This is a genomic window from Klebsiella sp. GB_Kp056 (assembly GCF_040064755.1).
In the GTDB taxonomy this organism is placed as follows: Bacteria; Pseudomonadota; Gammaproteobacteria; order Enterobacterales; family Enterobacteriaceae; genus Klebsiella; species Klebsiella quasipneumoniae.
The window spans coordinates 1-57,671 of sequence record NZ_JBEAJA010000057.1; the positions used below are offsets into that span (position 1 = coordinate 1).

At 54.6% G+C, this 57,671-nt stretch carries 53 protein-coding genes and 1 pseudogene (1 of these 54 running past the window's edge); 23 read left to right on the plus strand and 31 right to left on the minus strand.

The window, feature by feature from the left end; all coding sequences use genetic code 11:
- Positions 1-315: 315 nt before the first annotated feature.
- Together hipB and ABLV52_RS18625 are read left to right on the plus strand one after the other, a co-directional pair.
- Positions 316-582, plus strand: coding sequence for a type II toxin-antitoxin system antitoxin HipB (gene hipB / locus ABLV52_RS18620; protein WP_023289667.1), 267 nt, complete (start codon positions 316-318; stop codon positions 580-582).
- Positions 582-1,904: a type II toxin-antitoxin system HipA family toxin gene (locus ABLV52_RS18625; protein WP_348890745.1), complete on the plus strand. Its 1,323-nt coding sequence runs from the start codon at positions 582-584 to the stop codon at positions 1,902-1,904. Before hipB ends, ABLV52_RS18625 begins: the two co-directional genes overlap by 1 nt.
- Positions 1,905-1,920: 16 nt before the next feature.
- Here ABLV52_RS18625 and ABLV52_RS18630 read toward each other — a convergent pair whose 3' ends face one another.
- From ABLV52_RS18630 to ABLV52_RS18645, 4 genes are all read right to left on the minus strand, one after another.
- Positions 1,921-3,213 carry a glycoside hydrolase family 10 protein gene (locus tag ABLV52_RS18630; RefSeq protein WP_044523014.1) on the minus strand — a complete coding sequence of 431 codons (1,293 nt, stop codon included), beginning with the start codon at positions 3,211-3,213 and terminating at the stop codon, positions 1,921-1,923.
- Between the two features lie 234 nt (positions 3,214-3,447).
- A complete protein-coding gene (gene map, locus ABLV52_RS18635; RefSeq protein ID WP_348890746.1) occupies positions 3,448-4,230 on the minus strand; it encodes a type I methionyl aminopeptidase in 783 nt (260 codons plus the stop codon).
- Positions 4,211-4,429: a ParD-like family protein gene (locus ABLV52_RS18640; protein ID WP_002904808.1), complete on the minus strand. Its 219-nt coding sequence runs from the start codon at positions 4,427-4,429 to the stop codon at positions 4,211-4,213. Before ABLV52_RS18640 ends, map begins: the two co-directional genes overlap by 20 nt.
- Positions 4,430-4,720: 291 nt before the next feature.
- Positions 4,721-4,969: a hypothetical protein gene (locus ABLV52_RS18645; protein WP_004205912.1), complete on the minus strand. Its 249-nt coding sequence runs from the start codon at positions 4,967-4,969 to the stop codon at positions 4,721-4,723.
- A gap of 297 nt (positions 4,970-5,266) precedes the next feature.
- Here ABLV52_RS18645 and ABLV52_RS18650 point away from each other — a divergent pair, with 297 nt between their 5' ends.
- Complete coding sequence (locus tag ABLV52_RS18650) at positions 5,267-6,922, plus strand: EAL domain-containing protein (protein WP_023289671.1); 1,656 nt, start codon at positions 5,267-5,269, stop codon at positions 6,920-6,922.
- 33 nt (positions 6,923-6,955) lie between these two features.
- On the opposite strand, the gene ABLV52_RS18655 is transcribed toward ABLV52_RS18650, so the two are convergent.
- The 7 genes from ABLV52_RS18655 to ABLV52_RS18685 form a co-directional block, all read right to left on the minus strand.
- A complete protein-coding gene (locus ABLV52_RS18655) occupies positions 6,956-7,891 on the minus strand; it encodes an alpha/beta hydrolase-fold protein (protein ID WP_348890747.1) in 936 nt (311 codons plus the stop codon).
- A 188-nt stretch (positions 7,892-8,079) separates the two neighbouring features.
- Positions 8,080-8,220 (minus strand): hypothetical protein, encoded by a 141-nt coding sequence (locus tag ABLV52_RS18660; protein ID WP_023289673.1) that lies wholly within the window; start codon positions 8,218-8,220, stop codon positions 8,080-8,082.
- Between the two features lie 12 nt (positions 8,221-8,232).
- Positions 8,233-8,484, minus strand: a complete 252-nt coding sequence (locus ABLV52_RS18665; RefSeq protein WP_023289674.1) for a hypothetical protein — start codon at positions 8,482-8,484, stop codon at positions 8,233-8,235.
- Between the two features lie 428 nt (positions 8,485-8,912).
- The gene (locus ABLV52_RS18670) at positions 8,913-9,356 is read right to left on the minus strand and encodes a PTS sugar transporter subunit IIA (protein WP_032452832.1); all 444 of its coding nucleotides are present in this window, start codon (positions 9,354-9,356) and stop codon (positions 8,913-8,915) included.
- A complete protein-coding gene (locus ABLV52_RS18675; RefSeq protein ID WP_032452833.1) occupies positions 9,346-10,791 on the minus strand; it encodes a sugar porter family MFS transporter in 1,446 nt (481 codons plus the stop codon). The genes ABLV52_RS18670 and ABLV52_RS18675 overlap by 11 nt, the downstream gene beginning before the upstream one ends.
- A 723-nt stretch (positions 10,792-11,514) precedes the next feature.
- Positions 11,515-12,843, minus strand: a complete 1,329-nt coding sequence (locus ABLV52_RS18680; protein WP_023289677.1) for a 6-phospho-alpha-glucosidase — start codon at positions 12,841-12,843, stop codon at positions 11,515-11,517.
- An 11-nt stretch (positions 12,844-12,854) separates the two neighbouring features.
- The gene (locus ABLV52_RS18685; RefSeq protein WP_048334843.1) at positions 12,855-14,393 is read right to left on the minus strand and encodes a PTS transporter subunit EIIC; all 1,539 of its coding nucleotides are present in this window, start codon (positions 14,391-14,393) and stop codon (positions 12,855-12,857) included.
- 267 nt (positions 14,394-14,660) lie between these two features.
- Here ABLV52_RS18685 and ABLV52_RS18690 point away from each other — a divergent pair, with 267 nt between their 5' ends.
- Positions 14,661-15,359 carry a UTRA domain-containing protein gene (locus tag ABLV52_RS18690; protein ID WP_004205898.1) on the plus strand — a complete coding sequence of 233 codons (699 nt, stop codon included), beginning with the start codon at positions 14,661-14,663 and terminating at the stop codon, positions 15,357-15,359.
- On the opposite strand, the gene ABLV52_RS18695 is transcribed toward ABLV52_RS18690, so the two are convergent.
- Positions 15,356-16,108, minus strand: a complete 753-nt coding sequence (locus ABLV52_RS18695) for a sulfite exporter TauE/SafE family protein (protein WP_348890828.1) — start codon at positions 16,106-16,108, stop codon at positions 15,356-15,358. The genes ABLV52_RS18690 and ABLV52_RS18695 overlap by 4 nt on opposite strands.
- 111 nt (positions 16,109-16,219) lie before the next feature.
- Here ABLV52_RS18695 and ABLV52_RS18700 point away from each other — a divergent pair, with 111 nt between their 5' ends.
- Positions 16,220-17,104 carry a LysR substrate-binding domain-containing protein gene (locus ABLV52_RS18700; RefSeq protein ID WP_064154623.1) on the plus strand — a complete coding sequence of 295 codons (885 nt, stop codon included), beginning with the start codon at positions 16,220-16,222 and terminating at the stop codon, positions 17,102-17,104.
- 130 nt (positions 17,105-17,234) lie between these two features.
- The gene (locus ABLV52_RS18705; protein ID WP_064154622.1) at positions 17,235-18,110 is read left to right on the plus strand and encodes an NAD(P)-dependent oxidoreductase; all 876 of its coding nucleotides are present in this window, start codon (positions 17,235-17,237) and stop codon (positions 18,108-18,110) included.
- Between the two features lie 53 nt (positions 18,111-18,163).
- On the opposite strand, the gene ABLV52_RS18710 is transcribed toward ABLV52_RS18705, so the two are convergent.
- The 7 genes from ABLV52_RS18710 to ABLV52_RS18740 form a co-directional block, all read right to left on the minus strand.
- Positions 18,164-19,633 (minus strand): alpha/beta hydrolase, encoded by a 1,470-nt coding sequence (locus ABLV52_RS18710; RefSeq protein ID WP_348890748.1) that lies wholly within the window; start codon positions 19,631-19,633, stop codon positions 18,164-18,166.
- A 331-nt stretch (positions 19,634-19,964) separates the two neighbouring features.
- The gene (locus tag ABLV52_RS18715) at positions 19,965-20,456 is read right to left on the minus strand and encodes a M15 family metallopeptidase (RefSeq protein ID WP_085550868.1); all 492 of its coding nucleotides are present in this window, start codon (positions 20,454-20,456) and stop codon (positions 19,965-19,967) included.
- Between the two features lie 44 nt (positions 20,457-20,500).
- Complete coding sequence (locus ABLV52_RS18720) at positions 20,501-20,896, minus strand: hypothetical protein (RefSeq protein WP_072420199.1); 396 nt, start codon at positions 20,894-20,896, stop codon at positions 20,501-20,503.
- A gap of 461 nt (positions 20,897-21,357) precedes the next feature.
- Complete coding sequence (locus ABLV52_RS18725) at positions 21,358-24,432, minus strand: efflux RND transporter permease subunit (protein ID WP_348890750.1); 3,075 nt, start codon at positions 24,430-24,432, stop codon at positions 21,358-21,360.
- On the minus strand, positions 24,429-25,577 hold the full coding sequence (locus tag ABLV52_RS18730) for an efflux RND transporter periplasmic adaptor subunit (protein WP_348890751.1): 1,149 nt from the start codon (positions 25,575-25,577) through the stop codon (positions 24,429-24,431). The genes ABLV52_RS18725 and ABLV52_RS18730 overlap by 4 nt, the downstream gene beginning before the upstream one ends.
- 78 nt (positions 25,578-25,655) lie before the next feature.
- Complete coding sequence (locus ABLV52_RS18735; protein ID WP_110243872.1) at positions 25,656-26,852, minus strand: ATP-binding protein; 1,197 nt, start codon at positions 26,850-26,852, stop codon at positions 25,656-25,658.
- On the minus strand, positions 26,849-27,544 hold the full coding sequence (locus tag ABLV52_RS18740) for a response regulator (protein WP_064154609.1): 696 nt from the start codon (positions 27,542-27,544) through the stop codon (positions 26,849-26,851). Before ABLV52_RS18740 ends, ABLV52_RS18735 begins: the two co-directional genes overlap by 4 nt.
- A 124-nt stretch (positions 27,545-27,668) precedes the next feature.
- Between ABLV52_RS18740 and ABLV52_RS18745 the strand changes: the two genes are divergently transcribed.
- Complete coding sequence (locus tag ABLV52_RS18745; RefSeq protein WP_072420195.1) at positions 27,669-28,445, plus strand: MipA/OmpV family protein; 777 nt, start codon at positions 27,669-27,671, stop codon at positions 28,443-28,445.
- A gap of 467 nt (positions 28,446-28,912) precedes the next feature.
- Here the strand turns inward: ABLV52_RS18745 and ABLV52_RS18750 are convergent, their stop codons facing one another.
- Positions 28,913-29,830, minus strand: coding sequence for an AraC family transcriptional regulator (locus ABLV52_RS18750; protein ID WP_348890752.1), 918 nt, complete (start codon positions 29,828-29,830; stop codon positions 28,913-28,915).
- A 374-nt stretch (positions 29,831-30,204) separates the two neighbouring features.
- On the opposite strand from ABLV52_RS18750, the gene ABLV52_RS18755 reads away from it, so the two are divergent.
- From ABLV52_RS18755 to ABLV52_RS18765, 3 genes and pseudogenes are all read left to right on the plus strand, one after another.
- Positions 30,205-31,302: an alpha/beta hydrolase gene (locus ABLV52_RS18755; protein WP_348890829.1), complete on the plus strand. Its 1,098-nt coding sequence runs from the start codon at positions 30,205-30,207 to the stop codon at positions 31,300-31,302.
- Positions 31,303-31,382: 80 nt separating this feature from the next.
- Positions 31,383-31,754, plus strand: coding sequence for a DUF2255 family protein (locus tag ABLV52_RS18760; RefSeq protein WP_025999258.1), 372 nt, complete (start codon positions 31,383-31,385; stop codon positions 31,752-31,754).
- Positions 31,755-32,147: 393 nt separating this feature from the next.
- Positions 32,148-32,717 (plus strand): annotated as a pseudogene (locus ABLV52_RS18765) (ISNCY family transposase); the annotation flags it as partial.
- Between the two features lie 64 nt (positions 32,718-32,781).
- On the opposite strand, the gene ABLV52_RS18770 reads toward ABLV52_RS18765, so the two are convergent.
- From ABLV52_RS18770 to pgtC, 4 genes are all read right to left on the minus strand, one after another.
- Positions 32,782-33,120: a hypothetical protein gene (locus ABLV52_RS18770; RefSeq protein ID WP_017900301.1), complete on the minus strand. Its 339-nt coding sequence runs from the start codon at positions 33,118-33,120 to the stop codon at positions 32,782-32,784.
- Positions 33,121-33,338: 218 nt separating this feature from the next.
- Positions 33,339-34,589 (minus strand): two-component system response regulator PgtA, encoded by a 1,251-nt coding sequence (gene pgtA, locus ABLV52_RS18775; RefSeq protein WP_348890754.1) that lies wholly within the window; start codon positions 34,587-34,589, stop codon positions 33,339-33,341.
- Complete coding sequence (gene pgtB, locus ABLV52_RS18780; RefSeq protein WP_348890755.1) at positions 34,579-36,588, minus strand: two-component system sensor histidine kinase PgtB; 2,010 nt, start codon at positions 36,586-36,588, stop codon at positions 34,579-34,581. The genes pgtA and pgtB overlap by 11 nt, the downstream gene beginning before the upstream one ends.
- Positions 36,585-37,805: a phosphoglycerate transport regulator PgtC gene (gene pgtC, locus ABLV52_RS18785; protein ID WP_048334834.1), complete on the minus strand. Its 1,221-nt coding sequence runs from the start codon at positions 37,803-37,805 to the stop codon at positions 36,585-36,587. Before pgtC ends, pgtB begins: the two co-directional genes overlap by 4 nt.
- 406 nt (positions 37,806-38,211) lie before the next feature.
- Here pgtC and pgtP point away from each other — a divergent pair, with 406 nt between their 5' ends.
- Entirely contained in the window at positions 38,212-39,603 is a 1,392-nt protein-coding gene (gene pgtP / locus ABLV52_RS18790; RefSeq protein WP_023289702.1) for a phosphoglycerate transporter PgtP, read from the plus strand.
- A gap of 143 nt (positions 39,604-39,746) precedes the next feature.
- Here pgtP and lysM read toward each other — a convergent pair whose 3' ends face one another.
- From lysM to ABLV52_RS18805, 3 genes are all read right to left on the minus strand, one after another.
- Entirely contained in the window at positions 39,747-40,196 is a 450-nt protein-coding gene (gene lysM, locus ABLV52_RS18795; RefSeq protein ID WP_348890757.1) for a peptidoglycan-binding protein LysM, read from the minus strand.
- 358 nt (positions 40,197-40,554) lie between these two features.
- Positions 40,555-41,199: a TenA family protein gene (locus tag ABLV52_RS18800; protein WP_348890758.1), complete on the minus strand. Its 645-nt coding sequence runs from the start codon at positions 41,197-41,199 to the stop codon at positions 40,555-40,557.
- Entirely contained in the window at positions 41,199-42,044 is an 846-nt protein-coding gene (locus ABLV52_RS18805; protein ID WP_348890760.1) for a BtpA/SgcQ family protein, read from the minus strand. Before ABLV52_RS18805 ends, ABLV52_RS18800 begins: the two co-directional genes overlap by 1 nt.
- Positions 42,045-42,070: 26 nt before the next feature.
- Here ABLV52_RS18805 and ABLV52_RS18810 point away from each other — a divergent pair, with 26 nt between their 5' ends.
- Positions 42,071-42,943, plus strand: coding sequence for a PfkB family carbohydrate kinase (locus ABLV52_RS18810; protein WP_048334830.1), 873 nt, complete (start codon positions 42,071-42,073; stop codon positions 42,941-42,943).
- 1 nt (position 42,944) lies between these two features.
- Here ABLV52_RS18810 and ABLV52_RS18815 read toward each other — a convergent pair whose 3' ends face one another.
- A complete protein-coding gene (locus ABLV52_RS18815; RefSeq protein ID WP_232712227.1) occupies positions 42,945-43,898 on the minus strand; it encodes a substrate-binding domain-containing protein in 954 nt (317 codons plus the stop codon).
- A 345-nt stretch (positions 43,899-44,243) separates the two neighbouring features.
- Here ABLV52_RS18815 and ABLV52_RS18820 point away from each other — a divergent pair, with 345 nt between their 5' ends.
- The 7 genes from ABLV52_RS18820 to tolA all read left to right on the plus strand — a co-directional run bounded on the left by ABLV52_RS18820 (position 44,244) and on the right by tolA (position 50,949).
- On the plus strand, positions 44,244-45,266 hold the full coding sequence (locus ABLV52_RS18820; protein ID WP_121936060.1) for a LacI family DNA-binding transcriptional regulator: 1,023 nt from the start codon (positions 44,244-44,246) through the stop codon (positions 45,264-45,266).
- 380 nt (positions 45,267-45,646) lie between these two features.
- A complete protein-coding gene (locus ABLV52_RS18825) occupies positions 45,647-46,393 on the plus strand; it encodes an ATP-binding cassette domain-containing protein (RefSeq protein ID WP_072199055.1) in 747 nt (248 codons plus the stop codon).
- Between the two features lie 18 nt (positions 46,394-46,411).
- Entirely contained in the window at positions 46,412-47,413 is a 1,002-nt protein-coding gene (locus ABLV52_RS18830) for an ABC transporter permease (RefSeq protein WP_023289710.1), read from the plus strand.
- A gap of 3 nt (positions 47,414-47,416) precedes the next feature.
- Positions 47,417-48,496, plus strand: coding sequence for a phosphotriesterase-related protein (locus ABLV52_RS18835; protein ID WP_348890761.1), 1,080 nt, complete (start codon positions 47,417-47,419; stop codon positions 48,494-48,496).
- A gap of 14 nt (positions 48,497-48,510) precedes the next feature.
- Positions 48,511-49,266 carry a glutamine amidotransferase gene (locus ABLV52_RS18840; protein ID WP_348890762.1) on the plus strand — a complete coding sequence of 252 codons (756 nt, stop codon included), beginning with the start codon at positions 48,511-48,513 and terminating at the stop codon, positions 49,264-49,266.
- On the plus strand, positions 49,266-50,378 hold the full coding sequence (locus ABLV52_RS18845) for a M20 family metallopeptidase (RefSeq protein ID WP_348890764.1): 1,113 nt from the start codon (positions 49,266-49,268) through the stop codon (positions 50,376-50,378). Before ABLV52_RS18840 ends, ABLV52_RS18845 begins: the two co-directional genes overlap by 1 nt.
- Before the next feature lie 142 nt (positions 50,379-50,520).
- On the plus strand, positions 50,521-50,949 hold the full coding sequence (gene tolA, locus ABLV52_RS18850; RefSeq protein ID WP_348890765.1) for a cell envelope integrity protein TolA: 429 nt from the start codon (positions 50,521-50,523) through the stop codon (positions 50,947-50,949).
- Between the two features lie 187 nt (positions 50,950-51,136).
- On the opposite strand, the gene ABLV52_RS18855 is transcribed toward tolA, so the two are convergent.
- Positions 51,137-52,042, minus strand: coding sequence for a LysR family transcriptional regulator (locus ABLV52_RS18855; protein WP_348890766.1), 906 nt, complete (start codon positions 52,040-52,042; stop codon positions 51,137-51,139).
- A gap of 103 nt (positions 52,043-52,145) precedes the next feature.
- On the opposite strand from ABLV52_RS18855, the gene ABLV52_RS18860 reads away from it, so the two are divergent.
- Entirely contained in the window at positions 52,146-53,354 is a 1,209-nt protein-coding gene (locus tag ABLV52_RS18860; RefSeq protein WP_348890767.1) for an MFS transporter, read from the plus strand.
- Between the two features lie 101 nt (positions 53,355-53,455).
- On the opposite strand, the gene ABLV52_RS18865 is transcribed toward ABLV52_RS18860, so the two are convergent.
- Together ABLV52_RS18865 and ABLV52_RS18870 are read right to left on the minus strand one after the other, a co-directional pair.
- The gene (locus ABLV52_RS18865; protein ID WP_348890768.1) at positions 53,456-54,085 is read right to left on the minus strand and encodes a helix-turn-helix domain-containing protein; all 630 of its coding nucleotides are present in this window, start codon (positions 54,083-54,085) and stop codon (positions 53,456-53,458) included.
- A gap of 66 nt (positions 54,086-54,151) precedes the next feature.
- Complete coding sequence (locus ABLV52_RS18870) at positions 54,152-54,811, minus strand: winged helix-turn-helix transcriptional regulator (protein WP_032452874.1); 660 nt, start codon at positions 54,809-54,811, stop codon at positions 54,152-54,154.
- 438 nt (positions 54,812-55,249) lie between these two features.
- Between ABLV52_RS18870 and ABLV52_RS18875 the strand changes: the two genes are divergently transcribed.
- The 3 genes in view from ABLV52_RS18875 to ABLV52_RS18885 are tightly spaced (at most 57 nt apart) and all read left to right on the plus strand, a layout consistent with a single transcriptional unit that may run on beyond the window.
- Positions 55,250-55,780 (plus strand): fimbrial protein, encoded by a 531-nt coding sequence (locus ABLV52_RS18875; protein WP_023289719.1) that lies wholly within the window; start codon positions 55,250-55,252, stop codon positions 55,778-55,780.
- A 57-nt stretch (positions 55,781-55,837) separates the two neighbouring features.
- The gene (locus ABLV52_RS18880) at positions 55,838-56,515 is read left to right on the plus strand and encodes a molecular chaperone (RefSeq protein ID WP_348890769.1); all 678 of its coding nucleotides are present in this window, start codon (positions 55,838-55,840) and stop codon (positions 56,513-56,515) included.
- 28 nt (positions 56,516-56,543) lie between these two features.
- On the plus strand, positions 56,544-57,671 hold the start of the coding sequence (locus tag ABLV52_RS18885) for a fimbria/pilus outer membrane usher protein (protein ID WP_348890771.1). Its footprint extends 1,407 nt past the window's final position; the window shows 1,128 of its 2,535 coding nt (coding positions 1-1,128); it begins with the start codon at positions 56,544-56,546; its stop codon lies beyond the right edge, outside the window.

Here is a 57,671-nt window from a genome sequence, read left to right on the forward strand (position 1 = left end):
GCCGTAGGCCCGGTAAGGCGCAGCCGCCACCGGGCATTAAGCCGGCAACAGAGCCGGCTGCCCATTGCCGGGCGGCGCTGCGCTTGCCCGGCCTGGATCGTTACGGAGCAGGCAGAGAAAGCCCGTAGGCCCGGTAAGGCGCAGCCGCCACCGGGCATGTAAAGGTGTCTCCGGCCACCATTCTTCCTGTTTTATCCCCACACAAGGATAATTTTACTCCTATCCCCACCAGGGGATAACCTTGACATTATCCCCTGCAGGGTATAAAAGCAGATTTATCCCGATAGGGGGATAAACAATGGTGAGGAACAAGCGATGCATTCCCCGCAGATATACAGTCCCGTTCAGCTGGCCAATTACCTGAAACTGCTGCGCCAGCAAAATCACTGGACTCAGGAGGCGCTGGCCAGCCGGATCGGCATTAAACAGGCGACGCTGTCCAATTTTGAAAATCACCCGGACAAAACCACCTTGACCACCCTGTTCAAGATCCTCCAGTCGCTGGGGGTGGTGATGACCCTGAACGCCAAACCGGCCGAGACGGCGACGGCCCCCGATAACACCACGGATCTGGACTGGTAATGGCGACGCTCACCACCTGGATGAACAATGTGCGCGTGGGAACCTTAACCCGCCAGGCCAACGGGGCGCACAGTTTCCGCTATGATGACGAGTGGCTGCGCAGCCCGCGCGCCAGGCCGCTCTCCCTCTCGCTGCCGCTGCAGTATGGCAATATCACCGCCGACGCGGTGTATCACTATTTTGATAACCTGTTGCCCGACAGCCCACAGGTCCGCGACCGGATCGTCAGGCGCTATCAGGCGCGCTCGAAACAGCCGTTCGATCTGCTGGCCGAGGTCGGCCGGGATAGCGTAGGGGCGGTGACTCTGCTGCCGCCGGGAGAAGAGGCGCATCTTGCAGCGTTGCGCTGGCAGACGCTGGATGAGGCGCAACTGACCGCGTTGCTGACCGCCTACCAGTCGGATATTCCGCTCGGGATGGTGACCGGCCAGGACGATTTTCGTATCTCGGTGGCCGGCGCTCAGGAGAAAACCGCGCTGCTGCGAATGGGCGAGCACTGGTGTATTCCGCAGGGCACCACCCCGACAACCCATATCATTAAACTGCCCATTGGCGAGATAAAACAGCCCAATGCGACGCTGGATCTGCGTGAAAGCGTGGATAACGAATATCTGTGCCTGGCGCTGGCCAGGGCGTTGGGCCTGGCGGTGCCGGAGGCGGAGATTATCACCACCCCGCGGATCCGTGCGCTGGCGGTGACCCGCTTCGACCGGCGCTGGGCGCAGGAGGAGCGCGTGCTGCTGCGGCTGCCGCAGGAGGATCTGTGTCAGGCATTCGGCATCCCGTCGTCGATGAAATACGAGTCTGACGGCGGGCCGGGTATCGCCGCGATCATGACCTTTCTGCTGGGCTCCAGTGAAGCCCTGAAAGATCGCTATGACTTTATGAAGTTCATGGTGTTCCAGTGGCTGACCGGGGCAACGGACGGGCATGCGAAGAATTTCTCGCTCTTTTTGCTGCCCGGCGGCATCTACCGGCTCACGCCGTTCTACGACATTATTTCGGCATTTCCGGTGCTGGGAGGGACGGGACTGCATCTGCGCGACCTGAAGCTGTCGATGGGGCTCAACGCCACCCGAGGGCGGAAAACGGAGATTAACGCCATCTATCCGCGTCATTTTCTGGCGACCGCCAAAGCGGTTAACTTTCCCCGGGATCAGATGCTGGCGATCCTTGACGAGTTTGCCGACCGCGTGCCGCAGGCCATCGAAAGCGCCCGCCGGACGCTGCCGGCGGACTTTTCCGCCCACGTCTGGCGGGCGATCACGGAGAACATGCTGAAACTGCACGCCCGCCTGCAGCAAGGGCTGCAGGCGCGATAGCGAAGCCGAGTGGCGGTTAGCTCTGCGGCTGCCCCCAGCGGCTGCGCAGGTAGTTAACCGCCTGGCGGGTCTGCGGCTGATTGAGGTTGTTTTCGCGGAACAGGATGGTGCCCTGGATCTGCGGCAGGGACTCATTGAGATCGAGCTGCTTTTTCAGCTCCGGCACGCCGCCATCCACCGTCCAGTCAGGCTCATTTTTGGACGGTTCACCCACCTTGTACAGCGCCACGCCAATATACAGCCGGGTATGGGTGGGCTTAACCACCTCGGCCCACCAGTTGGCCAGCACATCATAGCGCGCCGCATCGCGGGCAAATGGCCAGTAGATCTGCGGGGCGATGTAGTCGAGCAGTCCCTGCTGCACCCAGCTGCGGGTATCGGCATAGGATTCATCATAGGCGGCCGCGCCACGGGTATCAGACCCCGCTGGATCGTGGGAGCGGTTGCGCCACACCCCGGCCGGGCTTACGCCAAACTCGACGTTCGGATTGAGTTTTTTAATGGTCGCGGAGACCTGGGCAATAAGCTGTTGAGTGTTATGCCGCCGCCAGTCGCCCTTCGAGGCATAGCCCTGCCCGTAACGGCGGAAGGTCTCGTTGTCGTTAAGCGGGGAAGCGGCGGTTTCGGTGTAGAAATAGTCATCGAACTGCACGCCGTCAATCGGGTAGTTCTGCACCACTTCAGCGACGATGCTGGTGATCCAGTCACGCGCTTCGGGAATACCCGGGTCGAGAACAAAGCGGTCGCTGGCGGTGCGGATCCAGTTACGGTGCAGGACAAACACGCTGGCCGGTACCTGAGTGAGGGTGTTATTCAGCTCGGCAATGGTGGACGGTTTGGTGTTGACCGAGACGCGGTAAGGGTTAAACCACGCGTGAACCTTCATGCCGCGCTTGTGCGCTTCATCCAGCATAAACTGCAGCGGATCGTAGCCGGGATATTCGCCGATTTTGCCGGTCAGCATATCGGACCACGGTAGAATATCCGACCGCCAGAGCGCCGTACCGTCCGGTTTCACCTGGAAAAAGACAGTGTTGATCCCCAGGCGCTGCAGATTATCGAGTTTGGCGATCAGCGCCAGCTTCTGCTGCGTGATGCGGCTTTCCGGTGTACTGGCGATAATCGACCCGACCGGCGGCCAGTCAAGGCGCGAGACGGTGGTCAGCCAGACGCCGCGTACCGGCTCCCGGTGCGTCTGACCGGCTTTAACGGCCGCGCTCTTCGGCGGCGTGACGAGGGATTTCGGGGCCTTACTGGTGCAGCTGAACAGCATGCCGGCGGCGATGAGCGCCGCGCCTGCCAGCGCCACTTTGCTGGCTAAGGGGAATCGACGAGAATGGCTGATGATGAACTCCCGTGTAATCAGATCGTCGCGTGTAGGCGCTATTCTCTTACGATTCGCCGGTCAGAGCAATTCCTTGTTCGGACTGCGGCCATCAAGAGAGAGGCGTCAGTCGGGCTGCCCCGCCAGAAGGTACCTCAGCATTCCCGGCCCCGGGCAGGATTATCCGTTATGGGCGCCTCGGCAAAGCGAACAGGTAACTCAGCGGATCCGCGACTGCTCGTCGTCGCGCAGCGTCAATACCTCAAAACCGTTGGCGGTCACCGCCACGGTGTGCTCCCACTGCGCGGAGAGTTTTTTATCGCGGGTGACCACCGTCCAGCCATCCTTTTTGGTCTTGATACGACTGTCGCCCTGGTTCACCATCGGTTCAATAGTGAATACCATGCCTTCCCGCAGCACGGCGCCTTCCCCGGGCCTGCCGTAGTGCAGCACCTGCGGCTCTTCATGCATTTCCTGACCGACGCCGTGACCGCAGTATTCTCTGACCACGCTGTAGCCATGGTCCTCGACCCAGCGCTGAATGGCATGGCCGATGTCGCCCAGCGTCGCGCCAGGTTTTACCACCTCAATGCCTTTCCACATCGCTTCATAGGTGGTCTTTACCAGCCGGCGGGCCAGCGGGGAAACGTCGCCTATCAGGTACATCTTACTGGAGTCAGCGATCATGCCCGCTTTCTCGAGGGTAATATCGACGTTAACGATCATCCCGGAGCGCAGATGCTCGGTCGCCTTCGGGATCCCATGGCAGACCACGTCGTTAATCGAGGTGTTCAACACATAGGGAAAGTCGTATTGCCCCTTGCTGGCCGGGCGGGCGTGCAGCTGGTTGACGATAAAATCTTCCACTCGATCGTTGATTTCCATCGTCGTCATGCCGGGAACGATAAAGGTATCCAGCATGGCAAACACCGATGCCAGCAGCTGGCCGGCATGACGCTGGCGCGCGAGCTCATCGGCGGTTTTAATGATTATTGATGGCATTGATCACCTCCAGCAGACGGTCAGAGCCGGATTTCAGCATCAGCAGTTTGATCTGCTGGTGGTTAAGCTCGGGGTAGAGTTCGCTCATCATGCCCAGACGGATCCAGTATTCCGCCTGCGCATTGACGGAGCGGGACATGGCTTTGCTGGCATCACGAATGTCATCGTGCAGCAGATCGGAGATTTTGACGATTCCCATAGCAACAACCCATATATGATTCGTATATGTATCGTATACCATCCAGCGCGGGATGTCCCTGGCATTTTGTGGCCTGGGCGGCGAACACCATGCAAAAAAGCCCGACCGGCGGGCTTATTTTTCAGCATGTGTTCGGGTTAAAAATTCGCGCTGTTTACCATGGCGAAAATTACCCATTAGGTTATCAGTATGCGGAATGAAAATAACATGATGGCGACGCATCAATATATTTTATGCAGGTGTTAATTTTGCGTATGAATATTCTCCCGTCAGGCCGGGAATCCGGGGGATTTACAGCGCGTCAGTGAGTTTATCCACCACCACTTTACCCGCATTATCGAACTGCGTAATGCGGAAGCTGTCGCTCCAGGAGCGGCGGGTGGTGAAGCGGTCAAACAGGGATACCCGACCTTTACGCTGGCCATCTTTACTTAAAATAACCCATTCGGTCACCGAAGAATAATGCTGACTATTGTCATGACGACTCTGTTGTTCAACCAGGCGATCTTCTTTTTCCACTTTTAAATAATCACGCAACATATTTAACCTCCATAGAAAGTATTATTAACATTACTCCTTTTATTTATTCTTTCAATCAAACTTTTTAATCAATAAAAGTAACTATTAGTGGGCGACCTAAGTGCGAAAATCGCCGAGTTTGTCACTCCCGAAGATGGCCAGGTCCACTACGCTTAACAGGCGTATGCACCGCGCGTTCGGCGCATGCCCGGGCCGGAAAGGCGACCATAAAACACCTTAACCTTGTATTCATTATGGGCGTGATTCTGTTATATCTAATGCGTTTTGCCACGACCGAGCCACAGAGAGCGCTGTACCATGAGTAACGATCACCTGACGGACATTGCCTATCGCCACTTTATTGAAAGTGTTAAAGATTATGCCATCTATATGTTGAGCGCCGATGGGACGGTCATCAGCTGGAACGAGGGCGCCCGCCGGGCAAAAGGGTACCTGAGCGACGAGATCGTCGGCCGCTACTTCGGTCTCTTCTATAGCGAAGCCGAACAGCTCTCCAGGGTGCCGGCAAAAAATCTGCAAATTGCCCTGCGTAGCGGCCAGTTCGAAGGCGAAGGCTGGCGGTATCGTAAAGATGGCTCCCGGTTCTGGGCGCATGTCATGATCAATGCCATCCGCGATGAACAACATAACCTGCTGGGCTTTGCCAAAATTACCCGCGACATCAGCGAACAGAAGGCGATCAATGACCGCATCGCGTGGATGGCGCGCTACGATGCGCTGACCGGTTTACCCAATCGGGTGGAATTCTTTGAGCGGGTGGAAAAGCTGATCACCGGTAATGACGCCCGCCGCTTTGCCGTTTTCACCATCGATTTAGATAAGTTTAAAGAGATTAACGATCTGCAGGGCCATCTTATTGGCGATCAGCTGCTGCAGCGCGTGGCAGGCGCCGTGCTCAAAACGCTGCAGAAGGAGGAGATGGTCGCCCGCTTCGGCGGCGATGAGTTTGTGGCCGTCAAACCTTTTGCCGATGAAAGCGAGGTGGACGCCTTTGCCACCCGTCTCTGGCACTGCTTCAGCGGTAAGCAGACGTTTGCCGCGACGGAAGTGATCCTCTCCGCCAGCATAGGTATCTCCGTCTACCCGGAGGACGGGACGGATATTAATACGGTACTGAGCAATTCCGATCTGGCCATGTATCGGGCAAAGAGCAGTCTCGACCACAAGATTTGCTGGTACGAACGTGAGATGGACGACAAGACGCGGCAGCGGAATATGATGGCCGCCGACATCCGCCGCGGTATTCAGGCGGGGGAGTTTTCGCTTCACTATCAGGCGATCCGCAACATTAAAGATCGTCGCATCACCGGTTATGAAGCGCTGTTGCGCTGGCAGCATCCGCAGCTGGGGGCTATCCCGCCGGAGGTGTTTATTCCCATCGCCGAAGAGAGTGGCGCTATTGTGCCATTAGGCTACTGGGTACTGGAGCAGGTGTGCAGCGAATCACTGGATAATCGGCTGAATAAAAAAATCTCAGTCAATATCTCACCGGTACAGTTGCGTCACCGCAGCTTTATCGAAAAAGTCCGCGAGATCCTGATGCGAACCGCTTATCCGGTTAGCCTGCTGGAATTTGAAGTGACGGAGACGGCGTTTATCATCAATAAACAGCTGGCGTTCAGCGTGCTGCATCATCTGCAAAAGATGGGCATCAGTATTGCGCTGGATGACTTCGGCACCGGTTACTCCTCCCTGAGCATGCTGCGCGATTTTCATTTCGACGTCATCAAGCTCGACCGTAGCTTTATGCAGGATGTGGAGAGCAATCCTCAGGTTCGCTCGTTCGTGCGGGCGATTATCTCGCTGGGCAACTCAATCAATACCCCGCTTATCGCCGAAGGGGTAGAAACCGAGGGGCAACGGCAGATCCTCGAAGAAGAGGGATGCGACGAAATGCAGGGCTTTCTGTTCGGCGAGCCGGTCGATGTTAAACATCTGCCACGGCAGAATTAACGCACCCGCCGTTGGCTGGTGGGCGCGGGATCGTTACTGATGCGCTAACGTAGGCTGCCCGGAAAGGTGCAGCAGCGCCGCGCGCAGGGAGACCTCGAACATCTGACCGTGCGTCAGGCCAGGGTAGCGCCAGAATTGCACCGTCAGACCGTTGCTGGCCAGCTGCTGCTGGGTCTGACGCAGTACGCCCAGGGAGGCTTCATGCCCGGAGGGCTCGCCAGCGGCTTTTCCGTCGCCTTCCAGCAGATACAGGGACGTCCCGGTAAACGCGGTGGCATCAAGGGTCTGGGTGTCCTTCAGGGGAGACGTCTGCGCCTGGCCAAGCGACGGGCTGGCAGAATAGTAGATCCTGAAAAGGGAGTGGTTTCGCCACGCGTCGAGTACAAACAGTCCGCCGTAAGAGTGGCCCCAGATAGCGCGCTGGCGGGGATCGATTTTCAGGTTAGCTTCTGTTTGCGGAACCATCGTTTCGCTCAGCAGCTGACGAAACAGATAGTTGCCCCCGGTTTTTCGCGGCGGCAGCGCGGTTTTCCCGGCGCGAGGTTCATGCGCCTTCAGCGGCGGAGTGTAATCCCAGGCCCGGGCGGCGGTATCGAAGGGCAGCGCCGTCTGGTAACCAATAGCGACGATGACCGGTGGGGAACCGGCGGAGAGCTGTTGCAGAAACGCGTCGTTGAGTTTATCCATCACCGCATTGCCGTCCAGCATATACAGCACCGGGTAACCGGCGGCAGGCGGCGCTTTATCCGGCACCGCGGTCCACACCCGGTAATGGCGTTCGCCATCGGCAGAGTCGTACTGGCGCTGGGTAAAATGATAGAAAGCTGACCCTTTATCCGCAATATTCGGTCCCAGCGGCTGCAGATCCGGCCGGGCGAAACTGCCGCTGCTGTAGAAGATCGCGCCTATCGCCAGCGTCAGCAATCCGTGCGTCTGCCGCGCTGTGATGCTCCCTGAATCCTGCTTCACCTCGTCTGTCCCCCTGTTCTCTGTCATCTGGCGTTTTGCCTGGGCTGACACGTTAGCATAGCTTCATTGATAATGGTTCTCATTTCTTTTTATGCGCGCAGTAGCAGGTGGCATGCCGCTGAGGCTGGTGGCGGATTCAGTCCATCAGGAGGAGAGATAGCCGCCTGTTGGCGGCTATGGGAGAAAGGTCAGGAACGATCGTGAAGGGTGCTCAGCAGTTTTTTGACCAGCGGGGTAAGCGCAATAAACAGCAGTGCAATTATCACGACCAGCAAGAGCGCGAGCCCTTTATGGTGAGTGATAAGTACCCACAGCATCGCCAGCGTCATGGGCATGCTCCTTTAATAACGGTATTCACCACCGCTCAGGTGAATGAAATTCAACAGAATGGTCATGACCACCCAGGCCAGCAGCAGAAAGCGTCGTCTGTCGCGCCGCGCTTCCAGGGCGGCGAAATAATTAGCGCTATACCAGGTCGATATAATAATAGCCAGCGTGATGATGACCTGCCAGACCGCTTGACGATAGCCTGTCACGACGCTTATCCCGCGAAAGCAAAGGACGATCGCGATACCGTTAAGCGCGTTACACATCAGCCATCCCCACAGGCTTGCGGGCCGGCTAAATAAATATCCAAATCGTAAAACCAATGTCGTATACACCTTGCCAAAATAATCGCGCTGTAAAATGCATTTTAACCATGAAAGAGGTATTGATTTAAATCAAAACTAATGGGATAGCGCAGGAATTACTGGCGCGCGGCACTCGCGGCCTGATTGACAAAACAGAGGTTAAAACACTATTTCAATGCTTAAAATTATGTTTTTATTGATGATTTTAGTGTGTCAGATAAGGGGGTCGCATAATAAATAGATTTGATAGCAATTTAATATGCGTTAATTTCCCCGGTTATTATTGTGATTGACGTGATAACGGGGAAAATTAGATTTTTCGCAATGTCTGTTTGCTGCCAGACCAATAAATGGAGGGGCCGGGGGCAGCGCCCCGGCCGGTGGCGCACTTAATGGGGCAGCGCGTTATGCTGGAGGATCTTCAGGAAGTCATTTTTGTCAGAGATTAATGACAGCGCATTCGCGATCAGCTCATCGCTGAATATCGAGGCAATTTCTTTGAGCACGTCAATATGCTCTTTCTCTTTCGCAATCACGCCAATGGCAATAAACATCACGTTGCCGCGATCCCAGATAACGCCATCAGGAAACTGAAAGATCTCAATCCCGGTTTTGAGGATGATATCCGTCGCTGATTTCGGCAGATGCGGCAGGGTGATGCCATTGCCCAAAAAAGTGGAAACCTGATGTTCACGCTCCAGCAGAAAGTGAACGCACTCCTGATTGACATAGCCTTTGGCTTTACACTCCGCGCCAATCATGGCGATGACTTCCGCTTTATTACTGGCCTTGCAGCCGATGTGCAGATTATCCAGCGTGATGTTATCGATCATAGCCAACCTCCCTGGTGAGACGAGTGGATTTTTTATCCTCATGATTCGCTGACAGCTCTGCTTCTAACTGCTCCAGCGATTTATTGGAGGTCTCCGGCAGGGCGAACACCACGAACAGAATCGCCAAATAGTTGATGGCCGCGAAGATGAAGAAGACCGGCCCCAGGCCCAGTTTCGCCTGCAGCAGCGGGAACAGGTAGCTGACTACCGCGTTCATGATCCACATGAAAAATACCGAGATCCCCATCGACAGTCCGCGGAATTTCAGCGGGAACAGCTCGGCTAATACCACCCAGGTGATAAAGCCCATCGAGCCCTGCATCACGCCGACGAACAGCGCGCCCAGCAGCCAGATAGCGGTGGCTTTCAGATCGCCCACCAGGGTGTAGTCAACCGCGGCGATAATCAGATGCAGCGTGGCCATAATGGCGAAGCCGTAGATGATGATCGTCTTACGTTTGAAGCGGTCGACAAGGAACAGCACGCCAATCAGCATACCGCCGACGGAGAAGACACCGTTCAGCACGTTACAGATCAGCGAGGTACGCTCTGAGAAGCCGGCGGCACTCAGGATTTCCGTACCGTAATACATAATGACGTTCACCCCGGTGGTTTGCTGCAGTGCGGCCCAGGTAATGCCCACCAGCAAAATTTTGAGGATCCATGGCGTTGTGAGGATAGTGGTGAAGGTGTTCTGAGTGCTGTACTTATTGCCGGCTTCAATTTTGATCAGGGTGGAGATGTCGTCATACTCTTTCTGTGCGCGTTCCGCCGGGCGGATCTGTTTGAGAATATGCAGCGCTTCTTCGTGGCGGTTTTTGCTGATCAGCCAGCGCGGACTTTCCGGCGCGCGCCACATACCAACAAACAGGCAGATAGCGGGGATCGCCTGCACTAACAGCATATAGCGCCAGACGTCCGGCAGATGGCCCCAGATGATGCCAATGATCGCGTTAATGGCAAACGCCGCCAGCTGGCCGATAACGATGGCGACTTCATTCAGGCCGGTCAGCTTGCCGCGCATCTCGGTGGGCGCCACTTCAGAAATAAAGGTCGGAGCGGTAACCGAGGCGCCGCCGACGGCGTAGCCCAGCAGGGCGCGGGCAATCAGCAGGGTGGTGATATCGGGAGCCGCGGCGGAAAGCAGGGCGCCGATGAGAAAGATAAAGGAGAGGAAGAGTAAGTATTTGCGCCGGCCGAAGTAGTCGGCAAACTTGCCGCCAAACACGCTGCCCAGCGCGGCGCCGACCAGCAGGACGCTCATCACCAGCCCTTCGGTGGTCGGGGTCAGCGCCATGTACTGCTTCAGTGAGGAAAAGGCGCCGTTGATAACGCCAGTGTCGTAACCGAAAAGCAGGCCGCCGAAGGTGGCCACTAAGGTGATCTGATGAAGTCGTTTTCTCTGTTGCTGGTTCAGGTTTGTTATAAATGACATGGTAGTCCCTTTATTTTGTTGAACGACACAAGATAAAAATACATCTCCCCAGTCAGGATTTATCACGCCTGTGTTGTCGTATCTAACTGAATTCAATGATTTTCTTCTTTGTGTAATTGCTCAGCACATGGCAGGGTACGCTAAGCAATGGCGGTCAAAGAGGTTTACGGCTTGGTGGTGATATGGATGTTGTCGATATCCGTTCTCCTTTTCGGGGTTAGCGGTCTTCAGTGCGTCGGCAGGACAGCGCCCTGGTGTGGCATGTTGCTGTCGTTCCGGCGATTTACTGTGATAAGAATATGGCACAAAGAAATGGAACGAGCATGCTACAAGATCACATTATGAAAATTTAATTTCAAATCAGTGTTGCAGGAAGGTAAATACATGAAGCCAATCACAATGGCATGCAGCGCGATATCCCCATGAAAAGGGGGTTAATTTTGCGAGTGAGTAATAATGATGTTGTTTTCAGTGGGTTAATGTAACTCAAAGAATACAACGCAGATCACATTTTTACGCCATAATACCGAAGAATAGAATTTATATTTCATTACTCCGATCAGGGAAAAGCGTGGCTGGCGGCTCTGGGGCATCGGTGTGGAGGAGGTAGCGCAGGCCATTGACGCGTCTGTGCGGAGGGAGGTTATGGGGCAGGCATCGCGGGACGGATGCCGCTGATAACCCTGCGGAGAGAAGGTCTCCCGGCAGGGTTGCGGCAAAAAATCAGTGCAGCGCGGGCCAGTAACCTTCGTTGGCGACGATCAGCTCATCGAGGATCGCTTTCGCCACCGCGGCGCTGGGCACCGTTTTCGACAGGGTGATGGCCTGCCACAGTTTCTGGTAGCTGCCCTCGATCCAGGCGTCAACCACCAGCTTCTCCACCGCCACCTGCTGCTCCATCAACCCTTTCTGGAACGAAGGGATTTTTCCCATCGCCAGCGGTTCCGGGCCGTTGACACCCACCAGGCAGGGGACTTCCACCATCGCCGTTTCGTCAAAGTTGGCGATTGCCCCGTTGTTCTCCACGATCAACAGCATCCGCTCCTGGGTGTTAAAGGCGATGGCGCAGGCGAGGTCGACGATGAAAGTGGCATGGGCCCCGGCGTGGAAATGCGCGCCTTCCGCGGTGCCGCGACGGGTGATCTCCCGGGCCATATCGAAGACCTCTTTTTCACGCCCGGCCATCACCTCGTTGGCCCGCGTAAAGTCCGGGTCAGAGTGCGCCACCTCGTAGTCAGGGTAGAGGTAGTATTTCAGGTAAGTGTTAGGCAGGGTCAGGGGATCAAGGGCAAACACATCCTTCACCTTTTTAAAGGTCTCGATCCAGCTCGGCGCCTTATGCTGAAAATCCTCTTTTGGGCTACTGTAACCCTGCTCCGCCACGTGACGCTTCAGCGCCGGCATCAGGTCGTTACCGGCTTTATCGGTGATGCTGGTCCACCAGCCAAAATGATTCAGGCCGTAGTAGCGGACGTTCAGTGCCTTGCGGGACGGCAGACCGAGGATGTCGGCAAACAGCCCCTCGATGGCCACCGGCATATCGCAGATGTTGATAATGCGCGCGTCGGGACGCAGGCGACGGGTCGCTTCCGCGACGATGGCCGCCGGGTTGGAGTAGTTGAGCATCCACGCCCCCGGGGCGTACTGCTGCATATAATCGACCAGCTCCAGTACGCCGGCAATCGAGCGCATACCGTAGGCGATCCCCCCCGGCCCACAGGTTTCCTGGCCCGGCACGCCATATTTCAGCGGGATCTTTTCATCCTTTTCCCGCATCTCATACAGGCCAACGCGAATATGCGCCATCACAAAATCAACGTCGGTGAAGGCCGCCTGCGGATCGGTGGTATAGCTGAACTTCACCTGCGGGAAGCGTTCAGCCACCAGAATGGCGCAGGCGTCGCCGATGGTCTTCTGACGCTCGTGATGGTTATCGTACAGACGGATCTCCCGCAGGGGAAAGCGCGCCATATTTTCCAGCAGCATCATGACAATCCCTGGCGTGTAGGTACTCCCGCCGCCGGCAATCGTGACCACAAAGTTATCTTTCATTTACCACCTCGTTATTCAGTTACACCCAGACTGGCGTTGACCGCCGTTCGAATTTTGTTAACCCCCAGGCCATAGATCACCTGGACATGATTGCCTTTAATCAGCACGCTGCTCCCGCCGCTCTCTTTCAACAGCGTCTGCTGGATGAGAGCAGGGTCGCGCACATCGACCCGCAGACGGGTAAAACAGTTTTCCACCGTACAAACATTCTCTTTACCGCCCAGCCCCGCAATCACCAGCGCGCCTTTGTCTGAATCGCCATGCGCCTGATCCGTCTGTGGGGAAGACGCCGCATCGGCAGCGGCTTCGCGCCCCGGGGTAAGCATTCGCAGGCGGGTAATGCAGAAGGTGCCGACCAGGTACATGGTGGCGGTTTCCAGCAGGCCGAGCAGGACAAATACCGGCCAGCGCGTCACGCTGGCGCCGGCGGGCAGGTTATAGACGACAAAATCGATAAGACCGTTTGTGGCGCAGACCCGCACATGAAGCAGCCAGGCCAGCATCTGGAAGAAACCGTCCAGCAGGGAGTAGATAAGCCACAGCAGCGGGGCGGTGAAGATAAAGAGAAACTCAAACGGTTCGGTGATCCCCACCAGCACTGAGGTGACAATTAAGGGGATCAGCGTGACTTTGAGTCGCTGTTTATTCTCCGGTTTCGCCGTGCGGTAGAAGGCGAGCGCCATACCGGCGGTGCCAAAAATCTTCACCATCCCATAGGTTAAAAAGCGGGCGGAATCACTGAGCGCGTCAACGGGATGACGGGCGATTTCGGCGAGGAAAATGGGCTTGGCGCCAATGACGGTCTGGCCATCAATCAGCAACTGACCGCCGATAGAGGTAAAGACGAACGGCGACCAGATCAGATGATGCAGCCCGGTGGGGATCAGGAACCGGTTGAGAAAGCCGTACAGGAAGACCCCAATGGCGCCAAATGATTTCATAAAGCCGGTCAGCGCCGAGATGCCCAACTCCACCACCGGCCAGAGATAGACGGTGGCGATAGCAAACAGGCCCACCAGCGGCAGCATCACAATCAGCACCAGCTTGCTGTTGCCGTAGATCGACAGCGCGCCGCGAAATTCGATGCCGACCACGCGATTGTGTACAAAGGCGACAGCGCAGCCAAGGATAATACCGAGGAACACGCCCATATCGATAACCTGAAAACCGAAGATGTAGGTTTGTCCGCTGCCATACAGTTGCGCGTTGGTGGCCCCGGTCGCCAGGCGATGGGTCAGGGTCAGCCAGCTGTTGTTCGCCGCCAGGTAGACCAGCCAGGTCATGGCCGCCACGAAAGCGGCTTCGGCTTTGCGGGTTTTCGCCAGACCGCTTGCCAGCCCGAGGCAGAACAGAAACCCGAGATTGTTCATCAGCGCCCAGAGCATGCTGGAGACGAATTTCCCTAACAGATAGATCCCGCTGCTTTCATCCACCCACAGCCGGTTGGTGGTCATGCTGAACAGGGCGATCAACAGGCCGATAGCCGGCAGATACAGCACCGGCCCGATCATCGCCTTGGAAAAGTCCTGAAGCTTTTTCACGCCAATCATGGTTGTCCTCTCGTCTTCATAGCCCGCTGTCATCACCTGATCAATAGGCTTATCAGACTAGGAGCAGACCACCGGGATCCCGAGCAGGAAAAAGGCCATCTGTGACGAAAGTCATATATATTGTTGCAGGAGAGATATATAAATATAGCCATTTTTATAGATGAGTTAACGTCTGATCTCTCGCGTAAAAGCTAACTATTTTCTGTAAATACAATGCGTTATTTGTCGTTCTTTTCCACGCCCTCCATCTCAACGAGACATCTAAAAGTGATTTATAAAAAGATTGCCACCGAACTGAAGGCCCGTATTAACAGCGACGACTACGCCGTCGGGGATATGCTGCCCAGCGAAAAAGCGCTGGCTGCGGAGCTGCAGGTCTCGGTGATGACGCTGCGCAAAGCGCTGGCGCTACTGGAGGAGGAAAAGCTGATCGCCCGGCGGCACGGCAGCGGAACCTGCATTGTGCGTAAGAGTAACTATCATGGCGGCGAGCTGGAGGGGTTTAACTACCAGATGCAGGTGGTGGGGGTTACCAACTACCGTAATAAGGTCATTGAGTTCACCTTGCTTGACGCCCCGCCGGCCATTGCCCAGCAGTTAAAGATCCAGCCGGGAGAGAAAGTCTACTACGTCAGGCGGCTGCGCCTGATTGATGAGGTCCCGATCCTGGTGGAGAACAGCTACATTCCGTACGCCGCTTTTCCGTGGCTCAGCGTGGGTAACCTTGAGCAGTCTAAGTTCAACTATTTCAAAAAAGAGTGCCATATCACCATTATCGAGAGCCACCGCAGCTATACGCCGGTGCTGGCGACCCGCGAGCAGGCGGAGCTGCTGCAGGTGGCGCCTAACAGCCTCCTGCTACGGGTGCAGTCTGTCAGCTACGCCCAGAACCGGGCGATCGTTGATTTCTCAGAGATCTACCAGAACACCAGTAAATACAATGTGAAGCACATTACCCGCCGCTAGGCCGATCCCCCCAGCAGACCCCGGAGGACAAGCTCCAGCCCCAGCGCCAGCAGGAACAACAGAAAGCCCTGACGAAAGCGCTGCGGGCTGAGACGCGAGCGGATCCGTTGTCCCAGCCACATACCGAGCAGCGCGGGCAACAGCGCCAGCGCCGACAGCAGCAGCGACTCTGCGCGCCAGCCAGCGTGCAGGGAGAGGCCGGCCGCCATCGCCAGAGTGGAGAGGGTGAACGACAGTCCCAGGGCCTGGACCAGCTCGTCGCGACGAAAGCCCAGCGCCTGCAACCAGGGCACCGCCGGAATAACGAATACCCCGGTCGCCCCGGTGATCAGTCCGGTCAGTCCGCCCATCAGCGGCGACAGGCGCTTTTCCACGCGGGCGGAAACCTGCACCGACGGACCACGGAGCGCGTATCCGGCATAAGCTATCAGCACGGCGCCCAGCGCCAGCGCCGACCACCGCGGGTTCAGGTGGATGAGCAGCGACGACCCTGCCAGCGTGCCGATAATCATCCCGGTCATCATTAACCAGAGGCGACGCACAATCTGCGCCAGCGCGGGGCCAGCCAGCAGCTGCCAGAGATTGGTTAACAGCGAGGGGAGCACCAGCAGGGCCGCCGCGGCCGGTGGCGGCATCAGCAGGCCAAGCAGGCCCATCGCCACGGTGGGCAGTCCCATACCGGTCACCCCTTTGACCAGCCCGGCGGCGATAAAGATCAGCAGTAAACAGAGAGTGTGAAGATCAAACATCATGGCTCACTTATCGGCTCAGAGAACGCCATTGAAACAGCTGGTCGCCGGGTGGACAATGCGGTATGTTGCCCGCAGGCTACGGTAAAACCGAAGGGAAAGGAGGGCGTTATGCGACTGGATCTCGCCGATCTGCGACTGTTTATCGCCATCGTGGATAGCGGCAGCATTACCGGCGGGGCGGCGGCGGCCCATCTGGCGCTGGCCTCCGCCAGCGAAAGGCTGCGCAAAATGGAGGCGGAGGTCGGTGTGCCGCTGCTGCACCGTCATGCCCGGGGGGTGACCACGACCGAGGCCGGGGAGGTGCTGGCGCGCCATGCCCGTCCGTTGTTAGAGCAGCAGCGGCGTCTGCGCCAGGCGATGCACGCCTTCGCCCGCGGTCAGCAGGGCACGCTGCGCCTGTTTGCCAATACCTCGGCGATGTCGGCTTTTCTGCCGGGCAAGCTCGCCGCGTGGATGGCCGCGCATCCCGGGATACAGATCGACACCGAAGAGCGCACCAGCGCGGATATTGTCAGCAGCATTCTGGCTGGCGTGGCGCAGGCCGGGGTGGTGTCCGATGCGGTCGACCCCGGGCCGTTGCGCCTGGAGCCCGTCGCTGAGGATCCCCTGGTGCTGATCGTGCCGCCGGCCCATGCCTTGAGTGACGCCGCCGAGGTGGCTTTCGCAACGATCATCCATGAGCCGCTGGTCGCGCTCTATCAGACCAGCGCGCTGCAGCAGCATATCGAAGAGCAGGCCGCCGGAGTCGGCCAGGCGCTGAACGTCCGCATCAGGATGAGCCATTTTGAAGGGCTTTGCGAGATGGTGGCTCACGGCGCCGGCGCGGCGATCCTGCCGCGCGTTATTGCCGAACGCTACCTGCCGCGCTACCGGTTCGCCGTTATCACATTGCAGGATCGCTGGGCGCTGCGTCGGCTGTGCCTGTGCTATCAGGATGACGAACGCCTGTCGCCAGCGATGCGCCGCTTGCTGGAGTGGCTCCGCCAGCCCTGAGCCGCGATAAACGTGGCTATCATATAGTGACAGTGTCACTTTATATGGCGGTTATTGCTACTGACATCCGTGCCAGAGATGCGATAGTAGACGTCCGCCATTTATTAACACGCGAATCAGGACAGACAAGATGAGTACATTACCAAAAGTCGCGGTGCTGGGACTCGGCGCCATGGGACACGCTTTTGCCAGCAATCTGCTGAAGAAGGGCTTTACCGTCGCGGGCTGGAACCGTTCGCCAGCGCGCGGCGAGGATTTACAGGCGCAGGGATTATCCCTGCACGCCACGCCGCAGCAGGCGGTGGCCAATGCCGAGGTGATCATCAGTATGCTCGCCGATGGTCAGGCTACCCTGCAGGTACTGGCGCAAATAGCGCCTGCCTGTCAGCCGCAGGCGATCTATTGCCAGATGGGCACCATCGGCCTGGCGGAGACCCAGGAGGCTATCGCTTTGTTGCGGGAGCGTCAGCCGGCGATGACCTTCGTCGATGCCCCGGTTTCAGGGACCAAAGCCCCGGCGGAGAAGGCGCAGATCCTGGTGCTCGCCAGCGGAGATCGTGAAAAGTGTGGCCCGGCGGAACAGGTATTTGCCGCTATCTCACGTGGGACGCAGTGGTTTGGCGAGGCGGGCAACAGCCAGAAAATGAAGCTGGTCCTCAATGCCTGGCTGATTGCGATGATGCAGGGCATCGCGGAAAGCGCACAGCTGGCGAAGACGCTGGGCTTTACCCCCGACCAGCTGTGGAGCGCCCTGGAGGGCGGCCCGCTGGCGGCGCCCTATGTCAAAGTCAAACTGGACGCCATCGCCAATGAGCAATTCACGCCGCAGATGCAGCTGGCGCATGCGCTGAAAGATGCCCGGCTGGCCTTGTCCCTGTCCGAGCCGCACACCATGCCGGGACTGGATAACATCGCCGAACTGTGGCAGCAGGCGGCGGATGCGGGATTTGCCGGGCAGGATCTGTCCTCGATATATCAGTGGCTGTCGACGTCGGCGAAAGCATAGTGTAGCGCCCTCAGGAAAAAGTGGCCTCGGCGGCCACTTTATCCAGAGGGGAGTTATTTTCCGGAGAGCGCCGGGCGAGTGTCGATCCCTTCGTCAATGCGCTTGATCATATAGGGAAAGAACGGATTGGAAGACTGGCGCATCAGCGAGTCCAGACCCACAACCAGCACAGAACGCTCACCGCGAGCTGCAAACGTGCCGAGGCTGATCCCGTATTGATTCAGCGGATGGGGATAGCGCCCATACAGCGAATCGCTCAAGGGGAAGGGGAGCGCGACATGAGAAAGAGAGTAGACGTCCGGTAAATAGTGCATTCCCTGCAGCTTTTCCACCGTGGTGTCTGTTTTCCCGGCGCGGGTGGTGCGAATTTCCATCTCTGTACTGGCGGAATTGGCGTTAGTGATGATCGTGGTTTGATAAGCCCGCGGCGCCGCGGGCAGCAACCGCGCCAGCGCGGTGTAAGACGTCCGGCGTAATAATGAATTAAACCTGACCGCATGATTTAAATCGAAGAGGACAATTTCACTGCCATTATCCGGCAAGCGGTTATACAGCGCCGTCACGATCGCCCGCGTACTGACCGTTGAATCCACAACGGACTGAAAGGTCAATACCGGCGGTAAGCTGTTAAGCCTATGATTTCTCGAATCCGTCACTATCTGCTTTTGCAGCGCTTTGGTCAGCAGAAACGACTGACGGGCGGCGTTCGTCGGGAAGGAGTTATATTTGAACGGATTAAACTCAGGCATGATGTTTAACCATGCGGCTTTCGAGAAGGCGGGAAGAAACGCGGGCCAGCCCGCGAGGCCGGAAAAGCGCGCGAAGCGGGTGATACCGATCATTGGTGAAATCAGGATCACCCGCTGGGGTTTTGCCAGTCCGGCATTATCCAGCGCGTCCAGCGAATACTTCATTGCCAGCGCGCCGCCGTTGGAAAATCCGACGATATGCAGGGGCGCATCATTACCCGTCAGTCGTTTCGCTTCTCTCACCGCCAGGCGCGTGGCGGCCAGCCAGTCCTGCCAGTCCACGTCGGTCAGCCCGGCGGGTACCGTCCCGTGGCCCGGTAACCTGATACCGATGGCGACATAACCCTGTTGCCGGTAATTTTCGGCGATATGCCGCAGACTGTAGGGTGTATCCGTCAGACCATGCAGCAACACCACAGCGCCTTGCGGTTTGCCATCCGGCATCATAATGTATGACCGATTCCAGTTGGTGGGAAACGAGTCCGGATAGATGGGGCTGTGACTGTAGTAACGATTCAGTTCGGTTTGCTGTTCAGCGTCCAGCTTATCGGTAACCTGGCGTTTTACCTCACTAAAGAGCGCATTCTCTTTGTTGAGGTAATCGTTCCAGTCAGCATTGTCGATTTCATCCGCGCCCATTTCATGCGGAACCCAGGTATGCCAGAGCTGCAGTTCGGGCCCGCGCTGAATGTCATAAACGCGTAGTCCCAGAGCGCCAACAATCAACAGCAGCAGGGACAACACGATACGTTTTAACCAGGTTACCCATTTCAACGCGTGGCTTCCTTTCTTAATGACCTGTTTTCTGAGTATAAATAATCATGGTCAGGGAAGGTTTACTTTTTTGCGCAGCAACGAGCATGAGTAAAGAAGATCGACGGCAAGTGGGTAGGATACATCAACGGCGAAATGCGATCGTGCAGTCAGCGCTAAGCGGGACCGGTTCGAACACGTGGTCAGACGTTCGCGCTGCTTAAGCGCGAAGATAGGTGTGCTTCTGGAGTAATAGTTATCCCCATCAGCTTGTGCCAAAGCAACCGCCGCGGATGGGGAATTATGCGAATGAAACAAGGAGGATTCGGCAGTGATACCGGCACCTGTATAGCTAATTTTTAAGGTCCTGATAAGGATCATATCTCTCATCAGGATACCATTGGCCAGAGAATAGCGCCGCCTGACGGCCAATTGTGCAGCGCTGTATATGGTCATCATCGATAAAAGTGTGTTTGATAGCTGGGGTTCCCCAGTTACCACCCCAGATTACTTTATTGTGCCATGCCAACTGGCCCAACAGGGAGAAATCACCTTTCCACGATGGTTCGCCGTTAATACTCCTTACAATATCGCAGGCTAAGCCATAATGATGAACTCCAACTTTCTGAAGTTTGGTCGCCCCCCGCTCATACAGGAGAGCCTGCCGGTCCTGACTCCGGTAGGTTTCGAAAACCATCAGATCAAGTCCGTTGAGTTTTGCCTGTTCAATGATTGACTGAACTATCTTTCGTGTTACAGGTTCGAGAAGTAAAATATCAGAGATCCGTTCCGTGCTATTGAAACGTTTGTCATACTGAATAGTATCGGTGTAGAAATTACCCATAGCATGCCTCGCTGTACTGTAAATAGTAGAGCCTGGATGAGTATTTATTTCCCAATTGATGATATTTTGTTAAAGATATATGGAGCAAACAGCGTTCCGCCAAACATCAAAAAGTGACTAACACTCTTAAGATTGCTGCTAATTTTTAAAGAATCATAAAATAATGCATAGATAACGTAATAGCCAGTACCTACAAAAATAATAGCGATGATCACCATCCCGACAAATGCAATCAGCCGACTTGAGCTGGCAAAGGGAACCGGCGGCACAATCACTGCTGGTGCTGCTGTGTCAGGAGGGGGGGATGGTTCAGATAAAGCCTCCGCCAATGACCATCCCTGCGTCTTTAGCAACGAGAAAACCCTCCGAAAGGTTACAATGTAAGCCAGTGTCATTACGATATAAATGAAAATCAATATAGGATTTTTTAACCAGTCCATTATATACCTCGGGCATGTGGTTTCTGATCAAGGAGTTATAATTCAAACTTTGATTTATTCAGTGTAAATAAAAAGACACAGTAAGTTAAATAGCATCCAATACAGCGCGCCGCTAGAAAAATTATTTCTAACAGCAAACTTATAAATAATGTTGGCTTTTAATTTTACCAATTACAGGAAGTTAGCTCTTGTGATTATAGAGCATTACTGTTGAAAAATATTAAAAGCAATAAAAAAACATAAAATCATTATTTCCCATTATTAAATCATTATTAAATTTTAATTTAATTGAAAATATTAGAACGATATAGGGAGGTTATTACCATAACACACGTTAAGAAAATATGAATTTTTGATTAGACAAATTCACCCTGTGATGAGCTATGTTTCACACCTGCCGTCGATACCCGCCAGACCTTCTTCTGGCAGAACCCTGAGACGAGGATACGACGGCACGCCACTCATTTTTCATGAATCTCGCCGGAGGAAGTCATTCTCAGCTGTAGCAACAGGCTAAACGATGCAGGTAAAACGGTCAGTGTAACCAGCGTGGCAACCAGTAGTCCCCCGATAATCGCATAGGCCATCGGTCCCCAGAATACCTGATGAGAAATGGGGATCATTCCCAGAATGGCTGCACAGGCAGTCAGGCAGATGGGGCGCGCACGATGCTCTGCGGCCGCAATAATGGCGGCATCGCTTGCCATCCCCTGAGCAAGATTGCTGTCCACCTCGCTAATCAGTATGACGGCGTTACGAATGATCATGCCAGCGAGCGCAATCACGCCAAGCAGAGCGACAAATCCCATTGGTGTTCCACCAGGTAACATAGCCAGCACGATACCCGGTAAACCAAACGGGGCCATCAGTATAGCCAACACAATACGGGAATAGTTGCGCAACTGGAGCATCAACAGCAAGAGCATGATGACCAGTGTCACCGGCAGAACCGCATAGACCGAACTATTACCTTTTTCAGATTCAGCAACCGCGCCCCCTTCTTCAATGCTGTAGCCTTCAGGCAGTTCCGCGCGCAACCTGTCTACCGCTGGTCTCAACGCTGCGGATACTGCTTCGGCGCGAAGTCCCGGGGCGAGGTCAGTTTGCACGGTGATGAAAGGCAAACGCTGTCGACGCCAGATAACCGGATCATCCACGCCCCAGACTGGCGTGGCAAAGGCGCTGAGGGGGATTTGTTTACCGTCATTCCCCTGAATAGTCAGCGAAGAGAAGGTGGCGAGGTTAAGACGCTCATTGTCCCTGGCCCGGAGCACCACATCGACAAGACGGTCATTATCGCGAACCGACGTGACTATACTGCCGGACCAGACGGTATTGAGCATCCGGGCCAGACTTTCTGACGACACGCCCGCAGCCCGGGCGGCGGTCTGATTGACCTTGAGGGTAATGACTCTCTCCGGTTCGCCTGCCGTCTGATTAACCTCGCGGGAGGAGGGTGACCGGCCAATGACATCGCTCAGGCGGTTCGCGATCGACCTGATCTCAAGATAATCTGGCCCACTCACCCGGTATTTGACTGGCCAGCCGACGGGGGGCCCAAGTTCCAGGGGCGATACGCGAGTGATGATGTCGCTAAAGCGCGTAGCCAGTATCCTGTTTAACTGTCGATGAAGACGATCCCGCGCTTTAAGATCTTTAGCCACCACCACCATCTGGGCGATATTTTCATTTGCCAGAAGCACATCCATAGGCAGGTAAAAACGAATCGCTCCCGACCCAACGTATGTCGAAAAGCGCTCAACGTTGCGGTTGCCTGTCAGGGCCTTCTCCAGCTGTTCAGCCCTATTTTGCGTTTCCGACTGCGAGGCATTGGCCGGTAGCGTCAGGCTGACCAGCAATTCAGGCCTGTCGGAGGCGGGGAAAAACTCCCCCTGCATAAAGGTTGTTCCGTAAACGGACAGACCAAGCGCAATGAGAGCAATACACACGGTGGCGAAGCGGTGACGCAACGCCTTGCGCAGTAGCCACTGGTATCCGCGGGCCATCCGTCCAGGACCTTTCGCCTTCTGTCTGATGTTGTCAGATAACAGCCACGTCCCGGTTAACGGTGAAAACAGGATCGCGACAACCCATGAGCACAGCAGGGCGATGAGCACCACGGCAAACAGGGAAAAGCAATATTCACCGGCGCTGGACGCAGCAAATCCCACGGGAATAAACCCGGCAATCATCACAAGGGTGCCCGTCAGCATCGGAAATGCGGTCGTTTTAAAAGCCCGGGTAGCCGCCTGCCGGCGGGAATCCCCGGCTTCCAGACCAGAGACCATGGTTTCCACAGTGATCATGGCGTCATCGACCAGCAGACCCAGCGCGATAATCAATGCGCCGAGAGAAATACGCTGCAGACCTATTCCTGCCAGCATCATTCCCGTAAAGGTCATGGCCAGAACCAGTGGGATGGCCGCAGCCACGACCAGTCCGGCTCGTAAACCCAGCGAGACAAACGAAACGGCCAGGACGATCGCCACGGCTTCGATAAGCACCCGGATAAACCCGCTTACGGCATCGCTGACCACCGCTGATTGATCGGCAACCTTGACCATCTCAATACCGTGCGGCAGCGTGACGCTGATGGCATGCATTTTTGCATTCAGCGCGGCGCCGAAACGCAGCATATTACCCGTCGGCGCCATAGAGATAGCCAGCCCGATGGCGGGTTTGCCGTTAATCCGGTAAACCGGCTGGGGAGGTTCGGTGTTTTCCCGGCTAACGGTGGCAATATCCGTCAGAGGAAGGTAACGATCGTTAATACGCAGCGTGACAGCACGTAAGCTAGCTTCAGAAGTCAGTTCCCCGCTGACCTTTATCGCCATATTTTCCTGTCCGGTGCGGATCATACCTGCCGGGACAACCGCATTTTGTGCTCTGAGGGCATCCGCTACCTGCTGGATGTTCAACCCCATACTTGCCAGACGCGCTGGAGAAAAAGAGAGAACTATCTGTTCCTGCTGCTCACCCAGCAGACTGGTTTTTCCGATATCCGGTAACGACATGAGTTCCCGGCGGATTGTCTCAACACGGTCCCGGACCTCCCGCAGGGTATAGCCCTCAGGTATAAATCCATAAATCGTACCGAACGTATCATCAAATTCGTCGTCGACGGCGGGGCCCTGAACGCCTTCTGGCAACGACGGGGCAATATCCTGCATTTTCTTACGTACCTGATACCAGATATCCGGCACCTTTTGCGGCGGGGTATCGTCACGGAGATTGACATGAATAACGGAGCTCCCGGCACGGGTTTCACTTTCGAGATAATCAAGCCAGGGGGTTTCCTGCAGCTTTTTTTCCAGCGTATCGGTCAGCAGTCGGGTGGTATCCGTTACGGATGCCCCGGGCCATTGCGCAGAAACAACGGCCGTTTTAATCGTAAACGCCGGATCTTCGTTACGTGGCAGGTTCTCATAACAGAACGCGCCCATAGCCATGATCAGCAGCATGAAGAAACTGACCATCTGTTGATTACTTAGCGCCCAGGCGGACAGGTTAAATTTCTCATCCAATACGGGTTTCATGATTCGCACTCCCCGGCAATCACCGGCTCGCCGGAGCGTAATTTACTCACGCCGGCGGTAATCACCCGGTCGCCTGGTTCAAGGCCGCCGGAGATAATAACCGCGGTGGCGGTATAGTATGCTGGCACCACCACGCGAAGCTGGGCCTGCGACCGTGGGTTAATCACATAAACCGCCGGTTTGTCGTCGACGCGGCTCAGCGCTGAAGCGGGAAGGGCGTATCCATGCGGACCCGTTGCGGGTAACGTGACGGTAACGCTGGCGCCCAGCGCCATTGCCAGCGGTGGGTTTTGCAGGGTAGCCCTGACGCGCCATGTGCGGGTCTGAGGATCGGCCTGCGGGCTAATATCTCTTACCGCGGCGGACGCTTGCACCGACGGGTCGCTGAGGAGGGAAACTCGCAAGCCAGCCTGTTCCTGTGGCGGGATCGCCTCGGGTTTAGCGATATCAAACACCACATCGCGGGCTTCACCGGTCGCCAGCGTCAACACCGACTGACCACCACTGACCACCTGACCCGCAGAGGCGCTTACTTCGGTGATCACGCCGCTTTGCGGCGCCATCAGACGCGTCCAGCCAAGGCTTTCCCGGGCATTACGCAATGCGGACTCGCTGTTTTTTAAACGCGCGCGGGCGACAAGCCAGTCTGCGCGGGCGGTATCGAGCTGCGTGCGGGCAATCGCGCCTGTTGGCATGAGCTTTTGCATTCGGTTGAGGTTAAGTGCAGCAACCTGAGCAGCGGCTTTGGCTCCTTCATAATCAGCCTGTGCGCCATCGAGCTGATTCTGACTGGTTGTATTTTCAAGCGTGGCCAGCAGTTGCCCTGCATTGACCCGATCGCCAATATCGACGCTACGCGTCACTATCCGGCCGCCGGTACGAAAGCTGAGAATCGTTTCATCGTGCGCATGGATCTCTCCGGTTCTTTCCAGCGCGGGAAGGGTTTGCGCTGAGCCAACAACAACGTAGCGCACCGTTCGCACAGGATCAGTCGTATTACCCTGGTTGTCCCCGCATCCGGGCAGCAGAAAAATCACTACCGAAAGAAGGGTCAGGGGGAGAAAGTGCAGCCAGGAAAGGGTGCGCGCCACGTCGTACAAATGGTGCAGACTGTGGCGGAGGGAGAGTAAAAATTCATCTGACATAACGCCGCTCCATATAGGTTACGGCGTTATTAAATGCGCGCTTAGTCGAGAAAGATTCGACGTTTCGTCAAGGTATTATCAAGAGCGGCTATTTTCCATCTCAGACGACGTCCAGGGTAACAAAATGCTGACTGCGAGTCCGCCGGTTTCAGGTAACGACGCGCTGATACTGCCACCATGGGCCTGACAAATCGCGCGAGCAATCGACAAACCGAGACCGCTGCCGCCGGAGTGGCGGGCACGCGACTGCTCCTCCCGGCTAAAACGGTTAAACATTTCCGGCAGGAACCGGGAGGATACCCCCGGGCCGTCATCGCGAAATTCGAGGCAATATTGCCGGCTGGCGTAGTGCAGCGTGACATCAAGAAAGCCGCCATCACGCCCGTAACGGAGGGCATTTTCCATAAGGATAGTAAACACCTGGCCCATACGGAAAGTATCGCCTTTAAAAGGACATGCCTGAGAATGATGAAGCCTGATGGTAAAACGATGTGCATCAGCCTGGGGCATGATCCATGTCACCCGTTCCTTAAGCAGCTCATCCAGACGAAAGGGTTCGTTTTCCAGAACCAGATTCCCGGCATCAGACAGTGAGAGCAGATGAAGTTCATCGGTCAGGCGATTCAGGTGCTGAAGCTGTTTCATTACCATTGCCAGTTGTTCCGGGCTGGCATCAAACACGCCATCCAGCATGCCCTGCAAACGTCCGATAGCGGCAGTCAGTGGGGAGCGAAGCTCATGCGCCATGGCCACATGAGAGGTACGTAACTCTTTTTCATAGCGGGCCAGTTTCCCCGTCATGGTATTAAAGTCACTGGCAAAGCTGACCATTTCAGCCGGCGCATTCCTGATGAGCTCTGCCTGGCGGCCAAATTGCCCTTCGGCGACGTCCTTTGCCGCATCACGCAACCGGCTGAACTGCAGCGCCAGTGGCCTGGCATATCTCAACCCCATCACCACAATAAAAGGGATCATGACCAGGACCAGTAACGCCACGGTGACCCAGTCTGCCGAGGCGATGGAGGGTGTTGAATAACTCAACCCCCACCAGGTATCGACGATTTGATGGAAGCGCGCCGGGTCCGCCTGCGGGTTCTGGCTGAGCGCAAGAAACTCTTGTCGGACCGATGCCGGCATTCTGCTCATGATCCAGTAATTCTGCACCGCATAACGTAGCCACATACAGGTCGCTATGACAATTACGCTTCCGATGGCCAGCGCTAATATACGTGCGCAAATCCAGCGCCACAGGGAGGAATAGCGGGTTTTTGTCATGGTTGTCTGAACCTGTAGCCTACGCCGCGAACGTTAACCAGCACGCCGGAAATACCCGCCGCTTCGAGTTTTTTACGCAGGTTATAAATATGGGTATCCACCACACGCTCCAGGGCTTCACTTTCCGGCAAACAGTGCTCCAGTAAATGCTGGCGGGAAAAAGGTCGTGAAGGAGAGCGCATAAGCGTGGTCAGTAGTGAAAATTCGGTTGGGGTCAGATCCAACGTCCGCGGTGTGGTGTCCCCGTCGATAATGCTCGCCACGATGGCCGTAACATCCACTTCAAGTGATTGCCAGCGAAGGATCTCTTCCTTTGTTTCCGTTTTATTGCTGCGACGCAATACCGCCTGCACCCGGGCCACAACTTCTCCCGGATGGTAAGGCTTAACAACATAATCATCAGCGCCATAGCGCAGAGCGCCAATACGATCGGGAGTATCTCCCATGGCGGTGACCATGATCACCGGAACATCATTTTTACGACGCAGGCCAGCCAGGACTTCGGTGCCGTTAAGCCCCGGAAGCATCACATCCAGCAGGATCAGATCGGGTTTCCACCGGTGCGCCATATCCAGCCCGGAAAGTCCATCTCCTGTAATGACGACATCGTAATTTTCACGGCGTAAATAGGCCTCGAGCACGCCAGCCGCATCGGCGTCATCTTCAATAATCAGCACTCTTCTGGACAACATCCGTTCACCTTGACCGATTCTTAACACTATCCCGACGATTCATTGATTTTGCCAAATCATACTGCGCCAACATTTTGTGGCAGCTCCTGCCTCAGGAGAAACCAGCATCCGTGAGGAGAACAGTATGATAGCGATAAAAAAAGCCCTGTATATGACCGTACCGCTTTTGACGGCCATCACATCCTGTGTACAGGCAAATGATGACGGCTCTTTCACTATCGGGCTGGGGGGGCGCTACGCTCCGCGATACTCAGGTTCAGACAAGCAGGTATGGCAGGTGGTTCCGGTGCTTCAGGGTCGTAACGGCGCTTTCTTTATTGATACGCAGAAAGGGGTAGGGTATGACCTGCAGAACGCCAGCGGCTGGTACTTCGAACATACGCTGGGATACGATCTGGGAAGGACGGATAAAAACGCCAGCTGGCGGGCAGGGGCAAATAATCTGAAAGGGATGGGAGACATTGACGTCTCACTGAACACGGCCCTTGCCGTTGGCTGGCAGGCGCTTTCGTGGCTCAGTGTTGAAGGTAAAGCGACGCTGCCTTTAACGGACAGCCAGGGGGTAAGCTACCAGGCATCCTTCACGTTGATTCCCGTACAAACCGATCAGGACACGATCGCCTTTCAAACGGCGGCCCTGTTTGGCGACAACCGTTACCTGAATACCTGGTATGGCGTGAATCCGGAGCAGAGCCGGCGTTCAGGTTATAGCCGCTATTCAGCACCGGGGGGATTTTATGGCATAGACAACAGTCTGATCTGGAGTCACCAGTTTGATGCCCACTGGGGCACGGTTCTGAGCGCTGACTATACCTGGCTTGGGGAGCATGCCAATCAAAGCCCGATCGTGTTACGACGTAACGAGGCGGCACTGGCAGCAGCAGTTACCTGGACATTTTAGGGCAGAGAAAGTGCGGCGTGCGGTTTGCCGGGAACGGTTAAAATTGAGTGAGTCAGCATTATCTGGCAGATACGCAACCAGAAGCAAAACATGTTGTTAACCGCGCCGGCAGACCTGGTGCGGTCCTTGTGTCGCCGACATGCGTTCGCCTGATGAACCCAACGACGATCGAGAGCGCCACAAACGTGCCGGAGGAGTTTTATGAACAACGCCATAGCTGGTTTGTCGGGAAGTTTTCGGTCACGTCGTTCGTCGGCATGAGAACACCGAATCCACCAATAACAACACCAATCCGCTTTGTAAGGTTATCATCTTTATTACTCCAGCCGTCATCAACTGTCACCCGCCCTTGCTGAAGTTATCTCGATATTACGCTACCGTAATGCCTCTTAGCTTTATTTCGAAGCGGCCACCCCGGGCGGAAGTAATATAATTCACTACCGATTTCACTTGTGGCTGTGGAGAATTTATTGAAGCTTACCAGCTGACTTTCTCAGCACAGTAATATCCCTCTTGGGTGACTCCCCGAACATCCGCGTATATTCCCGGCTGAAATGGGATAAGCTTTCGTAACCGACAGCATAGGCTGCTGTGGTGACATCGTAATGTTCATTCAGCATCAGTCGCCTGGCTTCATTGAGGCGCAGCCATTTCTGATACCGGAGCGGGCTCATTCCCGCAAGCTGCCTGAAGTGTTGGTGAAAAGAGGGCGTGCTCATTTGCACCCGACTTGCCAGTTCCTCTACGCGTAAGGGTGACGCAATATTGGTTTTTAACCAGTCGATAGCTTTACCGATACGGTAGCCATGGCCGTCTACTGCTGCAATCTGTCTGAGATGATCGGACTGATCGCTCATCAAAAGCCGGTAATGTATCTCCCTTTGAATCAGCGGCCCGAGGACAGGAATGGCTTCAGGCTCGTCAAGCAAAGAAAGCAGACGGCAGAAAGGTTCCAGCAAAACATCAGTAACCGTTCCTATACCGACACCCGTTCCCGCGTCTCGTTTTTTGACCGGCGGCAGGCTTCCCTGGGCAATTAATTCCATCAGCACGCGCTGGTCAAGTTTATAGGCTACGCCGACGCAGGGCCGGGATGTCGAAGCCTGTAAAACCTCCGAGCTGGCTGGCAGGTCAAGGGAGGTGATCAGGAATTTTTCCGCATTGTATTCGTAAGGTTCACCACCAACCCACATGAGCTTCGCGCCATCGGCCACCAGAACGATACTGGGAGGGACCAGGCAGCTCACCGGAGGAGCGGTTTCGTTTCGGCGGAACAGTTGGAGTCCTTCTACCGCTGTTGGGAAATCACCGGTGCCCGGAGTGCGCTGAGCAATATCCCGGGAAAGCACGCCGAGTAGTTTTTCAACCGTTTTGTCAGAAATCATTCTGTAATACCTCACGTTTATTGCGGCTTTTGACGTTAACAACTTAGCAGCGATGAAAATTGAAATATACGCTTTAAATTCAGTTTCAGAGGATCAGGCAAATAATGCAGAGTATTTTAATAACAACTTTCATGTAAGGCACTCAAAATAACAACACTGAAATGAAGATGTGACCTGTCAGTCAGCTTTCACAGCGAGCCAATTTAACCCGTTCAGGTTAAAGCCATTTTTAACTGCCAGACAGGTTATCCGGAGGAGACATACGTGAAAGAGTTTACTTTCTACAACCCAACCCGAATCTAATTCGGTTCCGGAAAAGAGAGTTGTAACTGAAATACTCATGCATGCTGTCTGAAACTATCCCTCAACATCCAATGAAAGGTTTTAATATCATGACGCTAAAATCTTCAACGCGCTTTTTTAATCGCGCACTCATCGCCGGAGCGATGGCTCTGATTTCAACAGAAGCTGCGGTCGCCCAGCCGGCACCAGGCACAGCAGATTCTTCAGTCCATCTGGTTCAGACGTGGGATAAAACTTTCCCAAGGAGCGAAAAAGTGGATCATCAAAAAGTTACTTTTAAAAATCGTTACGGTATTACGCTGGCCGCAGATGTGTATCTTCCTAAAGATCGCGGGAACAAGAAGCTTGCTGCGCTTGTGATTTCCGGCCCGTTTGGCGCGGTAAAAGAGCAGGCTTCAGGTCTTTATGCTCAGACCCTGGCAGAGCGCGGATTCGTGACGCTGGCATTTGATCCGTCTTATACCGGTGAAAGCAGTGGTGAACCCCGCAATATTGCTTCCCCTGATATCAATACCGAAGACTTTATGGCCGCAGTCGATTTTATTGGACTGCAACCTTATGTGGATCGTGAACGTATCGGTGTCATTGGTATTTGCGGCATGGGGGGGATTGCCCTGAACGCTGTTGCCGTGGATAAACGCGTAAAAGCGGTCGTTGCCAGCACCATGTATGATATGAGCCGCGTAATGTCGAAAGGCTACAATGACAGCGTAACGCCGGAGCAACGCGAGCAGGCGCTGGAGAAGATGAGTCTTCAGCGCTGGGAAGATGCGGCAAACGGCAAACCTGCATACCAGCCAGCCTATAATAAACTGAAGGGCGGGGAAGCACAGTTCCTCGTGGACTATGCGGACTACTACATGACCAAACGCGGTTATCATCCACGAGCCGTCAACTCTGGCAATTCATGGTCGGTGACAACGCCGATGGCCTTCATGAATTTCCCGCTCATGACCTATATCAAGGAAATTTCTCCGCGTCCGATCCTGTTCATCCATGGCGAAAAAGCGCATTCGCTTTACTTCTCCAAAACGGCTTATGAAGCGGCAAATCAACCAAAAGAGCTTCTGATTGTTAAAGATGCCACACATGTCGATTTATATGATCGTATGGATAAGATCCCGTTCGATAACATCACTGCATTTTTTAACAAAAATTTTAATAAGTAAGCCATAGCACCGTCCGGTGCTTTCAGATGCAGTGTCTGCGCGACAAACGACAGACACTGCTCTTGAAAGAGGAGAAGTTTATGTTCTGGAACCCTGAATTATTAACAAGAATAGATGCGGCCGACGACCTGAAAATCGCTCCGTATCATCCCGATATGAATACGACCGGTACGCCGACGTGGATTTGGGAAGTGAAGGTGGAGAACAGACTTTTCGTCCGAGCCTATAGTGGTACCCGTTCAAAATGGTATCAGGCTGCATTGTCCCAGCAGGCGGGTAAGATACTGGCTATTGGACAGGAGTTCGACGTCCTGTTCGCAAAACCATCAGACCCTGAGCTTGAAAGTAAAATTGATCAGGCTTATCAGAAAAAGTACTCCAGCAGCAGCTATGTTTCAGCAATGACAGGGACACGCGCCAGAGCGGCCACGATTGAGATTTTACCTTCGTGATTTCCTGTCAAAGTGATACTGGGTGTTCTGTGAGACAAAATCTGCCTGTTTAACTTTAATTTCCCTGAAACTGGAGGCAAGTATGAAACATACATAACCGCCAGTTTCTGGTCCGGTGAAAGTTCATCTTCAGGAAGCATTGTCCATTAAGGGAGGAGTTTGAATATCAGATGACAGGGCGAACATGTACTATGAACATAACGCAAGAAAAGGGATGTCAGTCATAAATAAGTACCGTGTTGATTTGTTAAGAGGCCGCTGTCAAATATGAAGTTATTGGGCACTATACGTCATTTAACATAATATACATTATGCGCACTTGTATTGCGGTGGCTAAGTTGTAAGGCCTGCTCCTGGATAAGTGACCCGTAGATTCACCATCGAGGGATTCTGATAACGGCTCATGCAGCGGACGTTTTCACTTTGGATGAAGTTAACCGATTCAAAATCATTCAGGACGTTGTCGACCGGAGTCTGACCACACTTGATGGCCACACAGCGCCTGAGTAAATCTGATCGCCAGTACCGACGCCTTCTGTTGCACTGTCGTGAATCAGCTCGCCAGATATCGCTAACCGCCGTTGTTGAAATCTCAGCAATAACCAGCTGCCAGATGACCTTGCACAGTACGCGCTCAATATTATCCGCGAGCGCTATACCGACTTTGGGTCTACGCTGGCGTGTGAGAAACTCGCAGAACTGCATGATGTTCATCTGTCCAAAGAGACTGTCCGTTCACTCATGGTTAAAGCCGGTCTCTGGATCCCCCGCAAACAACGTGCGCCGAAAATTCAGCAGTCACGTTATCTTCGGGCCTGCTGCGGCGAACTGATCCAGATTGATGGTTGCGACCATCACTGGTTCGAGAACCGTGCGCCCGCCTGTATCTCACTGGTCTATGTCGACGATGCGACGAGCCGCCTGATGCAGCTTCGTTTCGTTAAATCGGAATCGACCTTCACCTCTTCATGCCACTTTAAAATGATGGCGTGGAGATCGCTCTGGAGTCCTTACGCCTGATGTCACCTTATATTGATTGAAGCGTCGCAAGCGCCGAAAGCAGGATACCGATAACGACCGGATAAAAAACGCAGGAAATCAGGAATTCAGCTACCTTATGACCTTCACTTTGTATATGAATAGTTCTTCCTATACTTATCAGAGAGGCAAAAAAACCGATCGTCGCCACAACGGCGATGAAAGTCAGAATGCAATACAGCGTTAACCCGCCAGCCTCTCTTTTCTCAAGGCAACCAAACATCGCCAGCGCCTGCAACAGGCTTAATGCGATCGCCCCGGAGCAGCTTTCACAAACCCTTCCATAGATACCAAACACTTCCCAGGCACGTTCGTTAATGCGCTTCACTCAGAACTCCTTCTATAAAATAAAAAAATAACAGGCGCTTAATTTTTTACCTCTTCACCTTTGCAAATCTATATAAAAAATCCATTTAAAAAATGGTGTCCTCTTTTTTCAGTTATTCATAAGGGTTCACCCTTCCCTGCCCCTTTAGCGTAAAAACATCGTTATTTTCCGGCACAGGAACCATTCAGGATATTATTAACCATCGTCTGGCGCCATGCCTAAACCCCTTTGTAGTGCTCTTTACTCAGGCCATACTTCTTCATTCTGAGATAGAGTTTTTTACGCGGTATCAGCAGATACTCCGCCACCTCATTAATACGTCCCTGGTGGATATTCAGCGCTTCGGTGATGATCTGCCGCTCGACCTCCTCAACCCGCCGATCCAGCGGCGTCGGTTCGCCGACGAGCATCTGCGGATTCACCGTTTCCGCGAGCGGTAATACCCCCACCGCAAACAGCTCGGCGGCGTTCGCCAGTTCGCGAACGTTATTTGGCCACACCCGCCGCATCATCCCCTTCAACAGACCGGCATCCACCTCAGGGACGGGATGATTCAGCCGTTGACAGGTTTTTTGCAAATAGTGATGAAACAGCGGCTCGATATCATCAGGTCGCTTTGACAGAGGTTGGCAGCCAATTTGCGTCATCGCGAAGCAGTAATAGAGTTCCGCCACTATCTGGCTGCTGGCGGCCAGCTCCACCAGCGAAGCATTACCGATACCAATCAGGCGAAAAGGCCGTTTCTCATGACTCTGCAGCTGTACCAGATGATGCTGTTGCCCGTGAGTCAGATGCTCCAGGTGACTTAAGACCAGCGTCCCGCCCAGGGCTTGCGCGATCAGTTCATTCAGCGTGTGGGCGTTAGCCGTGTTGAGTTCGCAGGAGATAAACGGACCTTCGGCGTGACGCCCTAACTGGTGCAGGTAACGCGCGCCGGTCATCCGGCCGGTTCCCGGCTCGCCGTAAAGCCATACCGCAATATCCGTCTCTGCCAGCTGCTGAAGGCGCTGGCGATACCGATCCGTCCATTGGCTGCGGCCAATAAGCTCAACCTGTAATTTTTGCTGACAATACTGGCGACGGGCGATCACCGATTGCCTCTGACGCAGCGCGGCATCCACCAGCGTGAGCAGCTTGCCTGGATCGATCGGCTTTTGCAGGAAATCCCAGGCCCCTTTTTTCACCGCCTCCACCGCCATCGGCACATCGCCGTGACCGGTGATAAGCAGAATCGGCAGCAGATCGTCATCCTGATGAAACAATGTCATTAAATCGATTCCGGAGCAGCCGGGCATGCAGACATCGCTTAAAACAATGCCGGGCCAGTCCTTCGGCACCCGCTCCCGCGCATCAAAAGGATTATTACAGGCACTGACGTGATACCCCGCTTGCTCAAGCAGCTGCGTATAGGCATCCAGCACATCGGCATCATCATCAATCAGCAGAATCGAACAGTGATTACTCAACATCTTTTACATCCGTCAAATTGAATTCCAGCACCACGCAGGCACTGCGCGTAAACGTCGACGCCAGGCGCAACGCCCCTTTCATTTGCGTCATCAGCGAAACACTTATCGAAAGCCCTATTCCCAGTCCCACGGCTTTGCTGGTAGTGAACGGCTTTAACAGCGAAGGGAGTAAGGCCGCAGGCCAGCCGGGGCCGTTATCGGCAATCAACACGCACAGCCTTTCGCCCTGGATGTGCCAGCTCACGGTGATTTGCGCTGCGTGCGGGCAAGCATCAAGGGCATTTGACAGCACGTTCACCAGCACCTGATGAACACGCACTTCGTCTCCCAGGATCCAGACGGCGTCATCCGGTATCAGCAGCGTCCCCTGCTGAGGTTTATGGCGCATCGCCAGCAGTTCCCATGCCACGGTAAAGGTCTGGCGCAAATCGACCGGGTGCAGCGGCGTTTCCAGTTCTGCGCGGCGGGTAAACTGGCGCAGGGAGCGGATAATCGCGTCAATGCGGTTGATCAGCCCTTCCGCTTTGCTTAACGTCGTCCGCGCCTGCTCCGTCTGTCCCTGCTCGATTGCCCTTCCTGCGGTAAAAAGATACATCGACAGCGCATTCAACGGCTGATTGATCTCATGCGCCAGGGTGGTCATCGTCTGCCCCACCACCGCCAGTTTAGCAGTCTGGATCAGCTCGTCCTGAGTGGCACGCAGATCGGCCTCAATCGCTTTCCGCTCGCCTATCTCCTGTTCAAGCTGCTGTTTTTGCGCATTAAGCTGACCGAGGGTATGGCGAAGCAAACCGGCAATACGTCCCAGCTCGTCGCGCCCGTAAACCGGAATGGTCGCTTTGGTCTGGCCCAGACCAATCTGCACCACCGCCTGATTCAGCGCGGTAAAGCGTTTCACCAGCCGCGAGCGAATAAAATAATGGTTCAGCCCCCACGCCAGCAGCAGCGCCAGCAGCGTCGCCACCAGGATTAACCCGCCGCTGACCCGGACAATCTGCCCCATACGTTGATTAAACATCTGCATCTGCTGGTGACTGCTGCCAAGCTGGGCTTCCAGCAGCGTTCTGAAGCGTCCCAGCGTCGCTTCTCTGGCCCGGCTGGCTTCCACGAGCGCTTTTTGCGCAGTAACGTAGTCGCGCATGGTGTCCGGCATCTTATTTTTCACCATGCCAATTTCCAGCAGCTCATCGATCGTTTGTCGCAGGGTAATGGTGCTCGGCCAGTCATCCAGCGCACGAATATTTTCATCCGACGTTTTCTTCAGGTTTTCCAGATAGCGGATATGCGTCTCCACCAGCATGCCGTCATCATTCCCGGATTTCAGTTCATTGAGCCTGTCGCGCAGGTCGTCAACGATCTGATTTTCAATACGCGCCAACGTATAGACCTGCTGTTGTTCATTCTGCACTTCCCGGGAGCGTTTCAGGTACTGCGCCGCATCCCCCTGTCGGGCTTCAATCTGATCGAGCAGCGTTCCCTGTTGCCAGGTAAAATCCTGCACCAGCGAATTCAGCTCGGTGGTGAAATCATCGTGCAGCCAGTCGATCCGCGCCGAAAGCTCTCCCACCTTTTCGCGAACCAGAAACATGTTGTAGAGCACGCGATCCAGTTCCGCCAGCAGCGCGCGGCTGTCCTGCAATATCACCGCCAGCTGCTGGCGTTCTGCCGGCGACAACCCCTGGCTCAGCCGCTCTATTTTATCCAGATGCTGGATAATCTGGTTGCGCAGCTGCAGGCGTACCGTGGTATTCGGCGCCAGCAGAAATTCATTGAGCTGATCGACCACCAGGTTGAGATTCCCTTCAATCAGAAAAGCCGAATGGATGCGCGGAAAATACTCATCCAGCGAATAGCGGATCTGCGAACTTTGCTCATGCCATGAATAGAGGCTGACGCTGCTGACAATCAGCGTCAGCAGCGCCCCCATCAGAAAAGCCCCGCGCAGGCTGCTACTGATACTGATTTGCCGCAGACGTTGCAGTATGGACCTGCCCATCATTTCAGTTCTTCCAGTTTATTAATCGCCTGCCGCTGATTGTTGAGAAACCAGAGCTGCCACTCCATCATCTGCTGTTCCGCGAAGCTCTTATTGTCAAACTGAGCCAGCCAGGCTTCATCCTCGCTGCTGGCCGGATCGACCGGCACACGGGTCAGCAACGCGCGAATCTCGGGCAGCGGACGCTTGAGACGGGCCTCCGCGCTATGCAGCGCTCGCCAGGCATCTTTTAGCTGAGCAAGACGAAAGCTGATCGCCGTATCGAACATCCGTTGCACCAGGCGCTGGCGTTTGAGGATCAGCCGATAGTTCAATGGCGGTTGGTTCATCAGCACCGCCTGCTGCGCCGCCCGCGGATTGCCCGCCGCCAGGGGCGTTACCGGGTATTTCCCGGTATTGGCATCGGCGAGGATCGTCTGGCCCTCCGGGCTTAACAGATAGCGAATAAACCGCCGCGCCTCGCTGGCGTGCTGGCTGTTTTTAAGCACCGCGACATAGGTCGGCGAAACCGCCGACTGCGGGAAATAGGTAAAAGCCAGGTGCGGATCGTTCATCAGCAGATTGGCGTAGTTATCAATCACCGGACCGGCCACGCCCAGGCCGCTTTTAATCTTATCCGCCACCCCAAAGCTGCGGGATGAAATGGTCACGAGATTTCCCGCACTCATCAACAGCGTTGCCCATCCCTTAATCCAGCCTTTTTGTTGCAGCAGCGACTCCACCATGAGATGGTTGGTATCCGAACGCGACGGACTGCTCATCAGCAGCGCCCCCTGATAGCGGGGATCGGTCAGATCATCCCAGTCCGCTGGCGCAGGCAGGTGCCGTGTCATCAGCGCCGGGCGATTAATCAGCAAACCGAACCCGGAAATCGCTACGGCCACGGAGGTGGAGCGAATGGATTCCGGCACCAGTTGTTGGCTGACTGCCGGCGCACCGCTGAACGGCGCCAGTTTTTGATGCTCCTGAAGATGCTGCAGCAGCATCGGCGACGAGGTCAGGATCAGATCGACATTTTCGGCATTTGCCGTGTCAAGCAGCTGTTCCAGCGAGGCGCTGGTGCGGTTGAGCGTCCTGATCGTCACTGACCCCGGTTCTTTCTGCCAGCGATCGATAATCCACACGGTGGCGCTGGGAGAAAATGTCGTCGCCATCACCAGCTCATTGCTTTGCGCCGCACAGGGTCTCAGCCAGGCGGTCAGCAGCAGCATCGCGAGCATTTTGCTCACTATCCCGCCCCGACGAAGAGACATGTTTGTGATCCCGTTCATAAATATTGAAATACCAAAAAAATTACGTTGAGACAAAACTTACCCGTTTATGACAGCTGGCGAATTAATCACCGCGAGCGGAAAAATAGCCAAACGGGCGCCCGGGAATATCGCTAAAGATTACCAGATAATGATTGGGGAATTTGTTAGAGTCCGCACAAGCCGGACATAAAATCAGCGCAACATTAATTCCGCAGGTTCTCGCTCATTCAATATGAGTCAAAATCAACCCATCAATTCATTAGTTTGAGTCAGTTTTGACTCATTTCGACGATTTGTATTTTACGGCCGCTTATTTCACCCTTCAGGCCGAATGCTCCTGATGTTCACATCAATATAAAATACAGGTGACGACATGTTATCATTATTAAAAAAAGGGCCGTCGGCGAATACAGTTCCTGCTGAGAAAATTCAGGCAACGTATGGTCGATACCGTATGCAGGCGCTGCTAAGCGTATTTCTGGGATATCTGGCGTACTATATCGTGCGCAATAACTTCACCTTATCCACGCCCTATCTGAAAGAGCAGTTAGATCTTAGCGCCACGCAGATCGGTTTGCTCAGCAGCTGTATGCTCATCGCGTACGGGATCAGTAAAGGCGTGATGAGCAGCCTCGCGGATAAAGCCAGCCCGAAAGTGTTTATGGCCTGCGGTCTAGTACTGTGCGCCATCGTCAACGTCGGGTTAGGATTCAGCACCGCATTCTGGGTTTTTGCTGCGCTGGTTGTCCTGAACGGCCTGTTTCAGGGGATGGGGGTCGGCCCCTCTTTCATTACCATCGCGAACTGGTTTCCGCGCCGGGAGCGTGGCCGCGTAGGAGCTTTCTGGAATATTTCCCATAACGTCGGCGGCGGGATTGTCGCCCCGATCGTCGGCGCCGCGTTTGCGATTCTCGGTACCGAGCACTGGCAGAGCGCCAGCTACATTGTGCCGGCCTGCGTGGCGGTGGTATTCGCCATCAGCGTACTGGTGCTGGGTAAAGGTTCGCCGCGCGAGGAAGGCCTGCCTTCGCTGGAAGAGATGATGCCGGAAGAAAAAGTGGTGCTGAAGACCAAACACGCCCGGAAAGCGCCGGAGAACATGAGCGCATTCCAGATCTTCTGCACCTACGTCCTGCGTAACAAAAACGCCTGGTATGTCTCCCTTGTGGATGTGTTTGTCTATATGGTGCGTTTCGGCATGATCAGCTGGCTGCCAATCTACCTGCTGACGGTGAAACATTTTTCTAAAGAGCAGATGAGCGTCGCCTTCCTGTTTTTTGAATGGGCGGCGATTCCGTCTACCCTGCTGGCCGGCTGGCTTTCCGACAAGCTGTTCAAAGGCCGCCGGATGCCGTTAGCCATGATCTGCATGGCGCTGATCTTCATCTGTCTGATCGGCTACTGGAAAAGCGAATCACTGCTGATGGTCACGGTATTTGCGGCGATTGTGGGCTGCCTGATTTACGTCCCGCAGTTTCTGGCCTCGGTCCAGACCATGGAGATCGTCCCCAGCTTTGCCGTTGGCTCCGCCGTGGGCCTGCGCGGATTTATGAGCTATATCTTTGGCGCCTCGTTAGGCACCAGCCTGTTCGGCGTGATGGTGGATAAAATGGGCTGGCACGGCGGGTTCTATCTGCTGATGGGCGGGATCGTCTGCTGCATCCTGTTCTGCTACCTCTCCCATCGCGGCGCGCTGGAGCTTGAGCAACAGCGTAAAAACAGCGAGCAGGAAGAGGCCAGGCTGGCGCTGGCTGACGCACAGTAAGCGCCTGAACCGGGAAAACAAGAGCCAGCTTGCTGGCTCTTTTGCCGTTGAGAGAGGAATTGATGTCCGCCGCTGCTCCCGACGACGGTATAAAGCAAGTATCCCTGCCATCACTGATGTTGCTGCTGAGTGGAATGAACGGCCTACTTCGCCGGGATAATCAGCACCTGACCCGGATAGATTTTATCGGGATGCGTCAGCATCGGTTTATTGGCTTCAAAAATACGTTGATAATCATTGGCAGAGCCATACATCGCTTTGGAGATAGCGCTCAGGGTGTCACCGGATTTGACCGTGTATAAACGACTTTCCGCCCCGCTTTGCGTCACCTTAACGCCGTCACTGACCTGACCTACGCCAGTGACATTCCCGACCGCTACCAGAATTTTTTCCTTATCCTCCTGCGAAGCAACATCGCCAGTGACCGTGGCGGTGCCATCGTCCGCAACATCAATATTGACCTTTTCGGCGCCAGGCAGATTAAGACCATCGATATGTTTTTTCAGTTTATCGGCCCGCTCTTCTTTACTGTCGCCGGAGACGGCGTCCCATATTTTCTCGCCCGCTTCTTTCACAAAACTTAATAATCCCATCTTTCCATACCTCCTCGACTGTTACATGATCACATCATCATCGGACCTGTTGACCCAATGTCAGGGGACTGGTTTGCTACCCGCCCTCGCGTCAACTGCCTGAAGCAGCACAAGCCACCATCAAAGTATAATCAATAAGCGTCAAAGTGCAGGATATTTGCCCCGCTACGGCAGGAAAGTCTGTATTCCGGCAAGGCGACACGAAATGGAAGCGGACATAGCCTCCCCAGCCATGCAGAGAAATGATGGCCCCTCGTCGTAAAATGGCTGGAGAGGCAATGCCCGGATAAGACGCGGACTACCTGAGCAAGATTTCAGGAGACGCCGCTTCCGGCGCCTCCTGTGAGTCACCTCGCGGCTATTCCTCGTATGCAGCGTGATGGAAATCAATTTCCCACTGCAGTACTTCACCGTAAAGCGCCGACAGCGCCTGCTTTTCCTTTTCACTCAGCGCCATGGCGCAACGGTCGAGTTCGTACTTTAGCCAGAGCGCCTGCTGGTAGAATTCGTCCTCCGCGTGCATTTCCACCCAGCGTCGTAAATCAGCATCGCTCTGTCGATGTTCGCTCGCCCGTCGGCACCAGCGATAGTACATCCACTCCGCACCGAACATCAGGGTCACGATCTGCTCATAGCTGCCCTCGCGGGCGGTCCGCAGCATACCGTCGCGAAAGCGCCGTACCCCGGGCAAATCATCCGGGTACTCAGCGGGATCGATCTGTCGCGATGACAGCACCTGCTCAAACCACGCGATCTGCGTATCAACCAGGGCATTCAGCACGCCAATCAGCCAGCGCTGCTGATGAATACCCGGCGCTTTGCTGACCCCGAGGGCAACAATCGCGATGGCCGTCGCGACAAAGTTGCCCTCAAACACCAGATAGCGGTTGAAGACGGCTGTCGGCAGTCGATCCTGTTCAATATCAGTGACAAACGGGTGCTGCTGCATCGCCTGCCACGCCGGTTGATGTTCGCGCAGCAGGCGTTCGCTAAACGCTTCCATTAGGCTTCCTCCAGCGCGGCCTGAGCGACCGACATAAAATGCTTCACCCGGGCCAGCTCAACATCGTTCCACCAGACGCCATCGACCTTCATCGTACTGGCCACAATGACCCCCTGGGTCCGCCCGAGGATCTGCCTCACGTTAGCCGGCGTTACCCCGGAGCCCACCAGGAGCGGTAGCGCCGTCGCCGCGCGGATCTCGTCAATTTCCGCTATCGTGGCGCTATCGCCCGTGCGCTGGCCGGTGGCGATCACCGCGTCGGCCTCGAAGAAATCGACATCGCGCGTCAGCTCCTGAATCGAACGATCGGCGACGATGGCATGGCTACCGTGCTTGACATGGCTATCGGCAAAAACGCGAATATGCTCAGCGCGCAGCATACTGCGGTAGCGCAGCGCCTTTGCGGCCGCCCCTTCAATAAATCCTTCGTTGGCGATATAGGCGTTGGCCCACTGGTTGACGCGGACGAAATCGGCGCCGCCCGCCAGCGCGATGGCCATCGCCGGGATCGCCGCGTTAGCCAGGACGTTAATACCCAGCGGGACCGCAAACCGCTCACGAATTTTCTCGGTAATGACCGCCATCAGCGCGGAGGTTTCATGGCCGATGTCCTCAGGTTTGGAAAACGGAATATCGCCGTGGTTTTCAATAATCAGACCATGAACACCGCCTGAAATATAATTTTCAGCATCGCGAAGCGCACGCTCAACAATATCGGAGACTGATTTTCCTCGATATTTAGGCGCACCAGGAAAAGGATCGCAATGAATAACGCCAATAACGGCTTTGTTTCGTGAAAAAATAGCTTGTATTGCATTGGTTTTTTCTGCTGAGATAGCAACCATCTTATCCATCCTGTTAAGGGAACACTATGCGTGTTTACGTTACCGGTAATATTGCCGTCGATGAAACCTGGTCTATTCCGGATATACCGAAAAAAGGCACTTCCATTCACGGCGTTAAAGTCTCGCAGGATATCGGCGGTAAAGGCGCGAATCAGGCGATTATATTATCCCGCTGTGGAATAGAGACGCGTTTAATTGCCGCCACGGGAAATGACAGCAACGGCGCCTGGATCCGCCAGCAGATAAAAAATGAACCACTGACCTTACTTCCCGACGACCCTTTCAATCAACATAGCGACACCTCGATTATTTTAAATAGCGCTGATGGCGACAATGCCATCATTACCACGACGGCGGCTGCCGACGCCTTCAGCCTTGAGGATATTATTCCGCATATGGCGGATGCCGCCGCCGGCGATATTCTGCTACAGCAGGGCAATTTCTCCCTTGATAAAACGCGGGCGCTGTTCCGGTACGCCAAAACTCTCGGCATGACAACGGTGTTCAACCCCTCGCCCGTCAATCCTGACTTTTGCCATCTGTGGCCGCTCATCGACATCGCGGTAGTCAATGAATCCGAGGCCGAGCTGCTTCAGCCCTATGGGGTGAAAACCTTAGTGATAACCCAGGGCGCCGCTGGCGCCTGGCTGGTTCAGGCGGGACAGCGCCAGTTTTGTCCCGCCGTGCCCGCCGAGGCGATTGATACGACCGGCGCAGGCGATACGTTCCTCGCCGTCATGCTGGCCTCCGCCCTGCTGCGCGGCGTCGCGCCGGATGACCTGGCGCTGGCGCACGCCAGCCGCGCTGCCGCCATAACCGTTAGCCGCCGGGGAACGCTCAGCGCGTTTCCCGGCAGCCATGAGCTCGCCGCCCTGTTAACCCAGGACGGCGCGCGTTGACCTACTTAAACAGCGGACGGTAAGCATCGACGTTCGCTTTGGTCACCACCGTCGCCGGAACCAGAATGGTTTTCGGCACGGTTTTTCCCGACGTGATGCTGTTCAGCGCATTCAGGGCCTCGGCGCCCATCTTTTCCGGATCCTGCTGCAGGACGGCGGTCACGTAGCCGCCGTCAATACCGGAAATCGCCTTCGCCGTCAGATCCCAGCCAAACACTTTAATATCCTTCTGCCGCCCCTGGTTTTCTACGGCGGCGATAGCGCCGAGCAGCGCGGGTTCGCCAGTGGCATAGATTGCTGTCAGATCCGGGTTGCCGGTGATCAGGTTTTCCGCCGCGGTCATCGCTTTATCCTGCACGTTCTGCCCGTCGACCACGTTAGCAATGGAAATGTTCGGATTGCTTTTCAGCGTCTCTTCGAACCCTTTTTGCCGCTGGTTCTGGATGGCCGAATTCAGCGCGCCGACAATCCCCACCCTCGCCTTGCCACCCATCTCTTTCTGCACGTAGTCCACAAAATATTTACCAATAATTCTGCCGCCTTCAATATTGTCCACGCCGACCTGGGCCGCCTGTGGTCCGGCCGGTAATACGGCATCAATCGCAATCACCGGAATGTTAGCGGCGGCGGCTTCTTTTACCGCTGGCATAATTCCGTTAACGTCGATAGCGGCGACCAGAATGCCTTTAACGCCTTGCTGAATATAGTTTTCTATCGCGTCGTTTTGCGCCACGGGATTATCATTAGAGTTGAAAATTACTAAATCCTTGCCGCTGGCCTTAGCCGCATCCTGCGCGCCTTTATTCATCAAATTAAAGAACAGCGCCTGCTGATTGATTTGCACCAGCGCATAAGTCGGACCGGCAGCGCTGGCGGCAGAAATAAAACTCATCGATGCCAGCATGGTCGTGGCGACAGCAAGTAAACGCAGTTTTCCGGTGTGAAATAACATCATCAGTATCCTCGTCGGGAATAGTTGATAGCCAGCAGAGTTCCGCGCCGCATGCGAACGCAGAAGGATTGTTTTTTTGGCGGGCAAATATCGTCTATATGGCCAGAACAATCATCGATCGTTCGGCGGATACCTGCTTAATGTCATCCCGGCAACCGGTCCGTGTCGGTGCGCGACTGGAATGACTTAAACGGGTTTGGGAATGACTTCCCGGATGATGCGGTAAACTGTCTATACAATTCTCTGCTGATTAAAATTTGTCAAGCATTTATTTTCGGTTATTACGCACAGAGAAATTGCTGTATCCACCGCGCTTAACTATGTTACAGATAGCCGATTCTGGCAGAGATGGCGCAGGAAATGAGTATAAAACGCGTATTGTTATCTGATGTGGCAAAGCTGGCGGGGCTGTCGAAAGCGACCCTGTCGCGCTATATGAACAACAGTATTGTGCTGCCGCAGGACACCATAGACCGTATCGAAACCGCCATTCGCGAACTGGACTATCGCGGTAATAGCCTGGCGCGCCGTCTGAGCAAAGGCGGCAGCGAGACGCTTGGCCTGGTGCTCCCCGACATTACCAACCCCTTCTTTGCCGAGCTGGCCGACGCTGCCGAAGAGGCCGCTTCTGCCAGCGGCTACAGCCTGGTGTTGTGTATCACCCGCAACAACCCGGAAAAAGAGTGCCAGTTCATCCGCTGGCTGGATACCTGCCAGGTAGACGGCCTGCTGTTCACCACCAACCGCCCCGATAACGGCCTGCTGCGCAAGGAGATCCAGCGTCACGAACGCATTGTCCTGCTGGATGAAGATATTCCCGGGAGTCAGGTTCCAAAAGTGTTTGCTGATAACGTCCAGGGCGGGCGCATCGCCACCGAAAAACTGATCGCCGCCGGGCATCGTCATATCGCTTTCGTCGGCGGCCCGGACAAACTGATGAGCGTCCGTGAGCGCTATCAGGGTTTTTGCACCGCGATGGAGCAAGCCGGCCTGAGCTGGCCGCCCGAATGGGTGATGTACGGCGACTATCAGCGCGAGTTTGGCCAGCATGCGCTGCGGCACCTCTTCAGCCAACCGGTTCGCCCTACTGCCGTCTTCGCGGCCAGCGACTATCTGGTGCTCGGTCTGCTTGACGGTCTACGCGCCAGCGGGCTCCAGGCGCCGGAGGCGCTTTCGCTAGTCGGCTTCGATGACGCCAATTACGCCGATTTTACCCAGCCGCGGATCTCCACTATCCGCCAGCCCGCCCGGGAACTGGGGCGCACCGCGGTGCACATCATGATGCGCCTGCTAAACGACGATCCGGATATCCCAGCGGAAACCCGCCTGCCGGTTGAATGGATTGGTCGCGACTCGATCAAGATCTGTTAAGCATGTCCCATAATGACGCAAAAGCGCCCGCTTTTGGCGCAAAAAACGATCAATTAACAATTTATTCACTATAATCAGTAAACCGGTTTACCGGATTGTAATCAATAAAATCTATTGAATACATAAGGTTAAGGCACAGGGCTGCCGTGTTGTTCCTGCCCTGGCACGGATGCTGCAATGTTCTTACTGGCGAACAAATATCTTACATAGCGTTTGTCCTGACTGTACTGGCGAGGGCTCTGATCCGCAGGTAAACCGGTTTACTAGATTGTAAACCGTGTCGGATAGAGTCTCTCCCGCAGGATGGCGAACATTTTCCCGGCAATAGCGATGGGAGTTATCAGATGCAGCAGCCACAAACTACCCCGCCAAGGGTGGAGATGATCAATATCACCAAGACCTACGGGTCGATACGTTCATTGCGCGGCGTTAACCTCGAGTTGGCCCCGGGCGAGGTGCTGGGTTTAGTGGGCGACAACGGCGCGGGGAAATCCACCCTCACCAAAGTGCTCTCTGGCGCGGTGATCCCCTCCAGCGGCACGATTCGTATCGACGGTGAACAGCAGCAGTTTACCAATCCGGCCGATTCGCGCCGCTGCCATATCGAGATGGTCTATCAGGATCTGTCGCTCTGCGACACGGTCGACGTCGCGGGCAATCTGTTTATGGGCCGTGAGCCGATGAAATCGGTCCTCGGTATTCCCTTTCTCGACGAGGCCAAAATGCACGCCGATGCCAGAGAGATGCTTAAAGGGCTGGGGATCTCTATTCCGGATACCCGCCTGCTGGTGCGAAATCTCTCCGGCGGCCAGCGCCAGGCTATTGCCATCGCCCGCGCGGCGGCCTTTGACCCGAAAGTGCTGATTATGGATGAACCCACCGCCGCGCTGGCCGTCGCGGAGGTCGAAGCGGTTCTGGAACTCATTCGCCGCGTTTCCGCTCGCGGGGTGAGCGTGATTCTGATTACCCACCGCCTGCAGGACCTGTTCCTGGTGTGTGACCGGATCATGGTGATGTATGAAGGTACCAATGTCGCTGACAGGCGGGTGTCCGACACCAGCCTGAACGATATCGTTAACCTGATTGTGGGCGAAAAATTCACCGCCCGCTCTGCGGCTGCACATTGAGGTAACAGGATGAGTATCATGAACTTAAGCAGCTCCCGCATGATCCAGCATTCGCTGCCGCGCCGCCTGCTGCATAACCACTCGGGCGTAGTCAGCATCGCGCTCTTTTTCGTCTTCTGCTGCGTGGTGTTTTCGCTGATCACCAGCAACTTTCTCACCGGCACCAACTGGCTGAATATCATCCGTCAGAGCGCCCCGCTGCTGATCGTCGCGACGGCGATGACCCTGGTGATTACCACCGGCGGTATCGATCTGTCGGTGGGCTCTACCCTGGCGCTGGTCGGCGCACTCTCCGCTATCGCCCTGAATAGCTGGGGGCTGCCGTGGCCGGTGGTACTGCTCGGCGGCCTGCTGCTCGGCGGCGTCGTTGGCGCCATCAATGGCTTCTTTATTGCCTATGAAGGGATTCCGGCGTTTATCGTCACCCTCGCCACTCTGGCTGTGGTTCGCGGCATCGCGCTGCTGATCACTCAGGGTTATTCGATTCCGGTTCCGGCTGACAGCCTGTTTACCTTTATCGGACGCGCGTGGGTTGTCGGTATCCCCATGCCCGCGCTGCTCGGCATTCTGATTCTGCTGATCGGGCATATCGTTCTTAATCACATGCGTTTTGGTCGCTATGTGACCGCTATCGGCGCCAACGCCGAAGGCGCGCGACGGAGCGGGATTAATACCAAAGCCGTCACGATGAAGGTCTATATCCTCAGCGGCATGGCCGCCGCGCTGGCGGGAATGATCATTACCGCTCGCCTCGGCAGCGGCTCCTCCAACCAGGGCGAAGGCTTTGAACTGCAGGTTATTGCCGCCGTGGTGCTTGGCAGTACCAGCCTGTTTGGCGGCTTCGGTACCATTATCGGCACGCTGCTGGGCGCGCTGTCGATTGCGGTCATTCAGAACGGGCTGATCCTGTCGCATATTTCGCCATTTTACACCCAGATAGCTACCGGCACCATTATCCTGCTGGCTATCTGGCTGAACACCCGCATTCTCAACCCCACGCGCTCCGCGGCAAAAGGATAGCTGATGAACGGTTCAATTTTTCGTCATCCCTCACCGTTGCCGGTTGGCGTCAGCAGCGGTTACGTGATGACAGTGCTTGGCCCGCTGCCGATTAACGAAATGGGCGTCACCCTGATGCATGAGCATATTCTGCTGGATGCCTCCGGCAAATGGGTGCCGCCCTGCTGCTGTAGCGATCGCCATCTTGCCGAAATGCCGGTGAAAATGGAAAACCTTGGCGAACTGTCGCTGAATCCGTTGATGAGCCGCGATAACTGTCAGCTGTTTGATGTCGACGTTGCGATTGAGGAACTCACTAAATATCGCGCCCTTGGCGGCGAAACCGTGGTCGACCCGACCAATATCGGTATTGGCCGCGATCCGAAAGCGCTGGCGCGCATCGCGCGTCTGACCGGTCTGAACATTATTATGGGTACCGGCCTCTATCTGGAGCCTTCGCACCCCGAGTGGGTAAGGACCAGCAGCGTTGAACAGCTGACCGAACGGCTGATTTACGATCTTGGCGGCGCGGAGGAGAAACCGGAGGTACTCGCCGGGCTTATCGGCGAAATCGGTATCTCCAGCCGTTTTACGCCGGATGAGGAGAAATCCCTGCGCGCTGCGGGTCGGGCCAGCGCCGCGACCGGCGTGCCGATCGAGGTCCATCTGCCGGGCTGGGAGCGGCTGGGTCATCGGGTGCTGGATATTCTCGAGCAGGAAGGCGCCGATTTACGCCATACCGTGCTGTGCCATATGAACCCCAGCTTTGCCGATAAGCGCTACCAGCGCGAACTGGCCCATCGCGGAGCATTCCTCGAATACGACATGATTGGCATGAGCTATTACTACGCCGACGAATCAGCGCAGTCGCCCTCCGACGAGGAGAACGCCCGCGCGATCCGCGAGTTAATTGACGACGGCTATATCCAGCACATTCTGTTGTCGCAGGATGTCTTCCTGAAAACCATGCTCACCCGCTACGGCGGCCACGGTTACGGCTACATACTCAAGCATTTTGTTCCGCGTCTGCGGCGCCACGGCGTCAGCGGCGAACAGCTTGAAACCTTAATGATTGGAAACCCCCAGCGGGTCTTTGGCGGATAAAAGGAAACGTCATCATGCAGAAAAAAATCTTACTGGTCGGTGAGTCCTGGACCAGCACCTCAACGCACGTTAAAGGCTTCGACCAGTTTGCCACCGCCACCTGGCACACCGGCGCAACGGATTTTCTGGCCTCGCTCGCCGACAGTCCCTATGCCATTACCTATATGCCCGCCCACGCGGCGGCGACAGACTTTCCGCTGACGCTGGAAGCGCTGGAACACTGGGATGCGATCATCCTTTCGGATATCGGCGCCAATACGCTGCTGCTGCATCCGGACACCTGGCTGAAGAGCCGCCGCACCGCCAACCGTCTAACGCTCCTGCATGATTACGTGGCCGGCGGGGGGGCGCTGATGATGATCGGCGGCTATTACAGCTTCCAGGGGATCAACGGCGGCGCACGCTACCGTAATACCGCGGTGGAGAAAGTGCTGCCGGTTCGCTGCCTGGCCTGGGACGATCGCATTGAAACCCCGGAAGGCTGCTTTGCTGAAGTGGCGGGATCTCACCCCCTGTTTAACGATATTCCGGGCGAATGGCCGTGGTTGCTGGGCTATAACGAGGTTGAAATGCATCCGGAAGGTAAACTGCTGGCGACCGTGGCCGGTACCGATCATCCTCTGCTGGCCATTCGCGAATATCAGCGGGGGCGCTCGCTGGTGTGGACCAGCGACATGTCGGCACACTGGCTGCCGGAAGAGTTTGCCAAATGGCCCGGCTATCGCCAGCTGTGGATTAACTGCCTCGACTGGCTGACGGAACGCCGCTGATGACCGCTACCCTTGAGCTCGCCCGGCAGCTGCTGGGCTTTAACACCATCAACCCGCCGGGCAGCGAAGCCGACTGCATGCGGTTCTTCGCCGACTGGCTTGCCGATAGCGGTTTTGAGGTGTCGCTGTCGTCATTCGGCGAGGGACGCTGCAATCTTATCGCCAGGCTGCCCGGGTTGAAGAGCGGTAAACCGCTGGCCTTTACCGGACATCTGGATACCGTCCCGCTGGGAAATACCCGCTGGCAGTACGATCCTTTCGGCGCGCAGATGGAAGACGGGCGTCTTTATGGCCGCGGGTCGAGCGATATGAAAGCGGCGATAGCGGCATTTGCCGTCGCCTGCGTTCATCAGCGGCAAACGATTCGCGCCGGGCGCGGCGCACTATTGCTGATCACCGGCGGAGAAGAGACCGGCTGCGACGGCGCGCGTGCGCTGATCGCCTCCGATACGTTGCCAGAGGTGGGCGCGCTGATCGTCGGTGAGCCCACCGCCAACTACCCGGTTATCGGTCATAAAGGCGCCCTCTGGCTACGCTGCGAAACGCGGGGAAAAACCGCCCACGGCGCGATGCCGGAGCTGGGGATCAATGCTATTTATCTTGCGGCGGATGCGCTGGGTAAGATCCAGCATTTTTCGCCGGGCGCGCCGCATCCGCTGATGAAGCAACCCACCCTCAACGTCGGACGCATAGAGGGCGGACTCAATATTAATTCCGTACCGGACCGCACGCGTTTTGATGTCGACATCCGCAGCGCGCCCAATTTACAGCACGCCGCTATCCGGGAGCGCTTGACGACGCTGCTGGGCGAAAGCGTTACGGTCACCACGCTGGTCGACCTGCCTGCGGTCCTGAGCCGGGAGGATCATGCATGGATTAAGCAGGTTTACCAACGCTGTCAGCCGCTGCACGCTGAGCCGATTACACCGCGCGTGGTGCCCTACTTTACCGACGCCTCGCTGCTGCTGCCTGCCCTGGGCGACCCGCCCTGTATTATTCTCGGCCCCGGGGAGCCGTCGATGGCTCATCAAACCGACGAGTACTGCCTGCTCAGCCGGCTGGCGGAGGCAGAACGGCTATACGGTGACCTGATTCGCGACTGGATGGCCTAACCGTCCGCGACGAAAGCCCAAAATGTGTGACGGCGTCACTTAAAGCGAGCGCCATGCATTCAGCGTTTGAATAATCTCGCGGAATAACAGAGGATAACCGCCTCGTACACGAAATGTTTCACCACCAGCAAGGAGGCTTACCATGTCCGTGAAAATTAACGCCGTGCTCGTTTGCACCCTCTCTTTCCTCCTTTCCGCCTGTTCGGGTCATGCTTCTGCGCCGGACAGCGCCGAAGACGCTCAAATATCGGCAGAAGTGGATAAGATACTTCGCGATTATCAAACGGGTGCCGATACGTCACCGCAGGCCAATGCCTCACGCTATCTGGCGCGGATCCAGGCGGCTATCTTCGCTAACATAGACCAGCCGGACTCCTGGCAAGGGCAAAAATGCTCGGTGCGCTTTACCCTGCAGCGTGACGGGACGGTGCAGGATCTGGCGGTCGAGAACGGCGATCGTCCATTCTGCGCGCAGGTGATGTCCGCGCTGAAAGCCGCCAAAATTCCGCCTGCGCCAGATGAAAAAACCTATCAAACATTTAGCCATGTCGTTCTGGACTTGAAGGCCTGAGCTTGTCCGTAGAAAGCGCCCCGGTCATCGCCAGGGCAATGGCTAAAAAGATAAGCTGACCGCCTGCTTAACAGACGCTTTTTGGCGATCAGCGAGGAATGATTCAATGGTGCTTGAGTCGAGGTGATGAGCGGCAAGAGCGCCGGCTGAACGGGACAGCGCATCCAGGTGCGCTGATGATGGCCTCTTATTCATGACTCAATCTCTGATGCATGAAATCAATAAGCGCTCTTGTTTTTGCCGGCAAATAACGCCGATCGGAATACAGGGCGAACAATTGCAAGGGGGCTGCCGATTGTTCAAATTCAATTTCGATTAACCGGCCATCGTCAATATAGGGCTGGCAGGCTTGTTTCGACAGGATGGCATAACCGACGCCTGAGATGGCCGCTCGCCCTGCCATCTCCCCGCTGTTGACCCGATAACGACCGTTCACTTTAATCGTCTCGAATCCGCCCTTTTTATTCACAAACTGCCAGGGAGCGCCTTTAAGCGCATTTACCGTTGTAATACAGGGCAATTCTTCAAATTGCTGTATACGAGAAGGCGTGCCATAACGCTGGATAACGGAGGGGGCCGCAACGATGGTGCAAGGGATGGTCACCAGATGACGGGCTATGTAGTCACTGTCATCCATCTGACCACGACTCACAATGACAGCGAGATCCAGATCATCGCGCAGGGATTCATAACCAGACAAATTGGTGACGCAACTTATCTCCAGGTCCGGATGCTGACAGGCGAAATCGGCAACAATAGCGCCCAGCAATGCAGGACCGATTTCATTAGGAATACAGATACGTAATGGCCCTTTGAATTGCATTTGCCGCAACGTTAATTCGGTTTCAGTTTGCTCAAGCGCTTCCAGTAATGGCTTCGCCCGGGTATAGAGTAGATGCCCCGCCTGAGTGAGTTTCATATGTCGGGTACTGCGTTCAATAAGCTGAAGATTCAGTTTGTCTTCTAGCTGAGCAATGCAACGGCTCACATTTGATGCCGGCATTTCAAGGGCTTTCGAAGCCCCCACAAAACTGTCTCTTTCAACTACAGCGATGAAGACTTTCAGCGCATTAAAATCAAGACCTGGCCGCATCAACTATCCCACATATGATAATAATGAGTGCCATTTTTACCATCTAATCGATAAGTTTGATAGCAGTTAAGCTAGGTTATCTTTCATCAACAGGTCGCTTGCTATGCCACGGGTCACCACAACATTTAATCAAAAGGCGCTGATACGGATAGCGCTGGTCATCGCTTTTGTGCAGTTTACTAATGCGCTGGAATATATGATGTTCAGCCCTGTTTTTACATTTATGGCCGCGGATTTCGCTGTTCCCGTCTCCTTCTCAGGCTATGTATCCGGTATGTACACCTCTGGAGCCGTCCTGTCGGGAATTATCGCCTTTTACTGGGTTGACCGTTGCAATAAGAAGCGTTTTCTTATCGCTAATATGGTGCTGCTAGCCATAGCGACACTGTTGACGACATTCATAACCAGTTTTCCTCTTCTTCTTACCTTGCGATTCTTCGCAGGGCTGGTTGGAGGGACGACAATGGGTGTGGGGATCGGTATTTTGATAAACCACACGCCGGCTGACTTGCGCGGAAAAATGTTGGCGACGGTGATTGCGTCATTTTCGCTGGTAAGCGTTGTGGGGATGCCCGCTATATTATTTTTGTGTACTCATTACGGTTGGCATGTCGCGTTGTGGTTAATCAGCACGCTCTGTTTGTTGGCATTGCCATTGATCGTCACTGTCATTCCTCAGGACCCCGTCGCTTTCGACACGTCTCACGCGCTGCCCCTCGATGTTGATACTTTACTGTTTGCTTCCGGTAATGCACTGGTACAGTTTAGTCCAATGCTGATCATTCCTGTTCTGGCGCCATTAATGACGCAGCTGTTGGGGGCTTCTGAAGGCCTGCTGCCCTGGCTGTTCTTCGGCGGGGGACTGGCGGGGTATTTGTCTACAAGAATGACAGGGGCATTAACCTCTCGTTTTTCTGCATTGAGTTTGGCGACCGGGTCAACCCTCGTTTTTATTCTGAGCTTGCTGATACCCTTCCTGGGCTATCCGCATCCGGCGCTGTTTATGACGTTATTTCTCGGGGCAGCTTACAGTCGTCTGGTTTCATCTTCGGCGGTTACGATTCAGTTTCCTGATAACAACCAACGAGCGGGATTCTCTTCATTACAGACGTCCATGATGTATCTGATGACGACTGCCGCATTTTTCCTGTCCGCTTTTCTGTTACCTGACCATCGCATGGCGCTCCAGAATATGGACACGTTGCTGGCGCTATGTGCAATTTCCGCATCAGGATCCCCAATTATTATCATCATTTTGCAAAAGAAACTGGCTAAGCGGACGATCCCGCCCGATCGGCGCACCACTGGGTAGAACATGGCGCGCCCTGCCCTGGGCATTAAAAATTATCATTGACCCTGGTGTGGTCGCTAAATGGAGATGAGGGGCGTTTTTTTGTCTGACGGTGTCTGAATTTAGTACCTGGCGGGAAGCTTATGGATTTTAATGAGTCTTCCCTCTTCCATTTCGATAAAACCACCCGTTTTTAAATCTGCAAGAATGCGCATGACGCCGCTGCGAGAAAGATGGGTTTTCTCACGGATGTAGAGTTCCGCTGTGACTGCGGCGCGATAACTCTCATCTTCTTCGCTTAAATTGAGCAACTGCTGGCGGATCATCTCGTACGCCGTCGGTGCGCCCTGCGGCATCACATTGTTGTAAAGTCGGCCATACACAAACATCAGTTGCTTTGAGAGCAGCCCCCATAACGACTTTTCTTTAATAATGTCATGAACACGAGCGGTGGAGATCTCGCCAATCACGCAGGAGTTGATAGTTTTAATGTAATCATCGAAGTAAATATCCGTCAGATTGGCAAGACCAAACACGGCGGGACTGCGCGCAGTGGACAGCATCATATTATCGTTTCGGCGATAAACCGCTACGGTTCCCTCAAGGATGAGGTAACACATCCCCTGGCCATTCACCTTGAAATCCAGTTGCTCCCCCCTTTCAGTTTTACGTGGCGTGCAATACGGCTGTAAATGCGTCATCAACTCTTGCGCGTAGGGTGAACCTCTGTGAGGTTTTGCTGAAGAGGACATAACCGATAACCTTTAGATTGACCTGTCTGATTATAGCCTGGCTTCCTGTTGCGGGTATCCTCATCGTCAGTATTTTCGAGGCAAATGGTTGATATCAAGAAGTATACCCCGTTCCATGGTGATGTAGTTCCCGGTTCGCAGCTCTGCCAGAATTCGCATAATCCCGCTCCGTGAAAGATAGGTTCGGCTCTTAATATAGGCTGCAGCCGTAATTTGTTGCCGTATCGCATCCGGCTCTTGCATCAGTTCAACAAGCTGAAAGCGGATGATGTCATAAGCGGACATCTGCGAGATTTGTGCGCAATGCTCATACACCCGGGAGGCCGTATAAATCAGGAGTTTCGAAAAATGCTCCCATAGATCCAGTTGCGCCACGATGTGATTAAAACAATCCAGTGACACCCGGGCGATCTCTGACGTCTCCAGCGCTCTCACATAGAGATGCTCTGAGGAAAACTGACTACTGACGCCCAGAATAAAGGGTGATGATTCAGAATTTAAAACAATGCCATCGCCGCGACGGTGCAGCGCTACGCTACCTTGCAATAGTAAAAAACATTGCCGAATATCATCTTTATAATAATGCACGACCTCACCTCTGCCGATCACTACTCTTTCTGCTGCTGGCAACACATGATTTATCAGAGTCTCGATGTGCCGAAATGGTTTTAATTCCAGGGCAATTGATTTGTCCTGGTTTTCCGGGGTGGTTAAGCGCGTGTTCATATGCTGCCTCAATTCCTCTACGGTGATCGCTTTATTGATCGACCCGACGAATTATCTTAAAAATGAAGAAACCGCGAAATATTGGTTTAGGGTCCAAAAGTAGACCGTGCTAAAGATGTACTCTAAGTAATTGATTTTGTGCCTCATGACCTTTGAGTCTAAAAATAGACCGGGCCTTAATAAACACAATAAAAAAGGAATGTTACTTATTCGTTAAGTGAGAGTCTACTTATAGACCCACAAATCATTTGAGTTTAAGAAAGTGATTAGATAAATTTTAGCCAGCCAGCAGAACAGTTCATGATCTTACCGTAATTAATTATGGCTGCCATGCTGCACAGTAATAAATAAGGCGCTGGTACAAAAAGAGTGTAACGCTCATCGGCACCCTATTGCCTGAATATAAGTGGCAAACCAAGTTAATAAGGAAACAACGTAATGAAAAAAAGTCTTGTTTTAGTTGCCTTGACCGCAACTGCAGCGCTGTCTATGTCTCACGCTTTTGCTGCCGCTGGCACCGTGAATTTCGTCGGCAATATTCTTGATACTGCCTGTGAAGTCGATGTGGCATCGCAAAACCAGCAGGTCAATCTCGGTAACTTTTATAAAACTGAATTTCCGAACAGTGGCGCAAAAGCGGCTGCAAAGGATTTTAATATCGTGCTTAAAAACTGCCCAACCACAGTGACTTCGACAAAAGTACGCTTTGATGGCACCCCAGATCTGACCAACCCTAACCTGCTGGCTATTGATACCTCAACCTCCAGTGCGGCGTCAGGGGTGGCGATTAACCTGATGACCGCCGATAAAGTCGACCTGCCTTTACACGGTGAGAACAGCTATAACTACACCCTTAGCAGCACCCAGGACAATACGCTGAAATTCTACGCGCAATATATCTCCACCACGGCATCAGTAACGCCGGGTACGGCCAACTCTGTTGCTAACTTCTCCATTGTATATAACTGATTTTCTGTCCAGAAAAGCTGATGGGGTCGATACGGCCCCATGTTTCAGAGGTCTAAAATGAATGTTCTTCGCAGTATCTTGCTTACCACCACGATATTGAGTATTGGCTTATCCGCTGCTCAGGCCGGTGTCGTTATTGGTGGTACGCGGGTCATTTTTGATGGTAATAAAAAAGAAGCCTCAATTGGCATAAATAATCCTGATAAAACCCCCTACCTGATCCAGTCATGGATCGAAACGCCAGGTGGCGGTGCCGAAAAGGCGCCTTTCATCATTACGCCGCCGTTATATCGACTGAATAATGGCCAACAAAACGTCGAGCGCATTGTTGCCACCGGAGCATTACCTCAGGATAAAGAGAGCTTATTTTGGCTTAATATAAAAGCCATACCCTCTGCAGCTAAAGTTGACAATACGTTGCAAATTGCCATTAAAACCAGAATCAAGCTCATCTACCGTCCGGCGGCGATGAAAGGCGCATCCCCTGAAGAGCAGGTCGATAAATTACGCTGGCAACGCGTCGGTAATAAGATACAGGTAAACAATCCGACTCGGCATGTCATGAATTTTAACGAAATTTCACTATCAGGTAAAAAATTATCCGATGTCAGTTATGTATTACCCGGTAGCACAGCGACGTTCGATTTACCCTCCGGCGTAACGGGCGGGCCAGTGACATTCAAAATTATCAATGATTATGGCAGTCCCGGGGCAGAACACAAAGCCAGTCTGTAGACCGGCGAAAAGACACTGAGTGGGATTTATGATGATGGCAATGGATTATATAAAAGCACGTTCTCCACGGTTGGCATTATTGATAACCATCGCGCTCTTCGGTAATACGCAAAATAGCTATAGTCGCGATTTTTTTAATCCAGAACTGGTTGAACTGGATAATCCGGGGACAGAAAAAGTCGATCTTTCTGGTTTTGAATCGGGTGCGCAAGCTCCCGGGGATTATCATGTTGATATCGTCCTGGACGATCGGTTAGTTGATACCCGCGATATCAGGTTTGTGTTGCTGAAAGAGCCTGGCGGTGATGACAAATTAGTCCCCTGTTTATCCATTGAGCAATTAGAAAGCTGGGGAGTGAAGACTGGACTTTTTCCCGCGTTAAAAGGCGAAACATCCTGTGCGAACCTGTCCGCGATCCCTCAGGCCAGTACGGATTTCCAGTTTGCCATGCAGCGTCTGGTATTGAGCATTCCGCAAGCGGCACTATCAGCGCAAGCGCGCGGAGCGGTGTCGCCGGATCGCTGGGATCAAGGGATTAACGCCGCCCTGCTCAACTACAGTCTGAGTGGGGCCAATAACTGGGCAAAAAATAGCAACAGCAGCACCAGCGATAATCAGTATGCCAACCTGCGTCCTGGCGTGAATATTGGCCCCTGGCGGTTAAGAAATTACACCACCTGGTCGCGCGATTCACAGGGTCACGATGCCTGGAAGACGGTTTATACCTATGCTCAGCGTACGATAATCCCGTTACAGTCGCAGCTCACGCTGGGTGATAGCTCTGCCCCGGCAGATGTCTTCGACAGCATGCCTTTTCGGGGAGGACAACTTGCCTCCGATGATGACATGCTGCCCGACTCCCTCAAGGGCTATGCCCCAGTGGTGCGTGGTATCGCCCGGACCAATGCCCAGGTGATAATTCGCCAGAATGGCTATCAGATATACCAGAGCTTTGTGGCGCCGGGGGCTTTTGAAATCACGGATATGTATCCTACCGGCGGCGCCGGCGATCTTGATGTCACTATTAAAGAGGCTGATGGCAGTGAGCAGCACTTTAGCGTGCCATTTGCCTCCCTTCCCGTATTACAGCGTGAAGGCCGAATAAAATATGCGTTAACGGGCGGCCAATATCGTTCTTACAACGGCAGCGTGGAC

Bases quoted from the DNA above. Each gene is read 5' to 3' on its own strand.
- ABLV52_RS18715 (WP_085550868.1), bottom strand. From the start codon at position 20,456: ATGGGTAATTTCTACACCGATACTATTCAGTATGACAAACGTTTCAAT.
- map (WP_348890746.1), bottom strand. From the start codon at position 4,230: ATGCCATCAATAATCATTAAAACCGCCGATGAGCTCGCGCGCCAGCGT.
- ABLV52_RS18875 (WP_023289719.1), top strand. From the start codon at position 55,250: ATGAAAAAAAGTCTTGTTTTAGTTGCCTTGACCGCAACTGCAGCGCTG.
- ABLV52_RS18665 (WP_023289674.1), bottom strand. From the start codon at position 8,484: ATGTGTAACGCGCTTAACGGTATCGCGATCGTCCTTTGCTTTCGCGGG.
- tolA (WP_348890765.1), top strand. From the start codon at position 50,521: ATGTCCGTGAAAATTAACGCCGTGCTCGTTTGCACCCTCTCTTTCCTC.
- ABLV52_RS18640 (WP_002904808.1), bottom strand. From the start codon at position 4,429: ATGGGAATCGTCAAAATCTCCGATCTGCTGCACGATGACATTCGTGAT.
- ABLV52_RS18800 (WP_348890758.1), bottom strand. From the start codon at position 41,199: ATGGAAGCGTTTAGCGAACGCCTGCTGCGCGAACATCAACCGGCGTGG.
- ABLV52_RS18650 (WP_023289671.1), top strand. From the start codon at position 5,267: ATGAGTAACGATCACCTGACGGACATTGCCTATCGCCACTTTATTGAA.
- ABLV52_RS18685 (WP_048334843.1), bottom strand. From the start codon at position 14,393: ATGATTGGCGTGAAAAAGCTTCAGGACTTTTCCAAGGCGATGATCGGG.
- lysM (WP_348890757.1), bottom strand. From the start codon at position 40,196: ATGGGATTATTAAGTTTTGTGAAAGAAGCGGGCGAGAAAATATGGGAC.
- ABLV52_RS18675 (WP_032452833.1), bottom strand. From the start codon at position 10,791: ATGTCATTTATAACAAACCTGAACCAGCAACAGAGAAAACGACTTCAT.
- pgtA (WP_348890754.1), bottom strand. From the start codon at position 34,589: ATGTTGAGTAATCACTGTTCGATTCTGCTGATTGATGATGATGCCGAT.
- ABLV52_RS18835 (WP_348890761.1), top strand. From the start codon at position 47,417: ATGAACGGTTCAATTTTTCGTCATCCCTCACCGTTGCCGGTTGGCGTC.
- ABLV52_RS18745 (WP_072420195.1), top strand. From the start codon at position 27,669: ATGATAGCGATAAAAAAAGCCCTGTATATGACCGTACCGCTTTTGACG.
- ABLV52_RS18845 (WP_348890764.1), top strand. From the start codon at position 49,266: ATGACCGCTACCCTTGAGCTCGCCCGGCAGCTGCTGGGCTTTAACACC.
- ABLV52_RS18740 (WP_064154609.1), bottom strand. From the start codon at position 27,544: ATGTTGTCCAGAAGAGTGCTGATTATTGAAGATGACGCCGATGCGGCT.
- ABLV52_RS18810 (WP_048334830.1), top strand. From the start codon at position 42,071: ATGCGTGTTTACGTTACCGGTAATATTGCCGTCGATGAAACCTGGTCT.
- ABLV52_RS18625 (WP_348890745.1), top strand. From the start codon at position 582: ATGGCGACGCTCACCACCTGGATGAACAATGTGCGCGTGGGAACCTTA.
- ABLV52_RS18735 (WP_110243872.1), bottom strand. From the start codon at position 26,852: ATGACAAAAACCCGCTATTCCTCCCTGTGGCGCTGGATTTGCGCACGT.
- ABLV52_RS18870 (WP_032452874.1), bottom strand. From the start codon at position 54,811: ATGAACACGCGCTTAACCACCCCGGAAAACCAGGACAAATCAATTGCC.
- ABLV52_RS18730 (WP_348890751.1), bottom strand. From the start codon at position 25,577: ATGTCAGATGAATTTTTACTCTCCCTCCGCCACAGTCTGCACCATTTG.
- ABLV52_RS18820 (WP_121936060.1), top strand. From the start codon at position 44,244: ATGGCGCAGGAAATGAGTATAAAACGCGTATTGTTATCTGATGTGGCA.
- ABLV52_RS18860 (WP_348890767.1), top strand. From the start codon at position 52,146: ATGCCACGGGTCACCACAACATTTAATCAAAAGGCGCTGATACGGATA.
- ABLV52_RS18670 (WP_032452832.1), bottom strand. From the start codon at position 9,356: ATGATCGATAACATCACGCTGGATAATCTGCACATCGGCTGCAAGGCC.
- pgtC (WP_048334834.1), bottom strand. From the start codon at position 37,805: ATGCTCGCGATGCTGCTGCTGACCGCCTGGCTGAGACCCTGTGCGGCG.
- ABLV52_RS18750 (WP_348890752.1), bottom strand. From the start codon at position 29,830: ATGATTTCTGACAAAACGGTTGAAAAACTACTCGGCGTGCTTTCCCGG.
- ABLV52_RS18840 (WP_348890762.1), top strand. From the start codon at position 48,511: ATGCAGAAAAAAATCTTACTGGTCGGTGAGTCCTGGACCAGCACCTCA.
- ABLV52_RS18815 (WP_232712227.1), bottom strand. From the start codon at position 43,898: ATGATGTTATTTCACACCGGAAAACTGCGTTTACTTGCTGTCGCCACG.
- ABLV52_RS18645 (WP_004205912.1), bottom strand. From the start codon at position 4,969: ATGTTGCGTGATTATTTAAAAGTGGAAAAAGAAGATCGCCTGGTTGAA.
- ABLV52_RS18855 (WP_348890766.1), bottom strand. From the start codon at position 52,042: ATGCGGCCAGGTCTTGATTTTAATGCGCTGAAAGTCTTCATCGCTGTA.
- ABLV52_RS18760 (WP_025999258.1), top strand. From the start codon at position 31,383: ATGTTCTGGAACCCTGAATTATTAACAAGAATAGATGCGGCCGACGAC.
- ABLV52_RS18705 (WP_064154622.1), top strand. From the start codon at position 17,235: ATGAGTACATTACCAAAAGTCGCGGTGCTGGGACTCGGCGCCATGGGA.
- pgtB (WP_348890755.1), bottom strand. From the start codon at position 36,588: ATGATGGGCAGGTCCATACTGCAACGTCTGCGGCAAATCAGTATCAGT.
- ABLV52_RS18660 (WP_023289673.1), bottom strand. From the start codon at position 8,220: ATGACGCTGGCGATGCTGTGGGTACTTATCACTCACCATAAAGGGCTC.
- hipB (WP_023289667.1), top strand. From the start codon at position 316: ATGCATTCCCCGCAGATATACAGTCCCGTTCAGCTGGCCAATTACCTG.
- ABLV52_RS18880 (WP_348890769.1), top strand. From the start codon at position 55,838: ATGAATGTTCTTCGCAGTATCTTGCTTACCACCACGATATTGAGTATT.
- ABLV52_RS18720 (WP_072420199.1), bottom strand. From the start codon at position 20,896: ATGGACTGGTTAAAAAATCCTATATTGATTTTCATTTATATCGTAATG.
- ABLV52_RS18825 (WP_072199055.1), top strand. From the start codon at position 45,647: ATGATCAATATCACCAAGACCTACGGGTCGATACGTTCATTGCGCGGC.
- ABLV52_RS18830 (WP_023289710.1), top strand. From the start codon at position 46,412: ATGAACTTAAGCAGCTCCCGCATGATCCAGCATTCGCTGCCGCGCCGC.
- ABLV52_RS18725 (WP_348890750.1), bottom strand. From the start codon at position 24,432: ATGAAACCCGTATTGGATGAGAAATTTAACCTGTCCGCCTGGGCGCTA.
- ABLV52_RS18755 (WP_348890829.1), top strand. From the start codon at position 30,205: ATGAAAGGTTTTAATATCATGACGCTAAAATCTTCAACGCGCTTTTTT.
- ABLV52_RS18680 (WP_023289677.1), bottom strand. From the start codon at position 12,843: ATGAAAGATAACTTTGTGGTCACGATTGCCGGCGGCGGGAGTACCTAC.
- ABLV52_RS18695 (WP_348890828.1), bottom strand. From the start codon at position 16,108: ATGTTTGATCTTCACACTCTCTGTTTACTGCTGATCTTTATCGCCGCC.
- pgtP (WP_023289702.1), top strand. From the start codon at position 38,212: ATGTTATCATTATTAAAAAAAGGGCCGTCGGCGAATACAGTTCCTGCT.
- ABLV52_RS18865 (WP_348890768.1), bottom strand. From the start codon at position 54,085: ATGTCCTCTTCAGCAAAACCTCACAGAGGTTCACCCTACGCGCAAGAG.
- ABLV52_RS18805 (WP_348890760.1), bottom strand. From the start codon at position 42,044: ATGGTTGCTATCTCAGCAGAAAAAACCAATGCAATACAAGCTATTTTT.
- ABLV52_RS18700 (WP_064154623.1), top strand. From the start codon at position 16,220: ATGCGACTGGATCTCGCCGATCTGCGACTGTTTATCGCCATCGTGGAT.